General features: G+C 36.9%; 41 protein-coding genes (1 of these 41 cut by a window edge). 13 read left to right on the top strand and 28 right to left on the bottom strand.

The genetic code is table 11. From position 1 onward, the window contains the following. Nucleotides 1–289 precede the first annotated feature (289 nt). Nucleotides 290–2,080, bottom strand: coding sequence for a 30S ribosomal protein S1 (rpsA, locus tag J2786_RS01230; protein ID WP_047095475.1), 1,791 nt, complete (start codon nucleotides 2,078–2,080; stop codon nucleotides 290–292). Nucleotides 2,081–2,604: 524 nt separating this feature from the next. Between rpsA and J2786_RS01225 the strand changes: the two genes are divergently transcribed. After that, complete coding sequence (locus J2786_RS01225) at nucleotides 2,605–3,912, top strand: DEAD/DEAH box helicase (RefSeq protein WP_142014371.1); 1,308 nt, start codon at nucleotides 2,605–2,607, stop codon at nucleotides 3,910–3,912. 78 nt (nucleotides 3,913–3,990) lie between these two features. Here the strand turns inward: J2786_RS01225 and J2786_RS01220 are convergent, their stop codons facing one another. After that, a complete protein-coding gene (locus J2786_RS01220) occupies nucleotides 3,991–4,884 on the bottom strand; it encodes an SMP-30/gluconolactonase/LRE family protein (RefSeq protein ID WP_047432379.1) in 894 nt (297 codons plus the stop codon). Between the two features lie 253 nt (nucleotides 4,885–5,137). Between J2786_RS01220 and ccoG the strand changes: the two genes are divergently transcribed. Beyond that, nucleotides 5,138–6,580, top strand: coding sequence for a cytochrome c oxidase accessory protein CcoG (gene ccoG, locus J2786_RS01215; RefSeq protein WP_052187007.1), 1,443 nt, complete (start codon nucleotides 5,138–5,140; stop codon nucleotides 6,578–6,580). 177 nt (nucleotides 6,581–6,757) lie between these two features. Here ccoG and J2786_RS01210 read toward each other — a convergent pair whose 3' ends face one another. Then, on the bottom strand, nucleotides 6,758–7,639 hold the full coding sequence (locus tag J2786_RS01210; RefSeq protein ID WP_047432382.1) for an AraC family transcriptional regulator: 882 nt from the start codon (nucleotides 7,637–7,639) through the stop codon (nucleotides 6,758–6,760). Between the two features lie 209 nt (nucleotides 7,640–7,848). Between J2786_RS01210 and J2786_RS01205 the strand changes: the two genes are divergently transcribed. Continuing rightward, complete coding sequence (locus tag J2786_RS01205) at nucleotides 7,849–8,193, top strand: MerR family transcriptional regulator (RefSeq protein ID WP_034695336.1); 345 nt, start codon at nucleotides 7,849–7,851, stop codon at nucleotides 8,191–8,193. 106 nt (nucleotides 8,194–8,299) lie between these two features. On the opposite strand, the gene J2786_RS01200 is transcribed toward J2786_RS01205, so the two are convergent. Further along, nucleotides 8,300–8,524, bottom strand: a complete 225-nt coding sequence (locus tag J2786_RS01200) for a hypothetical protein (protein WP_047432385.1) — start codon at nucleotides 8,522–8,524, stop codon at nucleotides 8,300–8,302. A gap of 416 nt (nucleotides 8,525–8,940) precedes the next feature. On the opposite strand from J2786_RS01200, the gene J2786_RS01195 reads away from it, so the two are divergent. Continuing rightward, complete coding sequence (locus tag J2786_RS01195; RefSeq protein WP_047432387.1) at nucleotides 8,941–10,206, top strand: ComEA family DNA-binding protein; 1,266 nt, start codon at nucleotides 8,941–8,943, stop codon at nucleotides 10,204–10,206. A 78-nt stretch (nucleotides 10,207–10,284) separates the two neighbouring features. Here the strand turns inward: J2786_RS01195 and J2786_RS01190 are convergent, their stop codons facing one another. From J2786_RS01190 to J2786_RS01165, 6 genes are all read right to left on the bottom strand, one after another. Beyond that, a complete protein-coding gene (locus J2786_RS01190; RefSeq protein ID WP_310023662.1) occupies nucleotides 10,285–11,508 on the bottom strand; it encodes a YncE family protein in 1,224 nt (407 codons plus the stop codon). A gap of 167 nt (nucleotides 11,509–11,675) precedes the next feature. After that, nucleotides 11,676–12,398 carry a 23S rRNA pseudouridine(2604) synthase RluF gene (rluF, locus tag J2786_RS01185; RefSeq protein ID WP_047432392.1) on the bottom strand — a complete coding sequence of 241 codons (723 nt, stop codon included), beginning with the start codon at nucleotides 12,396–12,398 and terminating at the stop codon, nucleotides 11,676–11,678. Between the two features lie 33 nt (nucleotides 12,399–12,431). Further along, on the bottom strand, nucleotides 12,432–13,130 hold the full coding sequence (gene truB / locus J2786_RS01180) for a tRNA pseudouridine(55) synthase TruB (RefSeq protein WP_047432395.1): 699 nt from the start codon (nucleotides 13,128–13,130) through the stop codon (nucleotides 12,432–12,434). Nucleotides 13,131–13,150: 20 nt separating this feature from the next. Further along, on the bottom strand, nucleotides 13,151–13,969 hold the full coding sequence (locus tag J2786_RS01175; RefSeq protein WP_047432398.1) for an undecaprenyl-diphosphate phosphatase: 819 nt from the start codon (nucleotides 13,967–13,969) through the stop codon (nucleotides 13,151–13,153). Nucleotides 13,970–14,065: 96 nt separating this feature from the next. Beyond that, entirely contained in the window at nucleotides 14,066–14,362 is a 297-nt protein-coding gene (locus J2786_RS01170) for a DUF3098 domain-containing protein (RefSeq protein ID WP_047432399.1), read from the bottom strand. A 2-nt stretch (nucleotides 14,363–14,364) separates the two neighbouring features. Further along, complete coding sequence (locus J2786_RS01165) at nucleotides 14,365–15,264, bottom strand: cell division protein FtsX (protein WP_034695324.1); 900 nt, start codon at nucleotides 15,262–15,264, stop codon at nucleotides 14,365–14,367. 91 nt (nucleotides 15,265–15,355) lie between these two features. Between J2786_RS01165 and rsmA the strand changes: the two genes are divergently transcribed. Further along, nucleotides 15,356–16,126 carry a 16S rRNA (adenine(1518)-N(6)/adenine(1519)-N(6))-dimethyltransferase RsmA gene (gene rsmA, locus J2786_RS01160; RefSeq protein ID WP_047432400.1) on the top strand — a complete coding sequence of 257 codons (771 nt, stop codon included), beginning with the start codon at nucleotides 15,356–15,358 and terminating at the stop codon, nucleotides 16,124–16,126. A gap of 131 nt (nucleotides 16,127–16,257) precedes the next feature. Here the strand turns inward: rsmA and J2786_RS01155 are convergent, their stop codons facing one another. The 8 genes from J2786_RS01155 to J2786_RS01120 form a co-directional block, all read right to left on the bottom strand. Then, nucleotides 16,258–18,615, bottom strand: coding sequence for a T9SS C-terminal target domain-containing protein (locus tag J2786_RS01155; protein ID WP_047432402.1), 2,358 nt, complete (start codon nucleotides 18,613–18,615; stop codon nucleotides 16,258–16,260). A gap of 288 nt (nucleotides 18,616–18,903) precedes the next feature. Further along, a complete protein-coding gene (locus J2786_RS01150) occupies nucleotides 18,904–22,488 on the bottom strand; it encodes a choice-of-anchor L domain-containing protein (protein WP_047432403.1) in 3,585 nt (1,194 codons plus the stop codon). Nucleotides 22,489–22,656: 168 nt separating this feature from the next. After that, nucleotides 22,657–25,017 carry a T9SS C-terminal target domain-containing protein gene (locus J2786_RS01145; protein ID WP_047432407.1) on the bottom strand — a complete coding sequence of 787 codons (2,361 nt, stop codon included), beginning with the start codon at nucleotides 25,015–25,017 and terminating at the stop codon, nucleotides 22,657–22,659. Nucleotides 25,018–25,210: 193 nt separating this feature from the next. Further along, the gene (locus tag J2786_RS01140; RefSeq protein WP_047432411.1) at nucleotides 25,211–25,756 is read right to left on the bottom strand and encodes a DUF1003 domain-containing protein; all 546 of its coding nucleotides are present in this window, start codon (nucleotides 25,754–25,756) and stop codon (nucleotides 25,211–25,213) included. An 11-nt stretch (nucleotides 25,757–25,767) separates the two neighbouring features. Beyond that, the gene (locus tag J2786_RS01135; RefSeq protein WP_047433357.1) at nucleotides 25,768–26,538 is read right to left on the bottom strand and encodes a TIGR02757 family protein; all 771 of its coding nucleotides are present in this window, start codon (nucleotides 26,536–26,538) and stop codon (nucleotides 25,768–25,770) included. 7 nt (nucleotides 26,539–26,545) lie between these two features. Continuing rightward, nucleotides 26,546–27,460, bottom strand: a complete 915-nt coding sequence (locus J2786_RS01130; protein WP_047432413.1) for a ribonuclease Z — start codon at nucleotides 27,458–27,460, stop codon at nucleotides 26,546–26,548. A 68-nt stretch (nucleotides 27,461–27,528) separates the two neighbouring features. Continuing rightward, the gene (gene rdgB, locus J2786_RS01125) at nucleotides 27,529–28,104 is read right to left on the bottom strand and encodes an RdgB/HAM1 family non-canonical purine NTP pyrophosphatase (RefSeq protein ID WP_374710462.1); all 576 of its coding nucleotides are present in this window, start codon (nucleotides 28,102–28,104) and stop codon (nucleotides 27,529–27,531) included. A gap of 41 nt (nucleotides 28,105–28,145) precedes the next feature. Next, entirely contained in the window at nucleotides 28,146–28,976 is an 831-nt protein-coding gene (locus J2786_RS01120) for a CPBP family intramembrane glutamic endopeptidase (protein WP_310023654.1), read from the bottom strand. A 108-nt stretch (nucleotides 28,977–29,084) separates the two neighbouring features. On the opposite strand from J2786_RS01120, the gene J2786_RS01115 reads away from it, so the two are divergent. The 4 genes from J2786_RS01115 (at nucleotide 29,085) to J2786_RS01100 (ending at nucleotide 33,613) form a co-directional block, all read left to right on the top strand. Further along, nucleotides 29,085–29,789 (top strand): hypothetical protein, encoded by a 705-nt coding sequence (locus J2786_RS01115; RefSeq protein WP_047432417.1) that lies wholly within the window; start codon nucleotides 29,085–29,087, stop codon nucleotides 29,787–29,789. A 1-nt stretch (nucleotide 29,790) separates the two neighbouring features. Continuing rightward, nucleotides 29,791–30,501, top strand: a complete 711-nt coding sequence (locus J2786_RS01110) for a hypothetical protein (protein ID WP_047432420.1) — start codon at nucleotides 29,791–29,793, stop codon at nucleotides 30,499–30,501. Nucleotides 30,502–30,715: 214 nt separating this feature from the next. Then, nucleotides 30,716–32,311, top strand: coding sequence for a peptide chain release factor 3 (locus J2786_RS01105; protein WP_047432424.1), 1,596 nt, complete (start codon nucleotides 30,716–30,718; stop codon nucleotides 32,309–32,311). Nucleotides 32,312–32,671: 360 nt separating this feature from the next. Next, nucleotides 32,672–33,613 (top strand): DUF4349 domain-containing protein, encoded by a 942-nt coding sequence (locus J2786_RS01100; RefSeq protein ID WP_047432427.1) that lies wholly within the window; start codon nucleotides 32,672–32,674, stop codon nucleotides 33,611–33,613. Nucleotides 33,614–33,854: 241 nt separating this feature from the next. Here J2786_RS01100 and J2786_RS01095 read toward each other — a convergent pair whose 3' ends face one another. Further along, nucleotides 33,855–34,220 carry a hypothetical protein gene (locus tag J2786_RS01095; RefSeq protein WP_034695305.1) on the bottom strand — a complete coding sequence of 122 codons (366 nt, stop codon included), beginning with the start codon at nucleotides 34,218–34,220 and terminating at the stop codon, nucleotides 33,855–33,857. 21 nt (nucleotides 34,221–34,241) lie between these two features. Then, nucleotides 34,242–35,381 (bottom strand): acyl-CoA dehydrogenase family protein, encoded by a 1,140-nt coding sequence (locus tag J2786_RS01090; protein WP_034695304.1) that lies wholly within the window; start codon nucleotides 35,379–35,381, stop codon nucleotides 34,242–34,244. Nucleotides 35,382–35,726: 345 nt separating this feature from the next. Between J2786_RS01090 and J2786_RS01085 the strand changes: the two genes are divergently transcribed. Continuing rightward, nucleotides 35,727–37,505 carry an AMP-dependent synthetase/ligase gene (locus J2786_RS01085; RefSeq protein WP_047432429.1) on the top strand — a complete coding sequence of 593 codons (1,779 nt, stop codon included), beginning with the start codon at nucleotides 35,727–35,729 and terminating at the stop codon, nucleotides 37,503–37,505. Nucleotides 37,506–37,568: 63 nt separating this feature from the next. Here the strand turns inward: J2786_RS01085 and J2786_RS01080 are convergent, their stop codons facing one another. From J2786_RS01080 to J2786_RS01060, 5 genes are all read right to left on the bottom strand, one after another. Then, nucleotides 37,569–38,528 carry a hypothetical protein gene (locus J2786_RS01080; protein ID WP_310023649.1) on the bottom strand — a complete coding sequence of 320 codons (960 nt, stop codon included), beginning with the start codon at nucleotides 38,526–38,528 and terminating at the stop codon, nucleotides 37,569–37,571. A 507-nt stretch (nucleotides 38,529–39,035) separates the two neighbouring features. Beyond that, entirely contained in the window at nucleotides 39,036–39,995 is a 960-nt protein-coding gene (locus J2786_RS01075; protein WP_142014324.1) for a hypothetical protein, read from the bottom strand. Nucleotides 39,996–40,386: 391 nt separating this feature from the next. Beyond that, a complete protein-coding gene (locus tag J2786_RS01070) occupies nucleotides 40,387–41,163 on the bottom strand; it encodes a zinc ribbon domain-containing protein (RefSeq protein ID WP_047432438.1) in 777 nt (258 codons plus the stop codon). Between the two features lie 2 nt (nucleotides 41,164–41,165). Next, the gene (locus J2786_RS01065; RefSeq protein WP_047433359.1) at nucleotides 41,166–42,263 is read right to left on the bottom strand and encodes a Nif3-like dinuclear metal center hexameric protein; all 1,098 of its coding nucleotides are present in this window, start codon (nucleotides 42,261–42,263) and stop codon (nucleotides 41,166–41,168) included. A gap of 130 nt (nucleotides 42,264–42,393) precedes the next feature. Beyond that, a complete protein-coding gene (locus tag J2786_RS01060; protein ID WP_310023646.1) occupies nucleotides 42,394–43,242 on the bottom strand; it encodes a phage tail-like protein in 849 nt (282 codons plus the stop codon). Nucleotides 43,243–43,492: 250 nt separating this feature from the next. On the opposite strand from J2786_RS01060, the gene J2786_RS01055 reads away from it, so the two are divergent. Both J2786_RS01055 and J2786_RS01050 read left to right on the top strand, forming a co-directional pair. Beyond that, entirely contained in the window at nucleotides 43,493–44,320 is an 828-nt protein-coding gene (locus J2786_RS01055) for an ion transporter (protein WP_047432443.1), read from the top strand. A 43-nt stretch (nucleotides 44,321–44,363) separates the two neighbouring features. Continuing rightward, nucleotides 44,364–44,522 (top strand): hypothetical protein, encoded by a 159-nt coding sequence (locus J2786_RS01050; protein ID WP_156121462.1) that lies wholly within the window; start codon nucleotides 44,364–44,366, stop codon nucleotides 44,520–44,522. Nucleotides 44,523–44,719: 197 nt separating this feature from the next. Here J2786_RS01050 and J2786_RS01045 read toward each other — a convergent pair whose 3' ends face one another. The 3 genes from J2786_RS01045 to dnaE form a co-directional block, all read right to left on the bottom strand. Then, nucleotides 44,720–47,044: a GEVED domain-containing protein gene (locus tag J2786_RS01045; protein WP_082001977.1), complete on the bottom strand. Its 2,325-nt coding sequence runs from the start codon at nucleotides 47,042–47,044 to the stop codon at nucleotides 44,720–44,722. Between the two features lie 171 nt (nucleotides 47,045–47,215). Then, nucleotides 47,216–50,497, bottom strand: coding sequence for a fibronectin type III domain-containing protein (locus tag J2786_RS01040; RefSeq protein ID WP_082001978.1), 3,282 nt, complete (start codon nucleotides 50,495–50,497; stop codon nucleotides 47,216–47,218). Between the two features lie 345 nt (nucleotides 50,498–50,842). Then, nucleotides 50,843–55,510, bottom strand: a complete 4,668-nt coding sequence (gene dnaE, locus J2786_RS01035) for a DNA polymerase III subunit alpha (RefSeq protein ID WP_047432451.1) — start codon at nucleotides 55,508–55,510, stop codon at nucleotides 50,843–50,845. Nucleotides 55,511–55,775: 265 nt separating this feature from the next. Here dnaE and J2786_RS01030 point away from each other — a divergent pair, with 265 nt between their 5' ends. After that, nucleotides 55,776–57,671, top strand: the 5' portion of a protein-coding gene (locus tag J2786_RS01030; protein WP_047432454.1) for a S8 family peptidase. It continues 228 nt past the right edge of the window; only the first 1,896 of its 2,124 coding nucleotides appear in the window; it begins with the start codon at nucleotides 55,776–55,778; its stop codon lies beyond the right edge, outside the window.

Raw genomic sequence — 57,671 nt, 5'->3', positions numbered from 1 at the left:
TTAAAATTATTTTACATATTTCTCAATTAATAGTACAGCATAACATACTTAGATATTCAAGATTATTCTTATTCTGTCTTTTGATTTTTTTAGTTTAAATATTTCGCAACATAAATGAGTTTTAGATATAAATTTCTCATACAAACAAGATTCAATTATTTTTATAATATTATGTCTGATTCTAAGAAACTTTCTTTTCAAGATCTTACATACAATTCTGCTATCCTATGTATATGCATAAAAAAAGCCGCTCAAATGAGCGGCTTCCTATTTATATATGGTTCAAAGATTATTTACCTTCTTCCATTTTTCTTTTCAACTCTGCTAATGCATCGATGTCTCCAAGAGTAGATCTTTCTTCGTTGTTAGAAGAAGAAGTTACGTTTCTAGAAGAAGATTCTTTAACGTTTTTCTTTTCTTCGTCTCTGAAGATACCTGTGTGAGATACTACTACTCTCTTGAATTCTTTGTTGAATTCGATTACTTTGAACTGAGCATCTTCACCTTTTTTGATTTTAGATCCATCTTCTTTCTCTAATAATCTTGAAGGGCAGAATGCTTCTACTTCAGCATCTTCGAATTGAACAGAAGCTCCTTTATCGTGAACTTCTACAGCTTTACCAGCGTGGATAGTTCCTTCAGCATATTTAGTTTCGAATTTATCCCATGGGTTTTCAGTCAATTGCTTGTGACCTAGAGATAATCTTCTAGCTTGGATATCTAATTCAAGAACTACAACGTCTAATTTATCACCTACTGCGCAGAACTCAGATGGGTGCTTGATTTTCTTAGTCCAAGAAAGATCAGAGATGTAGATTAATCCGTCGATACCTTCTTCTAACTCTACGAATACACCAAAGTTAGTGAAGTTTCTTACAGTTCCTACATGCTGAGATCCTACCGGATACTTAGCTTCGATGTTTTCCCATGGATCTTTAGACAATTGCTTGATACCAAGAGAAATTTTTCTTTCTTCTCTATCTAAAGTTAATACTTCAGCTTCTACTTCATCACCTACTTTTACGAAATCTCCAGCAGATCTTAAGTGAGTAGACCAAGACATTTCAGAAACGTGGATTAATCCTTCAACACCTGGAGCGATTTCTACGAATGCACCATAGTCAGCAAGAACTACTACTTTTCCTTTTACTTTGTCACCTACTTTCAAGTCAGCAGAAAGAGCATCCCAAGGATGAGCTTCTAATTGCTTCATACCTAATTGGATTCTTGTTTTCTCATCATCGAAATCAAGGATTACAACTTTTACAGTTTGTCCGTCCTCCAGGATTTCAGATGGGTGGTTCACTCTAGACCAAGAAAGGTCTGTAATGTGGATCAATCCATCAACACCTCCTAAGTCAATGAATACACCGTAAGAAGTAATATTCTTAACAGTACCTTCAAGAACCTGACCTTTTTCAAGCTGAGCGATGATTTCTTTTTTCTGACCTTCGATATCTGCTTCGATCAATGCTTTGTGAGATACTACTACGTTTTTGAACTCAGGGTTGATTTTCACAACTTTGAACTCCATAGTTTTTCCTACGAACTGATCGTAATCTTTAATTGGCTTAACGTCAATTTGAGAACCAGGTAAGAATGCTTCGATTCCGTGAACGTCAACGATCATACCACCTTTAGTTCTAGATTTAACAAAACCGTTAACGATTTCTCCAGTTTCGTGAAGTTCGTTTACTTTATCCCAAGCTTTAAGTGTTCTGGCTTTTCTGTGAGATAACTGTAATTGTCCAGTTTTGTCTTCTCTCTTGTCAACCATTACTTCTACCTCATCACCTACTTTAAGGCCTTGGTTGTAACGGAATTCGTTTAGAGAGATAACACCTTCAGATTTGAAGTTGATGTCTACGATTGCTTCTTTATCAGTTAATCTTACAACTTTACCAACTAAAACGTCGTTATCGTCAAGGTTGTTTAAAGATCCGTTGTAAATTTCTTCTAAATCGCTTTTTTCTTTTCTCGCATCTGCATCAAGACCTGATTCGAATGAATCCCAATCAAATTGTTCTGGTGCTACGTTTTGGTTTAATAAAACCTCTGCTGAATTTGTCTCTTTTGACATTTTCTAATAAAAATTTGTATTCCTTCTTTTTTAACGGTTTGAATAAATGCGGATTAAAAAATACGGAAGTAATTAATTTTAAGTAATTTACTCGTCAAACCTTTTCGCCACAAAAGTGGGTGCAAAGATATGAATTTTATTTAAGATAAACAATAGATTCTAATATGCTATTATTTAAGTTATATATTTAAAAATCAATATTTTATCAAAAGAATGTTTCGACTCCGCCCAGCATGACATTCCGATATGAACTGTTTTAATCTTAGAATAAAGCAATATCCACTGTCATGCTGAGCATACAATGAAAGTTTACGAAAGGCAGTCCACGAAGTATCTATCATATAATAAATAGAAGACAAAATGAGATTCTTCATTTCGCTGCGCTTCATTCAGAATGACAGTAATTCAGAATTAAAAAAAACAGTTCTTTCTATCCCTCTCCCTCTCAAACGCTCCTACTCTAAAACCCTAACACTCTCAAACTCTCCCACCCATCACCCGCTTAAATTCATTACCTTTGCAGCATGGAATTACAGCCGATTTATCAAAAACTGCAGATTCAGGATATGAATCAAATGCAGAAATCTACTTATAATGCATCTGAAAACAATACGGACATTGTTTTACTCTCTCCCACAGGATCCGGGAAGACTCTTGCTTTTTTATTTCCTGTTCTCAGAAATCTGAAAAAAAATGTTCAGGGAGTTCAGGCATTGATACTCGTTCCAGCAAGGGAGCTTGCTTTACAGATTGAGCAGGTTTTTAAATCCATGGGGACAGATTTTAAAGTTTCTGTCTGCTATGGTGGGCATGACAAAAAAATTGAGGTTAATAATTTAATTGAAGCTCCGGCTGTATTGATCGGAACTCCGGGAAGAGTTGTTTACCACTTAAGAAATAACAATTTTGATCCGAAAACGATCAAGACTCTGGTTCTTGATGAATTCGACAAAGCTCTGGAATTGGGTTTCCAGGATGATATGGAATTCATTTCCAATTCTTTAAAAGGGCTTTCTCAAAGAATTTTAACCTCTGCCACAGCCATGGATGAAATTCCGGCTTTTACAGGCTTAAAAGATGAAAAAGTAATCAGTTTCCTTAAAGAAAATGATGTAAAACCAGATCTCCAACTGAGAAAAGTAATGACTATTCCTGAGGAAAAACTGGATACGCTTTTTAATCTGGTTTGTAAAATAGGAAATAAAAGAACGTTAATTTTCTGTAATCACCGTGATGCTGTAGACCGTATCTCTGAACTGCTTCATCAGATGGGAATCGACAGAGAAACCTTCCACGGCGGAATGGAACAGGATGAGAGGGAACGTGCTTTATTAAAATTCAGAAATGATTCCGCAAGAATTCTTATTACTACAGATCTTGCAGCCCGCGGACTTGATATTCCTGAAGTAGAATCTATTGTTCATTACCAGCTTCCTCCAAAAGAAGATGCCTTCATTCACAGAAACGGACGTACCGCAAGAATGAATGCCAAAGGTTTTGTATACCTGATCATGACTGAAGAAGAAAATTTCCCATTCATTAAAAATAATACTCCTGAAGAAAGTGTGGCCGGATTTACCAAAGTTCCGCAGAAAACTCCTTTCCAGACTGTTTATATCAGTGCAGGAAAAAAAGACAAAGTGAACAAGGTGGATATTGTAGGATATCTGCTAAAGAAGGGAGAGCTTCAAAAAGAAGATGTAGGAATCATCGAAGTAAAAGACACGACATCATATGTTGCTGTCTCCAGAAATAAAGTAAACGCCCTTTTAAGAAAACTTCAGAACGAAAAACTGAAAGGTAAGAAAGTGAAAATGGAGGTAGCTTATTAAACCCTCCACTTTATCCTTTATTGTCATTGCGAGGAGCATAGTGCCGAAGCAATCTGCACTCCCCGCAATGACATAATATTATTTAATTCCTCTTACTCTCAGAGGGAAAGTATACACTGACTTAGAGGCAGTAATGAACAGAATATCATTATTTTTACCACCAAAAGTAACATTGGATGTCCAGTCTTCAGGAATCGGAATATGATAAATCTTCTTCCCGGAACTGTTGAAAACATGCACTCCATCTCCTGTCAGGTACAGATTTCCGTGTTTATCCATCGTCATTCCGTCTGAACCCATTTCACAGAAAAGTTTTTTCTCAGACAGTTTTCCTTCACCCAAAATATCATACACATAGGTTTTTCCGGCATCAATATCAGATAAATACAATTTCTTTAATTTCTCACTTCCTACAATTCCATTGGGCTGTGTGAAGGTTTCCAGTTTTGTAACTTTTCCTGACTTATCTCTGTAATAAAGACTTTTATGTTGAATCTCCTGTTTAAAACCAACCCAGTAATCTCTTTCATACAAAGGATCTGTAAAATACATTCCGCCAAATTCATCATTCCAGACATCATTGGGGCCGTTCAGCCTTTTCCCTTCAAAACCTTTTAGCAGAACTTCTACTTTTTTATCTTTGGATATCTTCCATATCTCACCCTGATCGTCTGAACAGGTAATCAAATATCCATCTTTGTCAAAGTGAGTTCCGTTTGCCCTTCCTGTTTTATTTAAAAACTCTATCACCTGATTGTTTTTCCAGTCCCAATAATAAATCTTATCATTAGGCTGATCGGTGAAGTAAACGTTACCTTCTTTATCTGCTGATGGACCTTCTGTGAAACTGAACTTATCTGAAACCTTTTCCGGCTGCACTCCCTCATAAAACATTTTATTATAATTTACTGATTGACAGTTTACCAATGCGAAAACCAAACCAATCATACCTATTTTAAATATATTCTTCATGCTTCATTTTTAAGGCTGCAATTTACGATATGGTCCACAGGTTTCAAAATATTTTCCCGTTTTGATACAATAAAAACACCATACACAAAATGTCCCAATTGTCCTATTTTGGAAGTAGATCATATTAGTAATAAAAAGATATAATCCGGAGCTTTGCAGTACCAGAATCGATCACTTTTTCATGGCAACATCAATATGAAAACAAGACCGGTCAGGATGAAAATTGTACCAAAATACTTTATAGCATACAACAATGAGCGCAGAGTCCAACAATATCAAGTCTTTGGAAATTGAAAATGAAGATTTCAGAAATTCAGTGGGAACCATGGATGAAACCGGCAAAAGGAAGTGGATTTTTCCCAGAAAACCCAAAGGAAAATATACCAACTACAGGAATTACACCAGCTATTTTCTTCTTGCTTTATTTTTTGGATTGCCGTTTGTAAAGATCAATAATAATCCTTTTCTGCTGATCAATGTCATCGACAGGAAATTCTTTATTCTCGGACAACCGTTTTACCTGCAGGACTTTTTCATTCTTGCTTTAGGGGCAGTCACCTCAGTCATTTTTGTGATGTTGTTTACTGTAGTGTTCGGAAGGATATTCTGTGGCTGGCTGTGTCCGCAGACTCTTTTTATGGAAATGGTTTTCCGCAAAATCGAATACTGGATTGAAGGAGACCGAAATAAACAGATGAAGCTGGACAGACAGGAATGGGATGCAGAGAAAATTCGGAAAAGACTGACGAAATGGTCTGTTTTCCTTTTAATTTCATTGATTATCTCTCACTTTATGTTCATGTATATTGTGGGCTACGAAGAGGTTTTCCGTATTATGAGTGAAGGACCTGAAGCCAACTCACTGAAGTTTATCGTTATGATCTTCTTTACGATGACATTTTATTTTGTTTTTGCATGGCTTCGTGAGCAGGTTTGCACGTTAGTTTGTCCTTACGGGAGACTGCAGGGTGTATTGATTGACAAGCAAACCATTAATGTATACTATGATTTTAAAAGAGGTGAAGGCCGAGCAAAATGGAGAAATAACGAAGACAGAAAAGCAGCAGGAAAAGGAGATTGTATCGACTGTAACCAATGTGTCGTAGTATGTCCTACAGGAATTGATATCAGAAACGGACAGCAACTGGAATGTGTGAACTGTACAGCCTGTATCGATGCCTGTGATGAAGTCATGGAAAAGGTCGGCTTACCTAAAGGGTTGGTACGTTATGCTACAGAAGCTGAGATTGAAAACCGTGATACATTCAGATTCACCCCAAGAATGAAAGCTACAACCGTTATCCTCGCCTTGCTAATTGGATTCCTTGGATTTTTAATGTATGACCGTGGTTCTATGGAAGCCAAATTCATTAAACCCGCTGGTTCTACATTTTTCATTAAGAACGGTAAAATCACCAATACTTTTATTTATACTCTTCTGAATAAATCAAACGAGAAAAAGATCCTTACCATTAAAGTGATCACTCCAACGAATGCGGAAATCACTTATTTCGGTTCTGAAAAAATTATTTTGAAAGGAGATCAGATTCTGAAAGGAAACATCAACATTTCCTTCCCCGAAGACGAAATTAAATTCTCAAAACAAAACATGGTCATCGGCGTATTTGATGAAAAAGGAAAACTTGTAGATTCGTTTGAAACAACTTTTGAAGGACCGTTTAAGCTGGCGCTTTAGGTTGCAGATGGCAGGTGGCAGGTTGCAGACATAGGTGACAGGGATAAGAATAGTAGTTGATATTTCCCTAATTCCCCTCCTCCGGAGGGGTGGCGAAAATTCAAAGAATTTTTGACGGGGTGGTTTTCAACAGCCTCTCTCCAAACTTTGAACCTGACACTTTAAATTTTACACTCATTAAGCCTTATATTTCCTCATGAACTGCGTAGGAGTCATTCCGGAGCTTTTCCGGAATACTCTTACAAAGTAGGAATATTCTTCGTATCCTAAACGAAAAGCAATTTCTACGAGGCTTTCGTCCAGATACATAAGCATTCTTTTGGCTTCCAGCACTACCCTTTCTGTAATTACATCAGTGGCCGTTTTTTGAACAACCGTCTGCGCAATCCTGTTCAGATGTTTGGATGAAATACCTAATAAAGAAGCGTAATAGGTAATAGATTTATGTTTTGTGAAATTTTGCTCGATAAGGTTTTCAAAATCCTGATAATGTTTAAAATAAGAAAGTCCGGCAGCAGAATCCGCTGTATCAAAGTCCCTTGAAAACAATCTGCTAGCATTGATAAAAACCTGAGACATCAAGGATAAAATCAGCCCCTCTTTCATGATATTTTTAGTCTGATATTCTTCTCCGAGTTCCATAAATAAACTGATATTTTTCACAAGCTCCTCAGCATCCAACTGTAGTTTTCTGGGAAAAGATACAGATCCAAAAAAGGGAAAATTTCTCAGTTTCTGATTTACATAATGCATTTCATAGAATTCCTGTGAACAAAAGAAAATGTACCCATCAATATCTTCGGAAAGTTCCCAGCTGTGAATCTGTCCCGGCGACAGAAAGAAAAGACTTCCTTCCGAAACTTCATACCTCTGAAAATCGATCTCATGTACTCCTGTTCCCTGAGTAAAAAGAACAGCTGCATAGAAATCATGTCTATGAGGTTTTTCTATATGGCGATGTCCCACCACCAAATGATTCTTCATCGTGTTAAAATAAAAATCTGAAGTGTTTTTACCCGCCTGAAAAAGGTCGATATGAAGAACGGAGATTGGATTCATCTATATTTATATATCATAAGAATTTACAAATTTAGACAAAAAAGATCCAGTATATCATGATCCTTTATATCTGCGACAACAAACATTGCTTTTGAATCATGAATTAAACCACATCAATACCTTTGAAACAAAGTATGACCGCACATTTTACAATATATTTTGGATTAAACTTTAAAAAATTTTTATCTTTGAGGTTTAGGAGTTGTAAAATGAAAATAAATTTACCTGATAAGCTGTATTATTCTATAGGAGAAGTTGCGAAAGCATTCGATGTAAACACTTCATTAATACGTTACTGGGAACAGGAATTCCCGATTATCAAGCCTAAAAAAAACAGAAAAGGAAACCGATATTTCACTCCTGAAGACATCAAAAATCTTCAGATGATCTACCATCTCGTGAAAGAAAAAGGATATACCCTTGACGGAGCCCGTGTCGCTCTGACCACCAACAGTAAAATTTCCGAAACGATTACTCTGATTGACCGCCTGGAGTTTGTAAAAGCTGAGTTGATCAAGCTGAAAGAATCTTTAGGAGAAAGAGAAGAAGAATAATTTCTTTGAACATATAGAAACCTCCGCTGCAATTAATTTGCAGCGGAGGTTTTATTGATGGATATACCTTTGGAAGACAATAACTTATTATTATTTTTGTTCAAAACTACTCTTCTTTCTTAAAACTCACCACCAGATATTCTCCGTTTGAACAATATTTCTTACAGCTATCATCCTTAAAGTTTTCAGGTTTTTTGGTATACTCTTCTATATACCTTGCACTTTCAGTTGTATCAGCGGGAACTATAACGATATGGTAATTGTCAACCACTGTATTGTCGGCTTTTTTCAATGCTTCTTCCTTGTATTTCAATGCTTCAGTGTAATTCATATTTCTATTGATTAATAAGGTTAATAGGTATGATAAAAAAATTACAAAAACCAAGCCGTTTGAAGGAAAATACTAATAATTAGTTTATTAAAACGAAACGAATCTAACACTTTTTAAGGCACGAAAACCACAATACTTCAACCTACTATAAATCATACTATTAACAACCATATTTCCTCTATATTGTATTGCAATTAGTATTATTATGATGCAAAATATCTATCTACAGCGACAAAATCTGTAGTGTTAAAAATAAAAAATCCAATCAGAGTATTCAGTATCAATTACGAAATTATATCGCCCAAAAGACAATATTCTCATTGCCTTATACACAATAAAACACTTTCTCTATATCATATTTAACTATTTCATTATCAACTATTGCTACGGTTTATTTTTATCAATAAGTTTACTGCATGATGAGAAAAAGCTACTATCAAAAATTGGCATTGATGGTCACAATGCTGACTGTTTTATTGGCATTTCAGAAATATACCAGCCGTGAAAAAGAACCGTTTCCTGAAGTCAGGTTCATTACAAATGCTGCAATGCCAGCAAACTTATCAGATTTTGATCCGAATACGCTGGACAAAGACCAGTGGCAGAAACTTGGATTTTCAGAGAAACAAACTGCCACCATTCTGAAGTATAAAGATATTGTAGGAGGAAAATTTACTTCAAAAGAGCAGTTGAAAAAATGCTATGCTATTTCTGAAGAGAAATTCAGTGAACTGGCCTCTTTCATTTTGCTTCCTGAGATAGGTGAAAAAGGAAATTCAAAAGGATTCACTAATTCATATGGAAAGAAAGGAATTATGATTTCAGGAAAATTCGATCCTGATCAGTTTTCTGCCAATGACTGGCTTAAGATGGGTTTCAGTGAAAAGCAGGCCGAGGCTATTATAAAGTATAGAAGTTATCTCGGGGGAAGTTTTATCAGTAAAGAAAAGTTTAAAGAATGCTTTATCATCTCTCCGGAAAACTACAGCAAACTTGCTCCTTATCTTTTACTTCCGGAAAAAACCCCGGAAAACATCAGGAATTTCGGAAAGACCAATACTGTAAAATCCAAGATTCAATATCATCCGTTTGATCCTAATCAGCTGGACTTAGAGGGTTGGAAAGCATTTGGGTTTTCCGAAAAACAAGCCATCACTATCATCAGTTATCGGGACAGAAATTTACGGGGAAGTTTTAAAAGCTTAGATGATCTGCAAAAATGTTTTGTGATTTCTGCAGAGAAATTTCATGAAATGAAACCTTATATCAGGTTACAGGAAAAGCAACAGGAAAAAACAGACTTTTCAAAAACAGACCTTAATACCATTACCTTCAAACAGCTTATTGAGTTCGGACTGGATGAAAGAAGTGCCGGTTCAATCATTGGTTTCAGAAAAAAACTGGGAGGTTTTATGAATAAGCAGCAAATTCTAAGCACTTACAACATAGATCAGGATCTTGTTCAGAAACTGATTTCAATTGCACCATTGAACACTTCAGGTGTTCCTCGGTATTCATTAGTAGAAGCACCTGAGGAATGGCTTAAAAATCATCCTTATTTCAAATACTCGGCAGACAAAATCATATTCTACCGCATCAGTAATCCTGATGATAAAAAAATATGGAAACTTTTAAAGCTCAAACCTGAATATGAAGAAAGAATGAAGTTATACGTAAAATAATATAAAGCCTAAAATTAGATTACACTCTTCCAAATCATATTCTGGAAGAGTGATGTGCTGTAAATAATATCCTGCATTTTAGTGATGCATATAATTGCTTGGCCCGTTAGTTCCTTCGATGGACTCTGGTAGTATTCCATATTTATCCCGTAAATCTACTGTGCCTAGTTTTTTTCCCGTATTAATGTCAATTATACTAATGGTACCGGAATTTAGATTGGGTAGATCCAATAAATTATTCTGTACTGCCACAACGTCTTTTCCAGATTTGGTTTTAAAGAAAGCCATATGATGTGCACCCTTATCTGCATCAAGAGTCTTCAAAAGCTTTAGTTGGGGAAGATTATTAATATCAAAGACAAGTACTTTTCCAGGTTCAGCAAAACTGACATACAATTTGTTGGAATCATCAATATACATTTCAAGTGCCCAGCCTAAACCTTTTGTACTTCCGTCAAAGATCTTAGTAAAAGCATCATATTTTTTGGTTGTAGTATTATAGGGAGCAATCCAGATATCTCCGCCAAGCATTGTTGTAGCAAGTGCATATTGTGGAAACTTTCCGCGTAGTAACAATACTTCTACAGGAGCAGATAAATCCGTTGGAGAGTCTGCTACCTTATAAGTTTCTTTTATTTCGTAAGTGTTCAGGTCTAATAAGGTGCATGTATTCCCCATTCCGGTAGTGAGATCCGGGTGAATAGTGGATGACACCATCATTAATCCTTTTTCCTCATTAATGGAAATACCATGCGGATACATGATAAATTTGTTGGGATTGGATTGAATCGGAGCTTTAATCGTTTTGATAAGCTGATTATTAGCCGCGTTAAAAACACCTATGCTGCCATCTTTTGGACCTCCTGCTCCACCCATAAAGGTCATAAAATATCTGCCATCACTCGTAAAGAATAAATTTTCACCAACGGTATTTTCCCCGGTATCAATAGGCGTTGCATTGATTAATATGGGCTGTCCGTTTTTATCTTTTCCTGCTTTCACTTCATAAAGGTAGCTGCCTCCCAGAGCGGTTGTGAACATTTTATTGGCATTTTGATTGTAATAAATATGGTGAGGCAATACACCGACACCTAATTCAAGTTTGCTGCTGATATTTCCAAAATTGGGAGCTTCAGGATCAAGTTCAATAACGGCGATTCCGTCTGGCAATCCTTTTAAACTTCTGTAATCAATGTAAAACGAAGAATCATGCGGGTGATCCGGATAATAATTATCATTTTGACAACTCATCACTATTACCAAAGTAATAAATACTAGAACTGAATTAAATTTTAATTTCATGATTTTCAGGTTATTATTGTTGGTATTATAAATATAAAACATTTTCAATGAAAAATAAAATATATTACACCAATATGTGAAAAACAATATAGCAATAGCAGGTAATGCTTCCATGAGTTACTATCAGGAAGCATGAAATTAAAATCGTTAAAGTATTTTAGGTATTTCTAATCAATTGTTTTACTGGAATCTGCCAGCAAGGAGTTGAGTGTATTAAGTTCCTCATCCGTCATATCTCTCCATTTCCCAATTGGCAAATCAAGTTTGATATTCATGATACGGATTCGTTTCAGTTTTTTCACTTCATATCCGAGATATTCACACATTCTTCGGATCTGTCTGTTGAGTCCCTGAGTAAGGATAATTCTGAAATTCATTTCATCAATCTTCTCTACCTCACATTTTTTAGTCACCGTATCAAGGATTGGAACACCGTTTCTCATTTTTTCCAAAAATCTTGGAGTGATGGGCTTGTCTACACGAACAAGATATTCTTTTTCGTGATTATTGCGTGCTCTCAGAATTTTATTGACGATATCACCATCACTCGTTAAGAAAATAAGTCCCTCACTTGGTTTATCCAATCTTCCGATAGGAAAAATTCTCTTTGGATGATTGATATAATCTACGATATTATTTTTTTCACGTTTTGTATCTGTAGTACAAACGATTCCTACCGGCTTATTAAAAACGATATACACAGGTTTTTCCTGAACCTCTCTGATTGGTTTTCCGTCTACTTCTACCAGATCTTCATCAGAAACTTTGGTTCCTAACTCAGGAACTTTCCCGTTTATCTTGATTCTGCCTTCTTCCAAAAGTTTATCTGCTGCTCTTCTTGAACAGTATCCTACTTCTGATAAATATTTATTGATACGCGTTTTTTCCATTAGTCTTTTCCGTAACCGGGATAGTTTATATTTTTATAGGCCTTCAAATCTGTACTCGTTGTTCAAAAACTGATCTGTAGCATCTTCAATAGCATAGTCTCCGATTTTAGTACGTCTTAATTGGGTCAGATAAGCTCCTACTCCCAATTCCTGTCCGATATCATGGGCAAGACTTCTGATGTATGTTCCTTTTGAACATCCTACCATGAAACTCACCAAAGGAAAATCAATTTTAATATCTTTAATGTAATGGATGGTTGTTTTTCTTGCTTTCATTTCCACTTCTTCACCCGCTCTGGCAAGGTTGTAAGCTCTTTCGCCATTAATTTTAATAGCTGAGTAAACCGGAGGTTTCTGTTCAATTTCTCCAACAAATTTTTCCAATACTCCTATTACTTGTTCTTCAGTAATATGGGAAATCTCCTGGTGAAGAATTTCAGGTTTTTCGGTATCATAGGATTCCGTCTGCACCCCAATTTTGACTTCTGTCCAATATTCTTTGGGAGCATCCTGAATTTCAGGAATTTTCTTTGTGAATTTTCCACAACAAACAATAAGAAGTCCAGTTGCTCTGGGATCTAAAGTTCCGGCGTGTCCGATTTTAAATTTTTTAGGAAGGTCAAACTCCCTTTTAAGTTTATATTTCATTTTATTGACAGCCTGGAAGGAAGTCCAGTCCAAAGGCTTATCCAATAAAAAAATGTATCCTGATTTCAGTTCTTCAGCAGTCATGAATGGGTATAAAAGATTTCCTATTTAAAGAAATAAAAATAAATCAACAGGGCAACTCCAACAAAAATACGGTACCAGCCCCAAGGTTTGAATCCATACTTATTAAGCACTCCAATGAATGCTTTGATTGCAATAAGTGCTACAATGAATGCGACAACATTTCCTACGATGAAGATCATAATGTGATCCTGTGAAGCCATAATCATTTCATATCCTTTTTGCGGATTTGGAGTTTCTTTCCCCCACGTTTTTACGAAAACGGAATACACCGTTACCGCAAGCATGGTAGGAACTGCAAGGAAGAAAGAGAACTCTGCAGCTGCTTTTCTGGTAAGACCCTGTGCCATTCCCCCAATAATAGAGGCTGCACTACGGCTTGTACCCGGCATCATCGCAAGACACTGCCAGAAACCAATGGTAACAGCATTTCTTATGGTAATTCCTTTTTCATCATCAATTTTAGGATTTTTAAACCATTTATCAGCAAACAGTAAAACAACTCCCCCTAAAACCAATACTGACGAAATCGCAATCTGATTTCCAAGAACGGCTTCAATTTTATCATCGAATAAATATCCCAGCACCAAAGCCGGAACGACAGCAAATGCAAGTTTAAAATAAAACTGAATATTATTTAAGTCAAAAAACTTTTTCCAGTAGGCTACTACCACAGATAAAATGGCTCCAAACTGAATAGACACCTGAAACATTTTTAAAAATTCTGTTTCCTCCAGCCCCATAAGATTTGCAGTAAATCCCATGTGTGCGGTAGAAGAAATCGGAAGATATTCTGTTAGTCCTTCTACAATGGCAATAATAATTGCTTTAATTAAATCCATATTCCTTTAAAAAATTAAAAGATTAAGAGATCCGGAAACTCAGAATGCATAATTCTCAATTTCTTAATCTCTTAATCTCAAAATATAAAAATTTATTTATTTTCTTTTTAAGATCGCGTACACTTCTATCACAAATCCTATAACAACAAACAGAGGTGCTATTCTGATTCTTCTGATAGAAAAGATATCGTCATTCCATGAGTTAGGATCAAATTTCCCATCTACAGTATTGGCATCATGTCCCATCATCAGTAGAAATCCTACTACAATAAATGCTAACCCAATCAGCATCCATTTGAAATTCTGCTGTCCGAAATAGAAAGCGTTTTCCTGTGGTACTTCAGCTTCATGTCCAAAGTCTGAAGCGGAAAATTTATTTGTTTTTTTGCTCATTATTAAGAGTAATATAAATCGTCAACGTTTGATTTTAAGAATCTCCATGTAGCGAAAATCGTACTTAAGACAGAAATAAAAATTCCAACACCAAGTACCAGAATAACCAACCAGAAATACTGGTTATTGTCCTGTACGAAAGCAGAACCAATCTGGCTTGTGAAATAGTACCAAACTCCACCTAACGCAATAAGACCTATTACAGAACCGATAGCTCCCAGAATAATAGCTTCTACAATGAAAGGTTTAAGGATAAATCTTCTTTTCGCTCCTACAAGCTGCATTGTTTTAATAATAAATCTCTTCGAGAATATTTTCAGACGGATAGAGTTGTTGATCAATACAACAGCCAATATCAGGAACAACACTGAAAATCCTAAGATCCATTTCAGAATTCTGCTCAGGTTATTGTAGACGTCTACCATTAAAGTACTGTCATTTTTAACATCGATAATTCCGGGAACAGATTTGATCTCTTTAATTGCTTCATCAATTTTTGCAGGATCCACGAATTCCGGTTTTAAAGCTACTTCAATAGAGGAAGGGAAAATATTTTCTTCGAACAATGCATCACTGTCGATTCCCATAGTTTTTTTGGCTTCTTTAGCTGCCATATCCCTTGAAATATAAGTCGCTTTTTTTACAGGAGCTAATAACTGTACCTTTTTAAAAGTTTCTTCCTCAAGTTTTGCAATTTTTACAGAATCTTTAGCATCATAGTTTTCATCAAAGTAGGCGTTCACCACCAACTGTTCTTTGATATAGTCAGAATACTTCTGGGCATTAATCAGAATAAGCCCCATTAATCCTAACAAAAATAACACTAAGGCAATACTTATCACTACTGTAATATTGCTGGACCGAAGCCTTTTCTTATTAAATTCATCTACAGATTTAGCCATTAATATTAAAATTTTTGGCTAAAATAGAAAAAATCTTCCGAAATTTGGGACGAAATAAAGAAAATCACTGTTAATAAAATCATAAAAAACTTTGAGTGTAAAAGCAAAAAAACATCTTGGACAGCACTTCCTGACAGATGAAAATATCGCAAGAAAAATCGTAAAAGGTCTTAGTTTTGAGAACTATAATAACATTATGGAAGTAGGTCCCGGAATGGGCGTTCTTACCAAATATCTTCTTGAAAAGGATCAGAAGATTTATCTTGCTGAAATAGACACAGAGTCTATCGAATATCTGAAAAACAACTATACAAAGGTAACTGAAGAGACTTTTGTAGGCGATTTCCTGAAGCAGGATTTCAGTTTTATCAAAGACGATCAGATTGCTATCATTGGTAATTTCCCTTATAACATCTCGTCACAGATTTTGTTTCAGATTGTAGATCATTATCAAGTGATCCCGGAAATGGTGGGAATGTTCCAGAAAGAGGTTGCTGAAAGAACGGCTGCTGTTCCCAGAACTAAAGATTACGGTATTCTTTCTGTTCTGATACAGGCTTATTATGATGTATCTTACATGTTTACGGTACATGAGAATGTCTTCAACCCTCCGCCAAAAGTAAAATCAGGAGTGATCAGGCTTACAAGAAATCCAAAGGAAGGGCTTGCAGGCAATGAAGTTCTGTTTAAACAGATTGTAAAAACAGGTTTCAATCAAAGAAGAAAAAAGCTGTCTAATGCTTTAAAGTCACTTAATATTCCTGAAGCCTTAAAAGGACATGAATTTTTAGATAAGAGAGCGGAAGAACTCAGTGTAGCAGATTTTATACACTTCGCGAATCTTTGGAAAGAAAATCAATAAAAACAATCACTATAAAGCTCCTTTACCGGGAGCTTTTTTTCTTGAAAAAATTACGACAACCTTATTCGTTAAAAAGTAGAAAGCCTTTCAAATAAATCTGAAAGGCTTTCTTTTATATCACATTATCAATTTTAGTTTCTGTTCTTCAACATGATCCATCCAGACCAGTTCATCTGAGCTTTTGATTTTGGATACTCAAAGTTGAACTTATACCAGTATGTAGCTGTAGGAAGTCTCTTACCCCCTACTGTTCCGTCCCAGATAGGATTTTCTTTCGAGAATCTGAACATTTCCACTCCATATCTGTCATATATAGAACCGGTAAAGTTTTTAAAGTCTCCAAGAGCTTTAAGATCCAGTACATCATTGATTCCGTCTTCGTTCGGAGTAATGATATTGTTGATCTGTAATGTAAAGAATTCAAGAGATCCCACACAATGTGTTCCTACTCTTCTTACTAGAACAGTATAGTTGGTATTATCCAAAAGATTCGTAAATACATTGGAAGCCTGCCATGTAATACCACCGTCAAGAGAATATTCCAAAGTACTTGGGGTATTGTTCATTGGCGGGTTTTCGGCTGTAATCGTTACTGATTTTTTGATGCTTTCATAATTTAAAGCGGTAACAAAAGGAGTTGCAGCGCCCATTATTTTAGCTTCAAAAACTTTCTTACAGATACCGTTATCAATTTCCACTGAGTAGATGCCCCATTGGTTGACATTAATTTTCTGCGTTGTAGCACCTGTGCTCCAAAGATATTTATAACCATCACCAGCTCCTGCATCCAGCGTTACGATATCACCTACACACATTTCAACATCTTTTAATGGAGAAGTGATTTCTGGTGTTACTTCAATTCTAATCGTTGCCGGGTTAAGCGATTTACAACCTTTTGCTCCCAGTGCGTATACTGTAAAAGTTGTGGTCTGGTATAGCGTAACGGTCTGTATATTCCCTGTTCCCATGAAATTGCTCCAAAGATAAGTATCTCCTCCTTCAGCAGTAAGTGTTACAGATTCCCCCGGACATATTTTTATTCTGGAAGATTTCAATTTAGCAGTTGGTGTTGCTTCTTTCTGCAATGTCAATTCTACAATTTTACTACAGAATCCTCCATTGGAAACAAGCACATACAGAATCTGCCCATCATTACCATTATAATTTAAAGGAGTCTGAATATAGCTGTTATTCTGTGCAATAGCATCCGCCTGATTTTCATAGAATTTAAAGATAGCTCCAGGCGTTGGGCTGATGGTAGGCATAATTGTACTTAAATCAAAAGTAGTAATATCCGGTGTAGTACAAAGCAGCAATGTTGCATCCTGAGCCTGAGGTGTTGTGCCTCCGTGAATCTGGATGGAAGCTTTACCCGGACATGGGTTACCGGGAACACTTACTTCAATGGTATAGGTACCAGGCTGTATTGCAGTAATTGTATTTGTTGTTGCATTAGGTATTGGAGTACCATTAAAAAACCACTGATAAACAAGGTTAGGATCATTTACAGACGCTGTAATTACCTGAGGTACATTATCACATACATTGATATCTGAAGGTAATTTTGTTCCTGCAGGGTCTAAAAGGTCTACCCCGATATTGAAAGATCCTCCTTCAAGAAATACTGCAGAGTCATAACTGTGGTCACTATAATCGGCAATTACCATTTTGAAGTGGTATTGCTGTCCTGCTACTACAGTTGCTGTAGCAGTCAATGGAATCGTTCTCCCATTAAAATTTGTTTCAACATTCCCGGTGTTATATCCTGCAAAATATTGTTCGTTTACGGCACCGCAACTACCTGCAATTGCAGGGTGAATATTGGTAATACTTACAGGTCCTGCTCCTCCCGGAAGTACAGCCATATTTACATAAGGCCCACCTGAAGTAGGTCTCAATAAGATGGCAAATGCATCTGCAAAGGTACAAGGGAACGAGCCTGTATATTCTTCTGAGGCAATCAGATAATTAAATTTAATCTGAGAGGTTGTTGGAACGAAGTCAAACTCCAAAAGTACAGCATCATTCAATCTGCTTTCCACTACTCCAATCACCTGCGCAAGGTCAGCATCTGATCCTCCACCGTTAACGTCACTAAGGCCACCTTCAAAGGTATTACCAGCTCTTCTTGCATACCCTGTAGAAAGAATAAGCCCGTCTTTAAATGGAAAGTTGGTTGCAGCCTTATGAAAATATCCCCATGCTCTGTCTGCATCACTTGGAGCGTGGTTAGGCGTAATCTTCACATTGGACACATTGGGAGTAAGACAGGTATTAGTCCCGGATGAGATCAATACATCTTTAACCATCTTTTCAATTGTGTAAGCGGTTTCAGGATACTGCGGAGCATTCACATCAATAAAAGCACCAGCTCTTGCGGACAGATTTGAAGGTGTTTCTTTTGCATGTTTTCGTGGCGGCAGATTTTGTGAAAATAAAAAAGTCGAGATGACTAAAAAAAATAAACAAAGCGGTAGATATCTTCTCATAATATTTTTGTTTCAACAAATTTAATTTTTTTTTAAATATCTCACATACATATTTATATTTTTTACTACAAAAAAACAAAATAAGAACGTCTTAAAGCAAATTTTCATTAATCTATTGATATTCTAAGCAACCCTAAATAGTGTGGTAGCATTGTATTATAAATTATTTTACCATGGTGCATGCATATTTTAAATAATTCACAAAGCACCATAGTGTTTATTATTAAAAACAACAAAATCTTTCATTACTGAAAGATTTTGTTGTTAATTTTTTATTCTGATAAATATTTAGTTTCTGTTCTTTAAAAGAATCCAACCGGAGCGCTGTTCCATTTTTTTGCTTGCCGGATTTTCCCACTGTACCCTGTACCAATAAGTAGCAGTAGGAAGATTAATTCCTTTTAAAGATCCTGTCCATATAACATTACCCTTACTGGCTTTGAATACTTCAGCTCCGTATCTGTCGAAAATAGAGGCTGCGAAATCTTTGTATCCGCTTATTCCAGTGAAGTCAATTGTATCATTTACCCCATCCATATTTGGCGTAATGGCATTACTGATAATGAATGTAAAGTAATCCAGTGAAGTACCACATTTGGCACCTTTCACTCTTACCATTACAGAATACATCGTGTTATTCAAAACACCTGTAAACACATTGGATGCCTGCCATGTTAACCCTCCGTCTATAGAATATTCTAAAGTTCCACCTGTAGGATTACTTGCAGTAAGCGTAAGAATATGGTTGTCATAAACAATATTGGTAAACTGTGGCAGATCCGGATTGATCAGTTGTGCAGAGAAAGTTTTAGAACAGACTCCATTACTGATTATTACAGAATATGTTCCGGGAATATTAGTGGTTATGGTTTGAGTGGTTGCTCCTGTACTCCATACATAAGTATAGTTCGGTCCTGCCCCGGCATCCAGAGTTCCTTTATCTCCGGCACAGACAAATACATCTTTTAATGTAGAAACAATTGCCGGAACCACCTCAATGGTAACCTTAGCCGGATTCACAGAGCTACATCCGTTTCCTCCTAATGCATATACGGAATACTCTGTGGTTACTGTAGGAGTAACAACCTGTGTGTTTCCGTTTCCTGTAAGACCTACCCAGTTATAAGTAATTCCTCCGGTCGCAGTTAATGTCACAGATTCACCTTCACAAATTTTTAATTTAGATGCGGTAAGGCCTGCTATTGGCGGACCAACCTGAACTGTAACAGTTGCCGGTGTTGCAGAAATACATCCGTTTGCTCCGACAGCAAATACTGTATACACAGTAGTTGTAGTAGGTGAAACAACCTGAGTATTTCCATTTCCTGTAAGACCATTGCCCCAGTTATAGGTTACCCCCCCGGAAGCAGTTAATGTTACTGATTCTCCTATACAAATACGCGGTTGTGATGAAACTAATGCAGCAACCGGTTGTACTTTATCTTCCTGAACTGTTACTGTTGCAGTAAATGTACAACTTAGGTTTCCTGGTTGTGATACATTAGTAACTGTTAAAGTATATGTTCCGCCAGCACTTACAACAGGGGTAAGTGTATTACCTCCTGAGACAATAGTTCCTCCTGCCGTTGTCCATGCAATGGTAGACCCTGCAGGTACAACAGATGTTGAAGCATTGATCGTAATCTGTGGAGTTGTACATGTAATTGTCTGTGGTGCTGCTATGGTAAGAGTCGTTTGAGCCGTACTTAATAATTGAAGAGATACTACATAGCTGCAGCCTCCATTACTTACTAATACATAAATAGTCTGACTTCCTCCCGGAGGTGTATACGTTGTAGGCGTTACAATAAAGTTTCCGTTAGCCGCGTTGGCATCAGCCTGACTGATATAGTAAGTAAAAGTTACTCCTGCAGTAGTTGTGATCTGAGGCTGAGCTTCAGTAAGATTATAAGTTAATCCTGGCTGATAACACTTATGAAGTATTGCATTTTGTGCTGTAAAAGGTTCCGAAACTTCTATTGTTATCGTTGCAGGGTTTTGAGAGATACAACCATTGGCGCCCACTGCTGTTACCGTGTAAGTAGTGGTGACAGTAGGTGAAACAACTTGTGTACTTCCGTTTCCTGTAAGACCATTACCCCAGTTATAGGTAGCCCCGCCTGAAGCGGTAAGTGTTGTAGAATTTCCTTTACAGATTTTTATTTTGCTGGCTGTAAGCCCGGTAACAGGCGGAGCGCTGTTTCCTGTTACGGTGACAGTTCCTACCGCTGTACAGCTGATATTTCCAGGCTGATAAACTTTTGTTATGGTTAAAGTATAGGTTCCGGCAGCATTAATCACAGGATTTAAAGTAGTACCTCCTGAAACAATATTTCCTCCTGTAGTGGTCCAGTTGAAAGTAGCTCCTGCCGGATAAACGGAGGCTGATGCATCCAATGTAGTCTGAGAGTTGTTACAGGTAAGCACTGCCGGAGGGGCAATGGTAGGTACCATCTGTGGAGCTTTTACCAGTTGGAGTTGTGCTACTTTTGCACAGAAACCATTGGCTACTCTTACATACACCGTTCCACCTGCACTCTGATGAGCTGTTGGATTAGGAATTGTATTGGCATTTCCTGCATTGGCATCTGCCAAAGTAGTATAATATGAAAACACGGCTCCCGGAGTAGTACTTATGGAAGCTTGTGCAGATGTTAAATTAAACGTTGCATTTCCGGCAGCATAACAGGCTGTCAGTGTAGCATTCTGGACTGTAGGAGATGTTCCGCCTACCACAGTGATAGTGGCCTCTCCCGGACAGGTATTTCCCTGGATGAAAACCTTAACGGTGTATACCCCTGGTGCTGTTGCCGTGTAACTTACATTGGTAGCTCCTGCAATCGGAGTGGTCCCCTGATACCACTGATACGTTATATTAGGCCCCTGTACAGAAGCTGTAAAAGTCTGTGGTGTATTATCACACATATTAACAGAGTCAGGAAGCTGCACGCCAGCCGGATCCAGAATTTTCACTCCGATATCAAATGATCCTGCTTCAAGAAATACGGCTGAATCAAAGTTCGGATCCTGATAATCTGCAAGTACAATTTTAAAATGATAGGTTTCTCCAGGAATTACAGTTGCTTTTGCTGTAAGCGGAATGGTGCGTCCATTAAAATTGGTTTCGATCTGAGCGGTATTGGTACCTCCGTAATAAGCTTCATTTTTAGGTCCGCAGTTTTGATATTGAGGGTGGATATTGGTTACACTTACAGGCCCTGCTCCTCCCGGAAGCACTGCAAGATTGGTATACGTAGGATCAGATGCTTTTTTTAACAGTAAGGCAAAACCGTCTGTAATAGTACATGGAAAGTTTTGCTGATATTCTTTAGAAGCAAATAAATATCTGAAAGTAATTTCAGTAGAAGCGGCTACAAAGTCGAATTCTATAGAAGTAGCGTTGGTTAGGTTATTATTACCGATTGATAAGGCATTCGCCAGATCTACATCTCCTCCTGTTCCCAGATCATCACTTAAAGTTCCCTGAAAAGTATTCCCGGCTTTATTGGCATAACCGGTTGAAAGTATAATTCCCTTACTGAAAGGAAAATTAGTATTTGATTTATTAAAATATCCCCAGCTTCGGTTCTGATTGGTAGCAGACACGTTGGGAGAAACGGTTACATTGCTTACCGTTGAACTCGTACAAGTGCTACCTCCTGATATAAGAACATCATTGATCAGCTGAGTTATAGGATAGCCGGATTCCGGGTAGCTTGGTGCATTTACATCTATAAAAACACCTGCCCTTAAAGAAGCAGCTTTAGGTTTTGCAGCAATTTCTACCCTTCCTTTATTTTGAGCCAAAACAAAGTTTCCTATGAAAGCTAAAAATAACGCTAAAAATAAATTTCCTCTCCTCCTATTTAACATTTTATATTATTTTGAACAAAAATACTATTTTTTTTGATTGAAATTCAAGTTAACACAATTTACATTATTACTAACGCAAATTTATTTATATTAGAATATCAACTCTGTTTATTTTAAAATAATAAAAAAAGACTGACAAAATAGTCAGTCTTTCAGTTATAGTTTAAATTATTCTATATTTTTAAGTAATATCCATCCTGTTTTTACAGTAAGTTCTTTACTTGCAGGATCTTCGAAGGTTACCTGATACCAATAGGTAGAAGTAGGAAGCTTTTTGCCCTGGAAATATCCGTCCCAATATGGATTGATCTTCGCTGCTTTGAACACTTCTCTTCCGTAACGGTCGAAAACCTGTCCGCTGAAATCTTTATAGTTAACCACCCCGCTGAAATCAATGGTATCATTAATATTATCACCGTTTGGAGTAATTACATTTTTCATCACGAATGTAAAGAATTCAAGGAAACCTACACAGCTGGTAAATTTGACCCTAACTCTGATCGAAATGATTTTATTTTTAGGTACATTATTAAACACATTGGAAGACTGCCATGTAACTCCGTTATCTACTGAATATTCCAGGATACCATTACTTGGATTGCTTGCTGTAATGATCATTGTTCCACTCTCATTATAATCCACTTTTATCACTTCAGGGATTACGGCTTTAATAACTTCGGTTTTGAATTCTTTTGAACACACTCCGTTACTGATCGTTACCGAATAGACTCCCGGAGTAGCTACTGTAATGCTCTGACTGGTTTCACCAGAACTCCACTGATACGTATATCCGGGGCCTGAACCTGCATCCAGAATGATTTTATCACCCTGACAGATATGTCCTCCTTTTAAGTTGGAAACGATAGCCGGAACTACTTCAATGGTAATACGTGCCGGCTGAAGAGATTTACATCCCTGTGCTCCAATAGCATATACCGTGTATGTAGTTGTCTGAGTCGGGCTTACCGTTCTGATTCCTCCGGTAGTGGCCGCTGAATCACTCCATTCATACGTTACACCGCCGGTAGCTGTTAATACTACGGATTCACCGGCACAGATTTTCAATCTCGGTGCTGTAACCAGTGCTGTTGGTGTTTCTTCTTTTCTTAATGTTAAGGTCGCAATTTTACTACAGAAAGCGCCATTGGAAACCAATACATATAATATCTGACCATCTGTTCCGGGATAGTTGGTAAGATTGGTGATATAACTGTTATTTTGAGCCTGTGCATCGGCCTGATTCGCATAAAAACGGAATACTGCTCCTTGTGTTGTACTGATCAGAGGTTTTGCTGTTTCCAGATTAAAACTGGTAATGGCCGGTGTCGTACAGAGTTTAAGTTCAGCATTCTGCACGGTAGGACTCGTTCCTCCAATAATGGTAATAGAGGCTTCACTTGGACACTGATTCCCCGGAACCATCACTTTTACAGTATAAACTCCTGCCTGGGTAGCTACATAAACAGCGCTGGTTGCTCCTGGAATAGCCACTCCATCTTTATACCACTGATAAGTCATTCCCGGAATTGCTGCGACCTGTGCCTTTAACTGCTTTGGTGTATTATCACACATGTTGATAGTACCTGGTAACACAACTCCTGTTTCGTCTACAATTTTAATTCCTACGTCGAAAGATCCTCCTTCTAAGAAAACTGCAGAGTCATGAGACGGGTCTTTGGCATCTGCCAATACCATTTTGAAATGATACGTTTGTCCTGGGATTACATCTGCTACAGCTGTTAAAGGAGTTGTTCTTCCAAAATAATTGATTACTAAATGCGGATTTGCCAGTGCTCCAAAAAAAGCTGCATTGATTGGCCCACAGCTGAATCCATTTCCTGCAGGAACAATATTGGTTGCACTTACAGGTCCGGCACCTCCCGGCAATACTGCCAGGTTAGTATAGGTAGGATCTCCAACTTTCTTTAATAAAAGAGCAAAGGCATCAGAATACCCCAGACAAGGATAATCCGAAGTATATTCATCAGAAACGAATATGTAATTAAATTTCACCTGGTTTGAATTCGGAACGAAATCAAACTCAAGGGCTACCGCATCGGTTAAGCTTACATTGGCTCCGGTAGCGGCTACAAGATCAGCATCACTTCCTGTTCCTACTGATTGTCCTACAGCTGATACATAGTTATTACCAGCTTCTGAAGCGTATCCTGTAGTAAGGACAATCCCATCCGTAAAAGGAAAATTGGTTGTTCCTTTATGAAAATAACCCCAGAATCTGTTGCTGTTTGTTACATCATGATTAGGAGATACCGTAACGTTGGTAACATTGGCTGTTGTACAGTTGGTACCTCCATTGATCAAAATATTCTTTACCAATTGCTCGGGAGTATAATTTGAAGGGGTGTAAGGTGGTACATTCACATCTATAAATGCTCCAGCCCTAAGCGCCGCAGCAGAAGGTTTTATTCTTTCTGATTTTCTGACAGGCCTCGTTTGAGAAAATGCAGAAACGGAAATCAATAAAAAAGAAAAAAGGAAAAAATAGTTTTTTAGTCTATAGATTAACATTTTGTTTTCATTTGTTCAAATGTAGCAAAAATAATTATACCAAATCAGCCTTTAACATTACTATTTTATAATCTGACAGGTAGATTCACAACATTTTTTTCTTATTATTACATTTTCCGCAAATCATTTTGAACAGAAATTAACCCATAAAAAAACAGACCAACGTATTGATCTGTTTAAACTTTAACTGCCATTATTCCGGTTCTTTATCATCTTTTTTCAACTGGTCTATTTCATTCTGCAACTGAGAGATAATATCTTTTAAGGCTTTTATTTCGTTTTTGTTCGAGCTTACATTGCTTTTGAGTATTACATTTTTTGCTCTTTCATTATGATCTTCTTCATCTTCGTCTTCGTTGATTTCCTCAATATCTTCCTGGATATCTTCTATATCTTCGTTGATCTCTTCAATGTCTTCACTGATTTCTTCAAGATCTTCCTGAATATCTTCGATATCTTCACTGATCTCCTCAATATCCTCCTGAATATCTTCAATTTTCTCGTGGCTTTTATTCACAGACATCTGAATGAAGATCGCAAGATAAATAGCTTCCAGAGAAAGTACCGTAGTCAGAATAAGAAGCATTTTATCAAAATCAACGATATCCAGCATCGGAAGTAAAAACGAAGTAACGAACAGCAATGTATGGACAATCAGGGACTGAATAGATCCTATCCATGAGGTAATGCTGTCGGCTATCTTCTCAAGAACTTCTGTTTTTTCATTATATTTTTTCATCCTTTATATTTTTACAACAGTTCCTTTGTCACTCCTAATCCAAACAATGCAAAGTCATATTTTGCAGGGTCTTTTTCATCAAATTTTCTGATGGCGATATCCAGTTCCTCTACCGTTTTCCAGTCATTCTGTGTTCGCGAAACCAACCCTAATTTTCTGGAGATATTTCCGGTATGCACATCCAGAGGAATGGAAAGATATTTCTGATCTATATTTTCCCATATTCCAAAATCTACTCCCCGTTTATCTTTACGCACCATCCATCTTAAAAACATAATAATTCTTTTAGCAGAAGAATTTTTATAAGGTGAACTGATATGTTTATGACTTCTGTGTTTTTCCGTTTCCAGGAAACCACTTCTGAATCTTTCTATGGCGTGGAGAAAATTATTCTCAGATTGTTTCACTTCAAATAAACTTTCCAGACTTTCATTTTCTTTATAAATTCTGTTAAACTGTCTGATAAAATAAAAAAAATCCTGCCCATTAAACGTTCTGTGAATACTTTTATCCTGAAGCATTTCCAGATCTTTTTCACCATAATTCATTACAAAATCATAGGGAGAATTGCCCATAATATCAAGCATTTTATCTGCAGAATTAATGATCGACTTTCTATTTCCCCAGGAAATTGTGGCGGCCAGAAATCCAGCAATCTCAATATCCTGTTTTAAGGAAAAACGATGCGGAATCTGTATCGGGTCATTTTCAATAAAATCAGGAGCGTTATACTGATCTGCTTTTTCGTTGAGAAAATCTCTGAGTTCTTCAAATTTCAACATATTCATTCTAAATCTTTACACTCTCCAATGCTTTTGGTAAAAATGTGTTGGGAAATATTTCTCTCGCTTCATCCGTAAATACTGTCAGATCTCCATATCTATTGGAAAAATGGCCTAAAATCAACTTTCCAACCTGAGCTTTCTGAGCAATGGTAGCAGCTTCCAAAGCCGTAGTGTGACCGGTATAATCTGCCATTTCTTTCAGATCATGCAGGAATGTGGATTCATGATAAAGAACCGTTACATTTTTAATAATAGGAATCACACTTTCCAGATAACGGGTATCACTGCAAAACGCATATGATACCGACGGAGCCGGGTCAACAGTCAGTATTTCATTTTTAAGAACATAGCCATCGCTTAATACAAAGTCTTTCCCTGCTTTGATATTGTGATAATCACAGGTTTCAATTTCACTGTACTTCGCAATCTCTTTCATATTAAGATGCCTGTCTTTTGGTTTTTCTTTAAAAAGATACCCATTACAGTAAATCCTGTGATCCAACGGAATAGTATATACTTCTATTCTGTTGTCTTCATATATTTTTTCAGAATAATCTTTATCCAGTTCATGATAAACCACTTCAAAACCACGATGGGTTTCTGTAATCTGAAAAATGGTTTCCATCATCTTCTTAATTCCTTTAGGACCATACACATGCAAAGGCATATCTCTTCCTAAAAGCCTGAAAGAAGCTATAAGTCCCGGAAGCCCGAAACAATGGTCTCCATGAAGATGGGAGATAAAAATATGATTGATTTTTGAAAATCGTGCTTTTGCCTTTCTCAACTGTACCTGAGTGCCTTCTCCACAATCGATCAGGAAGAGTCTTTCTTCCATTTCCAGCAGCTGTGCTGTGGGTGATGTGTTGATGGTCGGAATCGCAGAGTTAAAGCCTAATATTGTTAAATAAGTACTCAAATCAATAATTTATGATAACAAATGTACAACAGAAAATATAAATAGGGATTTCACCCTGATATTAAAATTTAATCAGTTACTTTTAAAAAATCCATAAATAGGTCTAATGCCTGTTTACGGTGACTGATTTTATTTTTGTCTTCGGGATCCATTTCAGCAAAAGTTCTTTCATAACCTTCAGGAACAAAAATCGGATCATAACCGAAGCCTTTGAAACCTTTATTTTCTGTCAGTAAATTTCCGTGAACTCTGCCTTCAAAATATTGAGCGCCATTTTCATCATAGTAACACAGAACCGTCACAAAATAAGCTTTTCTGTTTTCAATGCCCTGCATTTCTTCCAATACCTTTTCGATATTTTTTGCAAAATCATGATCTCCGGCATAACGCGCTGAAAAAATCCCGGGTCTTCCGTCCAAAGCTTCCACTACCAAGCCGCTGTCATCTCCCAGACTTGGAATTCCGGTCTTTTCAAAGCAATATTTCGCTTTGATCAGGGCATTAGCATGAAAAGAATCGCCATCTTCCACAATTTCATCGTGAATATTATAATCGGTAAGGCTTTTCACCACGCAATCACTTCCAAGGATCTGTTGAATTTCTTCTTTTTTGTGTTCGTTGTGTGTAGCTACTAATAATTCCATTTCTATACTCATTTTCAATTTTACTTTTTTAATCAGATTACTTACATCTCAGCATAATGCACTTTATACTTTTTCATAAAGAGATAATAGAACAGAGAGAAAAGTACAATTCCAACAGCTAATACAAGCCATTCCGAAACATGAAGCACTTTTGCAAAACTCTCATCTTTACCATACAGAACCAATAACGACAGTGTTAAATTATTAAATGCATGCAGCAATATCGGCATCAGTAAAGATTTTGTTTTATGATAGACCAATCCCAGTACACAGCCCAACATTACAGCGCTGATAAACTGCCATGGATTTCTGTGAACTACTCCAAAAATAATGGAAGCATACAGAATCGCTTTCCAGGGTTCTACTCCCTTATTAATCAATCCTTTCTGAATAATTCCCCTGAATATAATTTCCTCAAAAATCGGAGCCATGATTACGGTCATGATAATCATGACAACAGGATTATCTGTCAATTGGCTCATCAGCTGGGTAAAATATTCATAAAAATCTCCGAAAAAAGGCCCTGTAGTTGGGATCTGAGCGGCTACAAATTCGGAAATAAACATCATTCCCGCCATCATTGGAAATATGAGGAGATAGGTTGAAAAATTAACTGATGATAAGTTAAAGTTAAGTCTCTTTTGCGTAGTACGTCTTACAATGAAAAAGTCAAAAAAGGCAATGGCAGTAAGGAATCCTACAGAATTCGCCACCATCAGAAACCAGTCTTTCAATTCAATATTTTCCCTGAAAACCAATTTCCAAAAAGTACTGAATAAAGAAACAGCCATTGTTCCCACGAATAATCCAACTACCAAGACAACACCGCCCAACCATGTAAACGTAAACTTCGGATATTTGCTATTTTCCATCCTTTCTCTGTAAAAGTTTATGAAAAACAAAGATAATTTTTTTGACTGCTACAGGCAACTAAAAAAGGATTTTCTTATTTTCGTTCCTTTATCCATGAACATCACAAAATGAATACAGAATCTCCGTTTCAAAGAATTGAGTCTACAACCAACAGATTAATGACTGTTGTTCTGAATGGGCTTTTCTTTGTAATCTTTATTCCTTTCGCTTTGATTTTCATTGCAGGTCCTGCTTACGGAATTTATAAAAGAGGATTTGAAGCTATGCTGTACCCTGCTCTGATCGGCTGGGGGCTTTCATTTCTGATTCTGATTCCTGTTATCCGCTATTTTATGATCAAACGGAAAAAGCCAGCCCAAAAAATTGTAGTTGACGAAACCGGACTTTTATTCTATAATTCAGCAAGTGAAATTGCAGATCAAATTCTTTATACAGATCTCCGGCCTTCAAGACAGAATTTTGATATTTATACAGTCAATCCGGTAGGATCAGGTATTGCTCCTTTACTGGAAATAACAATCTTATCAGAGAAAAAGGAAGAAACTACCAGACGTATTGATATGAATCTTCCTTTGAAAGTGGTAAGAAATAAATCGATTTTGTATGCCCATTTCCTGCAGGGCATTGTTACTTTCCGCCCTGATTTAACGATAGATCCTTTTGTTTTCCGGAGCTATTCTATTGATACGGAAACATGGAAAGTGAACAGCAAAGGGATTTCTCCGGGAGGCTGGCTTTTATTTCTCGCTACCCTTGTTATGACTGCGCTTATATGCGGTTTTGTTTTTTTATTATCTGAAACCAAAAATTAAAATGACAGAAAAATTCCAGGCCATAGAATCCAAAATCAATAAACCTGTTACCTATTTTTTTATGGGGATTATCTGGATCGCTATCATTCTGATTATTGTGATAATCGGGGTCATTTTCGGTCATATTTACAATCATTTCAGACAATATTTGGAAAATGATCCCGGGATTTTTTTCACATTAATTATTGCCTTGCTTCTTCTTATATTTTGTGCTATCGCTTTGATAATGGCTTTAACGTACAGAAAAAAACAAAGAATCCGAAAAGCAGTTGTGGATGAAAAAGGAGTTACTTTCTATAACAATCAGAATACAATCATTGACACCCTATTATATGAGGAACTTCAGTCTACTCAAAGTTCTTCTGACGATGTATTTGTCCTCAACACTCAGACCGTAAAGTACGGCAAAACGACATTGCAAATTTACCAGAAAGACAGAACAGGTAAAATTATACAAGCCCCTGTAGATCTTAATTTGCAACTGGTTATTGTAAGCAACCAATATGAGCTGTACCGTCATTTTCTTAAAGGCATTCAGCATTTTCGTCCCGATCTGAAAATAAGTCTGCAGACTATTGAGCAGTACAATCTTAGTTCAGAACCGCAAAAAACCGAATTTGGGATATTTGAATATGTCATGTCTGCTATTTTTATCCTTGCTGCAGCAGGTTTGATTTACGTTTTTACTTTAGTCATAAAGATTTTGTTTTAGAGTGAGAAATTCATCCTTAATCCATGTACTTTTCCATGTATAGTATACTTCAGATTCTGTAACTTTTAAGAAGAAAAAATGAGTCATTATAAATGGAAAACCACTGTTTCTAAAACTCTTTTATTCACCTACTCTACAACCTGATAAGCATTGTTGTCATTTAAATTTGAAAACCTCGTAAAAAATCACGATTTTTGCAACTTCAAAATACGATATGTCAGACTTAATCAAAGAAATACAAAAAAGAAAGACCTTCGGGATCATTTCCCACCCGGATGCCGGAAAAACAACTCTTACAGAAAAGTTACTTCTTTTCGGGGGAGCGATCCAGGAAGCGGGTGCGGTAAAATCCAACAAAATAAAAAAAGGAGCTACCTCCGACTTTATGGAAATTGAAAGACAGAGAGGAATATCTGTAGCAACTTCCGTATTGGCTTTTGAATACAGAGACCACAAAATCAATATTCTCGATACTCCTGGTCACAAGGACTTTGCGGAAGATACCTACAGAACATTAACTGCTGTAGACTCCGTAATTGTGGTGATTGACGTTGCAAAAGGGGTTGAGGAACAAACTGAAAAACTGGTTCAGGTTTGTAGAATGAGAAATATCCCGATGTTGGTATTCATCAATAAACTGGATCGTGAAGGTAAGGATGCCTTCGATCTTTTGGATGAAGTAGAACAAAAATTAGGATTAACGGTTTGTCCTCTTTCTTTACCAATTGGTATGGGAAGTGACTTCCAGGGAATTTATAATATCTGGGAAGACAATATTCAGTTATTCTTAGAAGAGAAAAAGCAGAAAGTTGGAGATTCTATTAAGTTTGATGATATCAATGACACTTCTATTGATGATGTTATTGGTGAAAAAGCGGCAAAAACTTTAAGAGAAGAGCTGGACCTGATCCAGTCTGTTTATCCTGAGTTTAACCGTGAAGATTATATGAAAGGAGATCTTCAGCCGGTATTTTTCGGATCAGCTTTAAATAACTTTGGGGTACGTGAATTATTGGATGCTTTTATTGATATTGCTCCAATGCCACAGCCCAAAGAAAGTGATACGCGTCTGGTAAAACCTGAAGAAAGCACTTTCACAGGATTTGTTTTCAAAATCCATGCGAATATGGATCCTAAGCACAGAGACAGGCTTGCTTTCGTAAAGATTGTTTCAGGAACCTTCAAGAGAAACGAAAATTACTTATTGGTAAGAGAAGGCAAAAAAATGAAATTCTCCTCTCCTAACGCGTTCTTTGCAGATAAAAAAGAAGTGGTGGAAGAAAGTTTCCCTGGTGACATCGTTGGTTTACATGATACCGGAAGTTTCAGAATCGGAGATACATTGACTGGTGGAGAAAAATTAAGTTTCAAAGGTATTCCTAGCTTCTCTCCTGAACATTTCCGTTATATCAATAACAATGATCCGTTAAAAGCTAAGCAATTGGCGAAAGGTATTGATCAGCTGATGGACGAGGGAGTTGCACAGCTGTTTACGCTTGAAATGAATGGAAGAAAGATTATCGGAACGGTAGGTGCCCTTCAGTATGAAGTTATCCAATATCGTTTAGAACATGAATATGGTGCAAAATGTACTTATGAACCGCTATCTATGCACAAAGCTTGCTGGGTAGAAGCTGATGAAAAGTCTGAAGAATTCAAAGAATTTGCAAGATTAAAGCAGAGATTCCTGGCGAGAGATAAATACAATCAACTGGTATTCCTTGCAGACTCTTCTTTCACGATTCATATGACGCAGGAGAAATTCCCGAATGTGAAATTACACTTCATCAGTGAGTTCAGAGAAAATTAAAAAGTAAACAGACAAAATCGCTAAAAGTCGAAATTGTTTATCCTATAGATCCGCAGAAGTTTTCTGCGGATTTTTTTATGATAGGGTATGAAACCACCCCGTCAAAAATTCTTTTGAATTTTCGCCACCCCTCAGAAGGAGGAGAATTTTCAGTTTTCCAAACTGCTATTGAGTAAAAAGACAAAGCTTTAGAATAATTTCAATACCTCAAATTCAGAAAAACGCTTTGTAAATCTTTTGTAAAACAAATACAAAACACTGAAAATATAATAGTTACTATTTTACCAGCACAATACATTCTATTTACAATCTTTACAAGAACTTCCCTTCTAATTTTACTTCATCAAAAAAATTAATGTTATGAAAAAGTTCATATTACTCGCTGCCGTATCGGGCACTTTCATTATGTGTAAAAAAGCAGAAGCTACACAGGATAAAATAAATGAAGCAATCCATTCCGCAGACAGCGCTGCCACAGTGGCTACAGAAACCATTGATCATGTCAGTAAAACAGCAGACAAAGTTCTGGATTCGGCCAGTATTAAAATAAAAGATTTTGAAAATACAAAAAATGACATCCGGCAAAAGATAGAACACACCTCCAAAATGGTGGACTCTTTATCTGATAAAATAGCTGCTACAAAACTGGAATCCAAAATAGAGAAAAAGGATTCTATGGAGAAAAGATCTGAAAAAATTGCAGTAAAAGCTCCAGCCCCAAAGGTTAAAGAAACCAAAATTATTTACAGAGAAAAGCCTAAAAATGACAGCTATGAACTGAATATGTCCAAAGATAAAATGGTAAAATCAGGATATTTGGTGATAAGAGCAGAAAATGCTGAAACGGTGAAGGAAATTATCCGAGAGGAAGCTAACAGAAATAACGGTTATATCAAAAGTGAAAATCTGTCCTATGTGGAATCAGCAAGCCCTGATGGAGAAGACCAAAAAGTATACAGTCTGGATATCAAAGTTCCTATGCAGCATTTTGATGGCTTAATGGAGGATATCAATAGCAATGTTGGAGATATTGATACAAAAGATATTCAGGTTTCAGGGCGTAACTATATGGACAATGCGATCTGTACGATCAATGTAAATATCAGTGAAAAAGCTAAAACAGAAACAGAGCCTAAAACTTTCGGTGGAAAATCACTTGCTGCCATTGAATCCGGCTGGGATGTTATTACTTCCATATTCCTGTTTATCCTACCCTTATGGCCTTTATTCCTGATTGCCGGTATTGGATATTATTTCTATAAAAAGAAGAATAAAAACATCGTTGATAATGATTCTCATTAGATTTTTAATATTTTTTTAATGAGGTTTGGAATTGATTTTCGATTCTTATATTTAATTTTATCAAATATTCAACGAAAGTGTTGTTTATTATAAAAATTACTCTTAACTTTAAGTATAAGCAAAATGTAAAGAATCTTCGATAACACGAGGTTCAAAGATCAATTTGGAAATTTTATTTCATATATTAATATTTTGTGATTTGGTGTAAAATAAGGCCCTCATATTGAGAGCCTTATTTGTTTTATTTCATATTCACTACTTTATCTACAATAAACTTTGTGTTTCCTCTCCACGGAAGGGCACCATTGTACTCTTTGTAATGCAGGTCAAAAGTTTTACCGCTGTTGGTTTCCAGTTGTTTGAAAACTTCGGGGTCATCTACAGAAAATTCAAACTCATAGCTTGTAATAGTTCCTGTTTTTCCTCTTCCAAAGCCTTCCTGAATCAGCTTACCTTCATACGTTTTGAAGACATAACCTTTTTTCATAGCATAGTTCAGGTATCCGGATTTTACTCCTTCTCCGAAAACGAAATAGTACTTATACCAGACAAATACGCCCAGTAACAACAGTACGACACCAAGGGTGATCCACAAAGATTTTTTCATAGGTAGTGTGTTTTATAAATGTTATTTTGCGATGCTTCTGGAGATCACGATTTTCTGGATTTCAGAAGTTCCTTCATAGATCTGAGTGATTTTTGCATCTCTCATTAATCTTTCTACGTGGTATTCTTTCACGTATCCATATCCACCGTGGATCTGTACTGCTTCAATAGTAGTATCCATTGCCACCTGAGAAGAGTATAATTTTGCCATAGCTCCACTTTCAGAAATATCTTTTCCTGCATCTTTTTCACAAGCTGCTTTGAAACATAGCATTCTTGCGGCAGTAATCTGAGTAGCCATATCAGCCAATTTGAATGCAATCGCCTGGTGATTGATGATTTCAGTTTTGAAAGCTTTTCTTGTTTTAGCATATTTCAATGCCAGTTCGTAAGCACCTGAAGCAATACCTAAAGCCTGGGAAGCAATACCGATTCTTCCTCCGTTCAATACTGCCATAGCAAAGTTGAATCCGAATCCGTCAGCACCAATTCTGTTTTCTTTTGGAACTTTTACATTATTAAAGATCAAAGAGTGAGTATCACTTCCTCTGATTCCTAATTTGTCTTCTTTTAATCCGATTTCAAATCCTTCCCATCCTCTTTCCACGATGAAAGCATTGATTCCTTTGTGCTTTTTCTCAGGATCTGTCTGTGCAATTACAATATAATAAGTAGCTGTTCCACCATTAGTGATCCAGTTTTTGATACCATTTAAAAGGTAGTAATCTCCTTTGTCTTCAGCAGTAGTCTTCTGAGAAGTTGCATCAGAACCTGCTTCCGGCTCAGATAATGCAAATGCTCCGATGACCTGTCCGCTAGCCAGTGGAGTAAGATATTTTACTTTTTGCTCTTCAGAAGCGAATTTTTCAAGACCGGCACAAACCAATGAGTTGTTTACAGACATTACAACAGCTGCAGAAGCATCCACTTTTGCAATTTCCTCCATGGCAAGCACGTAAGAAACGCTGTCCATCCCTGCACCTCCGTATTTTGGATCTACCATCATTCCTAAAAGTCCCATTTCTCCCATTTTCTTCACCTGTTCTGCAGGGAATTTCTGGTCACGGTCTCTTTCAATCACTCCAGGTAAAAGTTCATTTTGTGCAAAGTCTCTTGCTGCCTGCTGAATCATCAGCTGTTCTTCCGATAAATTAAAGTCCATAAAAAAAATAATTAGATAGCCGTAAATTTACACTTTTTAAGCAAATCTGAAAAAATAAATTAAAAGTGGAAAAAAGGCAGGTTTTGGGAGGTTTAATGATGATGAAGACGAGTTTCGGGATTCGGGATCAAGAGTTATAAAACTAATTTAAGATATGTCAGAAAAAGCGAATCTGTACTAAAGATTAACTTTAAATATAAAATCTCTATTTCAGTGCTTCCGGCGCCCTTTTTGAATCGAACTGTTATGGTAAGCATTTAACTAATTCCTAATTATTACCTTCTGAGGGTTTCAATTAAAAAAAATGCTTATATTTAAATTTCTTTATAAATTACGTAAAAAATCATGACGATCAAGAGATTATTCGATATTCCGCACTATGCTTTAGAAAAATATCCTAAAACGGATATGTTTGTCACAAAGTATCATGGTGAGTGGAAAAAAACTTCTACACAGGAGTTTATTAATGAGGGAAATAAGATATCCAGAGGATTATTGAAGCTTGGTATAAAGCCAGGTGATAAAATTGCTTTGATTACAACCAATTCCCGCACAGAATGGGCAATTATGGATTTCGGGCTTTCTCAGATCGGAGTTGTTTCAGTACCGGTATATCCAAGTATTTCCCCTGAAGATTATGAATTTATCTTCAATAATGCTGAAATTCAGTATTGTTTTGTTTCTGATAAAGAGCTGTTGAATAAAGTAATGAAAGTAAAACATAATATCCCGAGTTTACAGGGAATTTTTACTTTTGATAGCATCAGCGGAGCAGCCAACTGGAGAGAAATCCTGGATCTGGGTAAGGATGAATCTACCCAAATTGAAGTAGATGACCTTTCTAATGCGATCAACACAGAAGATCTTGCAACGATTATCTATACTTCCGGAACGACAGGAAGACCGAAAGGAGTAATGCTTACGCATAATAATATTGTTTCAAACGTCCTGGGAGCCATTCCAAGAATTCCAAAGAAAAGAAGTTTTGATTATAAGGAAGCCAGAGCATTAAGTTTCCTTCCTATCTGTCATATTTTTGAAAGAATGCTGTTCTATCTTTATCAGTACAACGGTTTTTCTCTATATTTTGCTGAGAGCATTGAAAAAATGGGTGAAAACGTAAAAGAAGTGAAGCCTCATTATATGACTGTAGTACCAAGACTGGTAGAAAAAGTATATGATAAAATCTATAATACAGGATCTTCAGCCGGAGGATTAAAATCAAAAATCTTCTTCTGGGCACTGAATCTGATCACCAAAAAGAAAACCATTTCAAAGCCATCCGGACTTCAGGAAATTATTGCTGACAAGCTTGTATTTTCTAAATGGAGAGAAGGTTTAGGCGGTGAAATCGTGACTTTGGTTTCAGGATCTGCAGCATTATCTACAAGGCTTAACCTGATGTTCCAGAATGCCGGTATTCCAATTCTGGAAGGTTATGGTTTAACAGAAACCTCTCCTGTAATCTCCGTAAACAGTTTTGATAAAATGAAAGTGGGAACGGTAGGGATTCCATTGGATAATTTAAAGGTTAAAATTCAGGAAGACGGGGAAATTACAGTAAAAGGGCCATCAGTTTTCAAAGGGTATTTCCAGAATGAAGAAATGACAAAAGAAGCCTTTACTGAAGATGGATTTTTCAAAACCGGAGATATCGGGCATATTGACAGTGACGGATTTTTACAGATCACTGACCGTAAGAAAGAAATGTTCAAAACTTCCGGCGGAAAATATATTGCCCCTCAGACTATTGAAAACCTGGCAAAAGCTTCAAAATTTATAGAGCAGATTATGGTTGTGGGTGATGGTGAAAAAATGCCATGTGCTTTGGTACAACCTGATTTTGAGTTTGCTAAAAACTGGGCTATGAGAAATAATCTGAATATCGGTGCTACACCTGAAGAGATTGCAAAAAGCCCCGAATTAAAACAAAGAATTGAAAAAGAAATCGAAGGGATCAATGAACACCTTGGAAACTGGGAGAAAATCAAAAAAATTGAGCTTACTCCTGAAGTATGGAGCATCGAAAGCGGACTGCTTACTCCAACGTTAAAACTGAAGAGAAAAGCCGTAAAAGAAAAATTTATTGCTTTATACAATAAGATGTATGATCATCATGAGTAAAAAAACAGAAACCGCTTCATTTGAAGCGGTTTTTTTCATTTACAGAAAATATTTTTTTCATCCTTATAATTTCTTCAGACTAAAATGACGGGCCTCAGAAACACCGGCAGGCGCCTGTGACTGCACTGTTCCTGTAGCAGAATCAAAAGCCCCTCTATACATCGTTAAATGAATAACATCCCCTGCTGTTAAATTTACCAGACAATGGAATGAAACTGGTGTATTTCCTGCACCAGCCACAGCCTGTCCTATATTTGCACGGGTACCAGCAATAACGTTCGCTGCACCTATTCCATTTTTTGTAATACCCAGGTTAACTCCAATGTAACTGCTGGTCCCTGTAGTACCTCCAGCTCCGAAATAGGACAAAGCATCCAGTTCATAGATACCTGTTTCATTAATAACAAAACGGTTGTTTGCAGCATCCCACGAAGCGGTTGAGCCTTGATTAACCTGTACTTCGCCGGCAGTAAAAGGCAGTACTTGTGGAATACCGGAATTAAAATTAGCGGTCGAAGGTAAATTATAAGTAGAGTTTGATGACATACTGATAATAGTATTAATAGAAGTGGTTGGATTTATAACTACTGCTTCCCAGGTGACCACACCTCCTGTAGCTCCGTTACTTATTAACATGACAAACCATCCCTGTCCTAAACCAATGGATGATACGGGCAGACCTGTCTGATTATCGATCAGCTCACTTCCATTGGCTGTTATGATAACATTGAAACTGCCTGTGTTTTTAATATAATATGTCCGTCCTTTAATATGACCTTGTGCGGGATAAGCCACCGTAGCTGTCGGTAGTGTTATGGTTCCGACAGAACTACCATTATAAGCTACATAATAATCTGTAATACTCATATTGTAATCCGCAGATATCAGACGGTATTGCGCTGCAAGGCTTCCGTTAATTTCCAATGTACTTCCGGGAGTGACTGTATTAATACCAACATTCCCTAACTGCCCTAGAAGGCAATAACTTAAAAGAGATAAAAACCCCATTAATAATTTTTTCATGATATATAATTTTTTGGTTGTGTATAATTTGAATATCAGAATGTACAAATGATATTATTTTATACAAAATCATTTTTGATTATATGAATGAAACTATAATTAATAGTATTTTTCTCTGGTGATAATCTATAAAACTGAGTTGCCTGTTTATCTCCTGCTGAAACTTGTCTATTCATTTAAAAATACACAAAGCTTCACATACCTCATTAAAACAAATATACAAATAAATACAATATGTTAATAATATTTTAAATATTACCTACAATACTATAAAAAAATACAGACGATACGATTAAAAACAAGTATGATTTCACCTTTTGTCCAAAAACTCCCGAAGCACAGAACACCAAAAGCGGACTGCTTACTCCAACGTTAAAACTGAAGAGAAAGCCACAAAAGAAAATTTATTGCTTTATACAATAAGATATATGCTCATCATGAATAAAAAAAAAACCGCTTCATTTGAAGCGGTTTTTCATCTGTGGAAAATATTTTTTCTTCATTCCTTTACAATTTTTTAAGAGTGAAATGACGGGATTCAGACACTCCCGAAGGTGCCTGTGACTGCACTGTTCCTGTAGCAGTGTCAAACGATCCTCTATAGATTGTTAGATAGATAACGTCACCAGCAACTAAATTTACCAGGCAATGAAATGAAATAGGTGTATTCCCTGCCCCGGCAATAAGCTGTCCGATATTTGAACGGGTACCGGCAATAATATTGGCTGCAGCCGTTCCATTTTTTGTAATACCCAGATTAACGCCAATATAATTACTTGATCCTGTAGTTCCTCCTGCCCCGAAATAAGACAAAGCATCCAGCTCATAAACCCCTGTTTCATTAATGACAAAGCGGTTATTTGCTGCATCCCAGGAAGCAGTTGATCCCTGATTAATCTGTACTTCAGACACAGTAAAAGGCAGCACCTGTGGAATACCGGAATTGAAGTTCGCCGTTGAAGGTAAGCTGTAAGTGGAGCTTGATGACATGCCGATAATGGTATTAATGGCATTATTTGGATTGATGACTACTGCTTCCCACGTTACCCCGGCACCCGCGTTACCATTGCTAATCAGGATTGCAGCCCATCCTTGCCCCAATCCTATGGATGATGCGGCAGCACCCGGCTGGTTATCTATCAGTTCACTTCCATTGGCTGCTATGGTGACATTGAAATTTCCTGTGTTTTTGATATAATACACGCGTCCTTTGATATGCCCCTGTACGGGATAGGCAGCAATAGCTCCAGGTAGTGTTATGGTTCCGGCAGAACTACCATTATAAGCTACATAATAATCTGTAATACTCATATTGTAATCCGCTGATACTAACCGGTACTGTGCAGCAAGGCTTCCGTTAATTTCCAATGTACTTCCGGGTGTTACTGTATTAATACCAACATTACCCAGTTGTCCCAGGAGACAGTAACTTAAAAGAGATAAAAATCCCATCAATAATTTTTTCATTATATATAATTTTTTTGGTTTCATATAAATTGAATATCCCAATGATATTATTTATAAAAATCATTTTTGATTATATTAATGAAGCTATAATTAATAGATATTTACTTTTGGTATAATCTACAGAATCTAGTTGCCTGTTTATCTACTGCTGAAATCTGTTTGTTTAAAAACGACACCTCAACAGTCCTTATTAAAACAAATATACAAATAAATACATTATATTAACAATAATTTAACACTTTAAGGTTTGATTGAAAAATATAAACAATAAACAGTTAAAATAAGTATAATTTTATCTTTTATTTAAAAACTAAAAAAATTATATACTACATATATCCAAAAAAAGCTGTTTCATTTCTGAAACAGCTTTCGTATAAGTTAAAATCAATAATTAGAATTTAATTACAGATTTCATTTTTTCGTTTTCTTCCATTACCAATTCATCATCAACAAGGATTTTTCCGGAGTGTTCATCAATAATGATTTTCTTTCTCTGAGCAATTTCCATCTGCTTTTGAGGAGGGATAGTGAAGAAAGATCCTTTTGGAGCTCCTCTTTCTAATCCTACTACAGCAAGTCCGTTGATAGAGTTGGTTCTGATTCTGTTGTAAGAAGCCAATAATCTCTCATCAATTTTAGCGGCGAATTCTTTAGACTGCTCTAAAAGATATTCTTCTTCTTTCTGTGTTTCAGAAATAAGACCATCCAATTCTTCTTTCTTGAATTTCAAATGGCTTTTCAAATCATCGATCTTAGCGTTCAGTTCGCTTAAAGTTTCGTTTTTGTGAGCAATTTTAGCTGCGAATTCTTTAATTCTTTTTTCAGCAAGCTGAATTTCCAGATCCTGGAATTCCATTTCCTTCCCTAATGCTTCAAACTCTTTATTGTTTCTTACATTATCCTGTTGAGATTTGTATTTCTCAATTAAAGTTTTAGCATGGTTAATCACTTCATGCTTCGTTTTGATCTGATCGTCCTGATCTTTGATATCAGCATGAAATTTTTCAGCTCTTTTTTCAAGACCTTCAATTTCAATTTCAAGATCTTCAACTTCAATTGGCAATTCTCCTCTAGTATTTCGGATTTCATCCAATCTTGAATCAATGATCTGTAAATCGTATAAAGCTCTTAATTTTTCTTCAACTGAAATATCGTTGGTTTTTGCCATATTTAAATGAAATAATTTACTGGGTTTGTTTTTTCAATAGATTTTGAAATTGCAAATGTACTAAATTTTTGTGATAAAATTTCAAATAATTGTTGGGTAACCAATTGTTCCGATTCATAATGTCCTATATCACAGATCAGCATTTTAGACTCAGCAAGAAAATAGTCGTGATATTTAAGATCTCCGGTAAGGTAAGCATCACACTTTCTGGCAGCTGCAGATCTTATTCCACTTGCCCCGGAGCCTCCCAAAACCCCTACTCTTTTGATTTTTTTATTGTTAAAAGAGGAATGTTTTATCACCTCCAGACCAAATTTTTCTTTTACAAACCCAAGGAAATCTTTTTCATCCATTTCCTCTTCCAGATCACCATACATTCCTAATCCGGCATGATGATTTTTATTATCCAGATTATAAACCTGATAGGCTACCTCTTCGTACGGATGTGCTGCTTTCATGGCTCCCACAATCTGTCCTTGTTTAAACCCTTCAAAAATCACAGAGATCATATCTTCATCTGCATTTTCGCGAATTCCCTGCTGTCCTGAAAACGGATTTGAGCCTTCTTTAGGCGTGAATGTTCCGTTACCATTCACTGTAAAACTGCACTCATCATAAAATCCGATATTTCCTGCTCCGGCTGAGAACATGGCTTCTTTCACTTTTTCTGAATACTCTCCGGGAACAAAAACCGTCAACTGTTTTAAATTATTTTCCTTCGGCTGAAGAATCTTCATATTCTTTAGTCCCAACTGACTGCATATACCGTAGTTCACCCCATAGAAATCATTATCAAACGCAGTGTGGATGGCATAGATGGCTACTTTGTTTTCAATAGCTTTTAAAACAGCTCTCTCTACATAGTTCTTCCCTGTTAAAGATTTTAGTCCGGAAAATATGATGGGATGAAAACATACAACCAGATTACAGTTTCTCTCAATGGCCTCATCTACTACATTTTCCAGCGCATCATGGCAAACCAGAATTCCTGATACATCACGGTCATAAACACCACACAACAATCCTACATTATCAAAATCTTCTGCCTGTCTGATGCTGATCTCCTCCTCAATCTTTGCAATTACAGTTTTTAGCTTCATTAATTTATATTTTACGGTTACAGCGAAGATATTAATTTTACCAAAATTTCTAAAAAAATTCTGCAGCAATAAAAAAACCGGCTTTCTTCAACCGGTTTCATTTTGATATTAAAAAGAACTAAATAGACTGTTAATCTTTGAAAAGTGATACTCTTGTAAAGGATTCTACTACTACGCCACAGTTGATGTCGGATTCCATAAAAAGCTGATAGCCTTTTCCCGGATCAAGACTCGCAGGGTCCGCAATGGTATAGAAATAAAAGGTAAGAATGTTACCTGTTCCACTGGAGCCGCTTGGAACCAACTGGATAGAATTGATTTCAAAACCGGAATCGGGATTTTTAAAAGTAGCTTTTATGGATCCTGAAGAGTTGGAACCTGGAGTGATTGTAGCGATTGCTCTCCAAAAATGAACCTGCCCGTTAATTTCATTTTCTCTCCATTTACCGGTGGCTGCGATATAGATATTGCTGGTAACACCTGGAAAGGGAACGGTTGTTTCCGGCCAGCTTGTGGTAGGGCTTGCAGCAAAGACTAACGGAGCGTTATAAAGCACCTGTTGTCTTGGTCCATAGCCGCTTCCTGCAGCACTTAAACTGAATGAGGGTTTTACATTTGCGTTTCCAGAATTTACTTTAACGACACCGTCGTTACCAGCCTGAGAAGATGTGGGAACAAAAAGCTGTCTCCAGAGGGTACCATCCCAGTACTGGAAGTTATTCGTTGTCGTATTAAAAATAAGGGTTCCTGCAGTAAGGTTAGCGTTTACTACACCTGCAGGAGGTACTGTGGAAACGTCATTATCAGCCAGGTTGTTATCCCGGTCCGTATCAGTAAGACGAGGAATAAGAATTCCTTTCTGGTTGGACACTATATCCAGTACTGAAGCTCCGTTCGGTGCTGAAGTATTAATCCCAACCTGAGCATACACAAAACTGCTTATGAAAAACAGAATAAACAAGGTTAAAATTTTTCTCATGATATAAAGCTTTTGTAGAATAAAATTACAAACTTGATGATTAAAAATGTTAAAAAAAACATTTTTATATGTCATATTTTATTCGTATTTTACTTAATATAATACATTGAAAATCATATAATTAATATAAAATAATTCACTTTTAAATGATAGATTTTTCATTAACATTTGCGAGATTCTTTTAACAATCATATATTTACCGTATACTTTATATAAATTATTAACTTCGCTGTGAAATAACCCCATATAAATGGAAAGAGAACATAATCTGATTCCTGAGGACACTCTTTGGAAAAGATTCCTTTACCGGATAATTTATCGCTCCGATACGAAGCTTGGAAAACTGTTCGATATCATATTATTGTCGTTAATTCTTGCAAGTACGGCTATCATTATGATGGAAAGTGTACCTAAGCTTGATAAAAGATTCCATTATACCTTTCTGATTCTTGAATGGGTGATCTCAATTTTCTTCACCGTTGAATATTCTATGCGTATTGCAGTGGTAAAGAATAAACGGAGTTATATATTCAGTTTTTTCGGAATTATTGATTTTCTGGCTCTTGTTCCTTTCTTCCTTAGTTTTTTCTTTCCCATTACTAAGTATTTCCTGATTTTCAGGATGCTGAGAATGTTGAGAATCTTCAGGATTTTCAATTTGCTGGATTTTATGAACGATGGATATTTAATTGTAAGAGCTTTAAAAAACAGTTCAAGAAAAATTTACATCTTCCTGTTGTTCCTGATCATTTTCTCGGTTATTGTAGGCTCACTTATGTTTATGGTAGAAGGCGGAAGGCAGGGTTTTGAAACAATACCACAATCTATTTACTGGGCGGTTGTTACAGTAACTACTGTGGGATATGGTGATGTATCGCCTATTACACCGCTAGGGAAGTTTTTCGCTGTTGTTCTGATGCTGGCAGGTTATTCCATCATTGCGGTTCCTACCGGTATTGTAACAGCAGAAATGAGAAACAAAAGACAAAATCTGGAATTGATATGTGAACGCTGTGGTAATGAAGACATTGATGATGACGCAAGGTATTGTAAGAAATGTGGCAAGAAATTAGCTTAATATCTGGTATAAACAAAATTTAATCACCAAATACCACAAAATCATGGAACCAAAAAAGAAAAACAGACCCAATAGCTTAGTGATTATTCTTTTTGCACTTATCGTACTGATGATCATTATCTACTTTATATTAGTAATGTTCTTCCCTACTGTTTTTGACCTTATGAATAAAGGAGAAATACAGCCTGTACCAAATAAGTAATGAGTAATGAGTAATGAGTAATGAGTGATGGAAAATCATTTCTAATCAAAAAAGAACTATACGACAAAATTAAAAAGATGAGTGAATATTTCGCTCATCTTTTTTCATACCTCCTTTTAAATCAAATTGTACTCAATCTCCATAAAAAAAGACGGATCATCGATGACCCGCCTTCCTTTTTTTATTTAAATGATGAATTATTTTTTAATGACTTTGATCGTCTGCTTAGATCCGTCTTTCATTTCAAGTGTTACCAAATAAACTCCCTGCATTAACTCTCTTAAATGGATCGTAGATTCCGGGTTGGTGACTGTTTTGACTAATCTTCCTGTAGCATCTGTCACAGATACATTTTTTACATTCTTCACATCCGAGATATTCAATACATCCGTAAATGGATTAGGATACACCTGAATATTATTTTTCGCTATTGCCACCTCAGATGTTGCCAGATTAGCATTGTTAATACTGATATCATCAATATACAGATTATACTGATCCGGATCCGAATAAGCATTAAATCCGAAGAAATACACGCCTGTTGCAGGAACGGTAAACGTTATAGATTCTGTATGGGCAGTTTCATCATTGATTGATGGGTAATCTGCGATAGAACCTGTCATAGCAGCTGCATCTGCTGAAGTTCCATAGGCAACTTTTAATTTTTCAACATAGGTTGATGAATTATTACCATATTTATAACTGATTGTATACTGTACTCCTGCTGTTAAGTTCAGTCCCTGTGTAAAGAACCATGCATTACCGGAATTGGAAGAGTTATACTGATATTTCAACACATTGGTAGTGAATCCCTGACTATCAGAAGGAGGATCCGTGGTTTCCCAATCATTTCCAGTTCCAGCATTAACATTCATTGTACAACCAGGCAGATCCGGAACAGTCACATTTTCAAAATCTATCGTATAAGGAAGATTCGCGCTTGAACACAATGTGGTAAAGGTAGCATGATCACTCCATATACTTTTACTTGTTGCACTACATGCAGATCTTACCCACACATAATAAGCAGTAGAAGCAGCTAAACCAGGAATATTATAAGTGGTTGCTGTAACTCCTGTAAAATTAGGTGTGCTTGTTGCTGTAGGTGCTGTATTGGTTGTGCTGTAATAAATATCATATCCGCTGGCTGGTACAGGACTGGCGGCTGCCCAGGAAACCATAGCTCCCGCAGCAGTAATATTTGAAATAGCTAATGCATTAGGTTCACTACAAGCCGGAGCTACATCTATATTAATATCATCAACATATAATTTATTCATATTGGCATCAGAATAGGCCTGGAATCCAAAATAATAAACCCCTGTAGTTGTTGGAGTAAAGTTTACAAAAGCACTTGTTGCAGTACTGATAACAATATTCGAGTGGTCTGCTAAAGTATTGGTCATTCCCGCTGAAGTAGCAGAAGTCCCATAGGCCACTTTAAGCTTTTCAGCATATACAGTTCCTTCTGCGTTGGCATATTTATATTTTATTCTGTAGGTCACTCCTGCAGTAAGATTAATACCGTTGGTGAAAAACCACGTATCAGCATTATCGGCATAGTCGTAAGAATATTGAAGAACATTTCCGGTGAATCCCTGTGCATCCAGATCCCCTGTCTCCCAAATATTTCCTGCACCATCATTAAGTACTGAGGTACAACTTGGCATATCAGGCGGCGTTATACTTTCAAAATCCAATGCGTATGGCACTCCCACAGCAACACATGACGTCATAAATGTTGCCATTTGAGACCATGCACTCTTATTGGAAGAACTGCATGCAGAACGCACCCACACATGGTAAATAGTAGCTGGAGCAAGTGAAGGCAGATTGGCAGTTAATCCACTGCTTGTCCCGGAAACCACTGTAGCAGCAGTAGGATACGTACTGGAAGTGGAATAATAATATTCATAGCCGCTTCCCGGTGCAGAAGCAGGAGCCGTCCACCCTACCTGGGCAGAATTGGCAGTAATAGCAGATACCGTTAAAGCAGAAGGTGCAAAACACGTTGGAACCGCACCGATTACCACCGTATAATCATGAGCTTCTCCATACCCATCTGTATTACACGGAATAGGATCTCCGGAGAATCTGTCTCCTACTCTCATCCTGTAAGTACCAGGAGTAACGGTAGAAGGAATTGTTATTAGTCCCGCAGTAATATTGTTTGCCCCCACAAGAGTACTACTTGCAGAAGCTACCAGCTCAGGAGCTGCATCATCAAAAGTTCCGTCATTATTAAAATCTATCCAGATACGGACATTCTGATCACTATAATCATGTTTAACGCTAAAATCATAACTTAAACCTGCACTAAGGTTGATCGTCATAGAAGTATAATCTCCATATGAGTTAGCAGAACATCCTGTATTAGAATGATCAAATCCGGCACCCGGAATTGCAAAAGTATCTATCATATCCCCACCACTACAGCCACTGGCAAACGCAGGGGTACAATACGTCTGCGCAGAGGATAAAAAGCCAGTCATTAACAAACCAACGAGTAAAAAATTTTTCATATAAATCAATATTAGTTACTCAAATCTAGTGAAAATCAGCAATAAAAAAAATATTTTTTTCATCATATGGCAATAAATATAAATTTTCTTTCAACAAAAGATAATTCTGTCTGTAAAAAAAAGAGACTGCTCAAATTGAACAGTCTCTCTCTTTATTAGTAAGAAATTATTTTATCTTTTAATTGCTTTAACGGTTTGTTTAGATCCGTCTTTCATATTCAGGATTACTAAATACAATCCTTCTTTAAGATCTCTCAACTGAAGTTCAGAAGAAGGTTTTTCTATTGTTTTAATCAATCTTCCGGAAACATCAACAATTGAAACAGATTGTACTTTGGATACATCAGAGATCGTTAATCTATCTGTAAACGGATTAGGATATACAGTAAGCTTATTCTCTTTTATTGCAGTTTCAGAAGTTGCCAAATTAGGGTTCTGCTTTACTTCCACATTATCTAAAAGAACATCATCATAGAAGTATCCGTTACCACTCACATTTTTATCTACAGTAAACCTCACCTGAATAGTTGCTCCGATATAAGAAGCTGCTAAAGGAACAGCAACTGTTCTCCATTGATTTAAGTTGGTATTATCACTAAAGATCACTACCCAACCGTTTCCATCATTTACCTCTACCGTAAGTTTATTATTATCATAAGTAGAAGGAGAAACTGTAGTACCACTTGACGTAGAATGGTTTTTAAACCAGTCAAAAGAAACAATTGGCGCAGTTAATCCCGTTAAATTTACAGAAGGAGTAACTAATTGTACAGTGTTTACACCAGCTCCTGCATATGGTGAACTCGCATCCACCCATGCATAGGTACCAGCTGCTTTTTGGTTATTAGCCGGGCTTGCACCATAATCTGCACTTCCTGCAAATTTCCAGAAAAGAGTCGCATCCGTACCTGTTGCTGTAGGGTTTACATTGTTCCAGCAGCTTGGTGCTGCTCCATTGTCAAAGTTTTGAACAAAAGGTGCCATAACTGTTCCACAAAGTGTATTGAAAACAGCAACGGTAGAACTCCATGCACTCTTATCAGAAGAACTGCAAACCGATCTCACCCATAAATAATAGGTAGTGGAAGGAGAAAGTCCGGATAGAGGAGCTGAAGTTGTAGTACTGGTTCCCAAAGCTGTTGTAGAAGCGGTAGGAGCTGTACTGCTTGTAGAATAGTAATACTCATATCCACTTCCAGGTACTGTGGCAGGAGCTGTCCATGAAACACTTGCTCCAGTAGTTGTAATCGCTGAAACTGTCACAGCAGATGGCTCTGAACAAGTAGGAGTAACATCTATATTGATATCATCAACATAGATTTGATTCATATCTGCAAGAGAATATGCCTGGAATCCGATATAATAAACTCCTGTTGCGCTTGGGGTAAAGTCTGTAAAAGTATTTGTAACAGTTCCACCGGTAATATTACCATGATCTGCTATGGTATTCGTCATTGCCGAACTTGAAGGAGAAGATCCGTACGCCACTTTTACTTTCTCAGGATATTGTGTTGTACCGGTTGCGTTTGCATATTTATATTTAATTCTATAGCTAACGCCCGCTGTAAGGTTTAAACCTTGTGTAAAAAACCATGTATTGGCTGCATTACTACTGTTGTATGAATAATTAAGCACTTTCCCCGTAAATCCGGTTGGAGCAGTTGCTGTTTTCCATAAATTCCCTGAACCGCTATTAATAACTGTTGTACAAGTCGGTAAAGCCGGAGTAGTAACACTTTCAAAATCTAAAGTATATGGTAAGCCAGTTGAGCTACACACTGTCTGGAATGACCTTACTGTACATGCTGTCGCAGGACCTGCAATATTGGCAGTATACGCAGTAACAGAGTAATAATATGTAGTAACATAGTTGAGAGGTGTAGTGATTGCATAAGAATTATTAGCTCCACCCGCGATATCCATATCTAGAACATCATTTCCTCCTGAAGTGGTTCCGACTTTTAGTTTGTATCCTGCAGCTCCATTTATGGCATTCCATGTAATGGTAGGAGTTACACTTACTCCTGTAGCGCTGGAAGCCGGAGCTGTTACTGTAGGACAAAGACCTAATGTTGTAAAGTTAGCCGAGCTTGACCATACCCCTTTATCTGTTCCGTTACAGTTTCCTCTCACCCAATAGTAATACTGAGTTGAAGGGGTCAAACCTGATAAGTTAGCTGTTGTTACCCCTGCACCTACAGAACCCGAAGGAGTAACTGTTGAAATCGGAGCAGTTGAATTGGTAGAATAATAATATTCATATCCATTACCCGGAGGTGTTGTTGAGGCCGTCCAGCTTATCGTTGCAGATTCAGGAGTCAGAGCAGCAGAAGAAAGGCCGGTTACTGTACTTGCGCAGTTCGGTGTAGTTGAAAAAGATCCTGCAGACGCATATCCGCTTCCGGATCCGGCAGCATTTGGAATATGAGAATACACGGATTGTACCGCACCATTTAAAGCCTGTACCTGAACCTGGTAGGCAGTATTCTGAGTAAGACCTGTAATTGTAGCAGAAGCAGCAGAAACGGGATTGCCCACAAGATCTGTCCAATCGCAGCTTCCAACTGCTCTATACTGAACATTATAGCCGGTTGCCCCGGTTGGAGCGGTCCAGTTTACAGTTGCAGCACTATTGGTGATTGCGGTTGCAGCAGCAAAAGTTCTTACAGGCGCCTGAGTACCGGGAGTCCATTTATATTGTAAACCAGCCGGAATTTTAACGTTTGCATTGGTTGTACTGGAGAAAAGCATAGTACTGTTATTAGCACTACCAGTAACTGCTTTAGACCAATCACAGGTAGTTCCGTTAGGTACATTTCCAATCATCAGAGAATTTACATTGGATGCGTAAGTAGTACTGTTTCCTCTTATTCCTACCTGAGGAGTACTATTTGAAGTACTGGTTCCCGGGTCTGTACAGTTTCCATAAATAATTTTGATTTCACCTGTAGCATACACCAGACGGATCTGAAAGTTCAATCTTTCGGTAGACCGGTTACTATAATTAGCATGATCCTGCCACTGCACAACAAATTCAGTTCCCAGATCCTCATATCTTACTTCATGATTTCCAGGCGGCTGTGTTGCATCCGATGATGAGAAACCTCCATCCTGTCCAAAAGCGGAAATTGCTCCTGTAGTTGTTCCTAAAGATGACATTGGAGTATAATTTGTCCCTGAAGGGGCAGCTCCAAAAGTTATAAATCCATTGGCACTTATATAACATGTAGTCATAGAAACGCCGCCGAAATTAAAAGGAGAAGACAGAGGAATTGCCGCGGATACTTCATTGTCATAAGTAGTATTGGTTCCGGTAGGAAATAATTTTGTACCTCCTGTAATCGAGGTGTAAGCTACCCCAGTACTTTTTGAAAAAGTATAGTTGGCAACATTGGTTTGTGCATAGACTCCCATACTCAGGGAGGCTAAACACGAAAGTAGTAATTTCTTCATAAAATAGTAATAATAATAGTTTGGGCGGTAAATGTATAAATATTAATTTAATTTTTAGACGAAATATTAAAAATTATCATAATTTTTTACATGAAAACAACCAAAATCACCATTAAAACATAACAAAACTAAACATTTATTTAATTTAAATAATTATTTCGCAATATGATGAAAAATATTAAAATTCTAATTATCAAATACTTAAATACCATACAATTAAAATAGACTTCAGTAAATTTTTCTATTTAACATAAAAAACTATTTAAAATTTTTCATCAATATTGAAAATATATAAACAAAAAAAAGAGCGGCATAAGCCACTCCTTATAGTATAACATAGTTTTTCTAATTTAAATAAAACTCATATTTATTAAGCAATTGAATTTCTTTAATCAGATCTCCATTGAGATCCACTGAATGTTTCATAGACTGCACTTCAATATGAGAGTCATCTTCCAGGTTTTTGATAAAGAATTTCAATTTCTGATTTCCTTTGTTTCTATCGAGGACCGTTCTGAAAAAGTCGAGATCTTCAGGTCTTACATCCATTACATCCATTACCAAAGATATACTTTTGGCAAATCGTTCAAATGCTTCCTGAAGTTCTATTACATCATTTACATTAACGAAGACCCTTCCATCTTTTACCTGAGCGAATTTTATTTTAAAAATGACAAATCTCTGAACTTCCAGTTTTTCTTTCAGCCTCATATAATCCCTGTCTCCCAACCTGAATGAGTATGAACCGGAATAATCTTCTAACGTAACAAAAGCTACTTTCTCACCACTTCTGAAACCATCCTGAACTCTATATTCAGTGATAAGGCCTGCTACAGTATATTCTTTTCCGCCGCCTCCATTTTCTCTTTCTTTCTGAAGGGTTTTCCACTCTTTCTTTTTCTCCTCAAAAAGTTCTTCCTGTTTATTGGAAAAAGCCTGCTCTTTGTAGGCATCTACCTCATCCAGATTCAGGAATAAGAAATTTCCTTTTGGCTCTGCTTTTTTAGTCACCTCTTCCACTACTTCCTCTTCACCTGCCACCACATCATCTGAGATAATTTCCGTAAGATCTACAGCATCATCCGGAGTATCCTGTTCCAAAACAGGTGCTTCATCTGTAACAACTTTACCCTCATCATTTTTTTCAAGAACAGATTTTTTAGAAAGCTGCCCCTGCATAAACTGGAACTGATATTTAAACTCATCCAGCGGATGCGCAGAAAGATAGAAACCTATGATCTCTTTTTCTTTATTAAGCTTATGCATATTAGGCCATTCCGGACAAGGTGCCAGTTTTGGCTGCTCAATCTGAACTTCTTCCGCAAAATCTGCAAATAAAGAATGTTCCATCTCATTTTTGCTTTCCTGGAAACTCTGTCCATATCTGATTAATCTTTCAAGATTTGTCTTTCCTGCCATGTCAATATCAAAATACTGACCCCTATGGAAACTATCAAGTTCATCAAAAGCACCGGCAAGCACTAAACTTTCCGCTACCCTCTTATTCATCTGAGAAGGCATTATTCTTTCAAAGAAATCATAAATATTTTTAAATCTTCCGTTTTCTCTTTCTCTTGTAATTGCCTCACTTGGTCCTTCCCCAATTCCTTTGATCGCTCCCAGTCCGAAACGGATCTGTCCTTTTTCGTTTACGGAGAATTTGTATTGAGATTCATTCACATCCGGTCCCAATACATCAACCCCTATACTTTTACAATCCTCCATAAACATGGTAATTGAATCCGTATTGTTAATGTTATTACTCATTACACTCGCCATATATTCTGCCGGGTAATTGGCTTTTAAAAAGGCTGTCTGATAAGCAATAAAGGCATAACACGTTGAGTGAGATTTGTTAAATGCATATTCCGCAAAGGCTTTCCAGTCATTCCAGATTTTCTCTAACCTCTCTTCATTCAGGTTGTTTTTTCTACCTCCTTCAATAAATTTCGGGTACATTTTATTAAGAACATCGATCTGTTTTTTACCCATTGCTTTTCTCAAAGTATCGGCTTCACCTTTGGTAAAATTGGCCAGTTTCTGAGATAAAAGCATTACCTGCTCCTGATAAACGGTAATCCCGTATGTTTCTTTTAAATATTCTTCTGTTTCCGGTAAGTCGTAGACAATTTCTTCAATTCCATGCTTTCTGTTGATGAAGTTTGGAATATATTTGATCGGGCCCGGACGGTACAGTGCGTTCATGGCAATAAGATCGGCAAAAACCGTTGGCTTAAGCTCCCTCATATATTTTTGCATCCCGGGACTTTCATACTGGAAAATCCCTACCGTTCTTCCTTCTTTAAACAGTTGATACGTTTTGGCGTCATCAAGTGGAATCAGATCCGGATCGATATCTATATTATATCTTGCCTTTACCAGCTTCAATGCATCTTTAATAATGGTCAGCGTTCTCAACCCCAGGAAATCCATCTTCAGAAGCCCTGCACTTTCCGCAACGGAGTTGTCAAACTGTGATACCAGGATATCAGCATCTTTTGCAGCAATTGTCACCGGAACCAGATTACTCACATCTTCCGGCGTAATGATTACTCCACAGGCATGAATTCCGGTATTTCTGATACAGCCCTCCATCTTTTTAGCACTTGCCAAAACTCCATGCCTTGCATCATCAGGACTATCAAGAACATATCTCATTTCATCAACAAGCATCTGTTCTTCCGGCTTTAATTTATCATATTTTGCTAAAGCTTTTGCGATATTCATTCCGGGGCTTGGAGGAATCAGCTTAGCAATATTATTTGTGTCAGGAATCGGAACATCCAAAACCCTTCCGGCATCTTTAATAGCAGATTTACCCCCCAATACTGAGTAAGTAATAATCTGCGCTACCTGAGTTTTACCATATTTTTCAACTACCCATTTGATGATTTTATCTCGTCCTTCGTCATCAAAGTCAATATCAATATCAGGCATGGAAACCCTTTCCGGGTTTAGGAATCTCTCAAAAAGGAGATCATATTTAATGGGGTCTACATTGGTAATTCCGATACAATAGGCCACAGCAGATCCTGCAGCAGAACCCCTTCCCGGGCCGACCCAAACTCCCATATTACGGGCTTCGTTACAGAAATCCTGTACAATAAGGAAGTATCCCGGATAACCGGTATTGGCAATTACCTCAAGCTCAAAGTCAAGACGTTCTTTAATTTCATCAGTAATCCCAGTTTCCACATACCTTTTCTTAGCTCCTTCATAGGTAAGATAAGTAAGATAAGCCATCTCCCCTCTTTTTCCACCGTCAACCTCATCTTCTGCATGAATAAACTCTTCCGGAATATCAAACTTAGGAAGAAGTACGTCTCTTTTTAAGGTATAAGGCTTGAACTTTGCCGTAAATTCTTCATAAGCATCAAAAGCATCCGGATACGCTAAAAAGGCTTCTTTTATTTCATCAGAATTCTTGATGTAATATTCGCCTGTAGCCAGCCCTCTTCTCTTGCCAAATCCTTTCCCAACAGGTGTTGTCAGTTTTTCACCATCTTTAATACAGCTTACAATATCCTGAATATTGGAATCGTCTTTATTGGTATAAAAAGTTTCGTTCTGGGCTAAGATTTTAACATTATATTTATCTGCAAAATGCAGTAAAACATCATTTAAATGCTCTTCTTCAGGCAGTTTATGATTTTGAATCTGAACATAAAAGTCATCTTCAAAAGTATCTTTCCACCATTTGAAAAGCTCTTCCCCTTTCTGCTCTCCGGTATTTAAGATTGCATCCGGAATATCTCCCATAATTCCGGAAGTCAAAGCAATAACTCCTTCTTTATATTGGGCTATCAATTCCCTGCTCACCCTTGGAACTCCAAAATAGAACCCTTTCAGGAATCCGATACTGGAAAGCTTTGCCAGATTTTTATATCCATTAAAGTCTTTCGCCAAAAGCACTACCTGCGTTCTCCTGTCCGGATCATCTTTCGTAAACTGCTTTTGCTCATAGCGCTCTGAAATATAAAATTCACAACCTACAACCGGGATAAGCGGTTCGGAAACAGGCTCAACTTCATTAAATTCTGTTCCGTTTTCGTCAGCTTCCTGTTTTTTTGCCAGGTATTCTTTATGCTTCTTTGCTCGGTCACTATTAGCACTCTCTACTGCTGAAACAAACTTAAAAGCACCCATCATATTTCCAAGATCCACCATGCCTACAGCCGGGAAATTTTCATCAGAAGCTTTTTTAATCAAATCATTAATGCTTGAAGTAGCGGTAAGTGTAGAGAAAACACTGTGATTATCAAAATTGAAATATTTACCTAAATCAATTTCATCAATACTTCCAAAATCCTGCTGTTTTTTCTTATTATGAAAATCAGCGACCTGCCTTCTGATAACAATATTGAAGGGTTTGATCGGATCCGGATAAAGACTTCTGAAATAAGCGAGCTGATCTTCTGAAATCTTTAAGGTTTCAGCGGGTACTACTCCAATTCTTACCATTTCAAAGAAAGCTCTGGCAGTAGCATTTACGTCAGCAGCAGCATTATGGGCTTCATCAAATTTGCTTCCATAAAGTTTTTCATACAATTCTTCAAGCTTCGGAGGTTTGAATCTTCCTCCACGTCCTCCGCCAAGCTGGCAGAAATCGGTTCCCAAAATCATGGTATCCGCTTTAGGCTTTTCCTGAAGATTATCTTTAAGGTTTTTCCTGTAAAATTCTGCTCCTACAATATTATAGTCGAATTCTACATTATGTCCGGATACCACCCTTACCCTTTCAAGGACTTTAGAAAACTCTTCAAGAATCTCCTGGAGATCCCGTCCTTCCTCATTGGCAATCTTGGTGGTAATTCCGTGAATACGTGCTGCGTTAAAGGGGATATCATACCCTTCAGGTTTTATTATATAATCCTGGTTTTCAATCAGGTTCCCATCATCATCGTGCACTTGCCATGCAATCTGAACCATTCTTGGCCAGTTATCCGAGTCTGAAAGCGGAGCGTTGAAATTTTTTGGTAAACCGGTTGTTTCTGTGTCAAAAATTAAATACATATAATGTTCTAACTTTTTTATAAAAAGAGAATGTAAAGTTACTTCATTTTTTCCAATTATTAGTTTACGATAAAACACAAAAACGTACAATATTCAGAATAGTCAAACCGTTTTATTTTACAAAAAAGACAACCAACTCAAACAATGTTGAAATAAAATATTAAAAAGTAATTAAAAAAATTAGAATTATTTACCTAAAACTATTAATTACTAAATATTTACCATATATTTGAAGAATTACAATTTTAATATTTCAACAACTAAAATGAAGAAACATCTACTTCTCATCAGCACATTAGCAATAGCTTTAGTAAGTGCACAAAACAACGATGGTTTAAAGAGAGAATTTGAAAGGCAAAACAAAGAGAATAACGAAAAGTTTGACTCTTATGTTTCTAGAAGATTTGGTAGTGATAGAAATCCTGAAACTCAAAAAATAATTCAGGAAATGAGAGAAAATCTGGCAGGGTTTAGTGGAAATGTTCCGAACTTTTATCAGTCAGAAGATCAAACTCAGATTTTAAATAACAATGTTGATGCCTTAACAACTGCGGGAGGCGTTAATGGACTATCCGGATCATTTAAAGGTGAAGGTATTGTATATGCAATTTTTGATGGAGGCAGAATTTATGAAGCTCATACCGCATTTAATAATGCTGCAGGCAGAATTTCCAATAAAGAAGCAGCAACGAATGCTTACAGCGCCCATTCTACAGGGGTAGCAAGTATTATTGGTGCGAAATCCTCGCCTTTGTCAGCTACCAGCAATGGAGTAACAATCACAGGAAATGCAATGGGAATCGCATTAAATTCTACAATGGATTCTTACAGATTTGCAACAACAACACTGCCGGGCAACTCAACTACAAGTACTGTATTTGATAAAATCTTGTTAGCTCAACCTAAAATATCCAATCACTCTTATGGTATCAACGCTGCCTGGGATTATAAAACCACAGCCAACGGATATCCTGCCAACGGATGGTATTGGGGAGGAAATTATATTTCCGGAACTAATTACGATTTAATGGGAACCTATTACACCAATGACCGTGCATATGATGCTATCGTGTATAATAACCCAACTTATACTATCGTGAAATCTGCCGGAAATTATTTCGGATTCGGACCAGGATATTCAGGGAGCACTACAACAGCTTATTATTATAACGGATCAGGATATTCAACCTATGCAACAGGTACAGAACCACCTGCTAACTGTGCACAAGGGTATGACTGTATAGGGTATAGCTCATTAGCTAAAAACATTATTGTAGTAGGTGCAACAGATCCTATTACAACAAATAACAGCAGATATACTGCAGCTACAGATGTTTTAAAGTCTGATTACAGCAGCGCAGGCCCCAGAGATGATGGTGGTATTAAACCAGATATTTCTGCCCCGGGTACCGATGTCTGGATGGCATCTACAGCAGAAAATACAACAGGAAGTATAACCTGGCAAATTAATAGCGGAACCTCAATGGCAGCTCCTCAGGTAGCGGGAATTATTGGGCTTTGGATGCAGATTTATAAATCTTTATTCAACAATGCTCAGCTTGTTGCTTCTGCGTCAAAAACTCTAATGGTACATTCAGCGCTTGAAGCTGGTCAGATAGGCCCAGATCCATGGTACGGCTGGGGATACATCAATGCAAAAAAAGGAGCTGAACTTCTTGTAGGAAAATCCAACAACACCATCATATTTAATGATGAAACATTAAACAATGGTGCAGTTAACACAAAAACAGTTAAAGCATCAGGAACTGAACCTTTAAAAGTAACAATATCCTGGATTGATCCGGAATATACCAATATTACGAATCAATGGGATAATTTATACAACAACAGAACTTCAAGATTAATTAATGATTTAGATGTAAAGATTATCAATACAGCAAACAATACAACTTACCTTCCCTGGAAACTGGATGCAAACAACCCTATGACTCCTGCAACAAAAGGAGATAACACCGTAGACAACGTAGAACAGGTAGTTATTGACAATCCTACACCAGGAGCTGTTTATAGAATTGAAATTTCTCATAAAGGAACATTAAAAAATAATGCTTCTCCAAGTGTAACTTCTCCTCAAAACTACTCCGTGATTGTAACAGGATTTACTGAAGTATTAGGAGCTAAAGAAACCGGATTTGCAATG

This window comes from Chryseobacterium vietnamense (genome assembly GCF_031454475.1).
GTDB classification, from domain to species: domain Bacteria; phylum Bacteroidota; class Bacteroidia; order Flavobacteriales; family Weeksellaceae; genus Chryseobacterium; species Chryseobacterium vietnamense.
Note: the sequence above shows the minus strand (reverse complement) of the source record. Positions and strands in the feature narration are given on the sequence as shown.

Coding starts and splice junctions, on each gene's coding strand:
- rpsA (WP_047095475.1), bottom strand. CDS start 2,080: ATGTCAAAAGAGACAAATTCAGCAGAGGTTTTATTAAACCAAAACGTA.
- J2786_RS01225 (WP_142014371.1), top strand. CDS start 2,605: ATGGAATTACAGCCGATTTATCAAAAACTGCAGATTCAGGATATGAAT.
- J2786_RS01220 (WP_047432379.1), bottom strand. CDS start 4,884: ATGAAGAATATATTTAAAATAGGTATGATTGGTTTGGTTTTCGCATTG.
- ccoG (WP_052187007.1), top strand. CDS start 5,138: ATGAGCGCAGAGTCCAACAATATCAAGTCTTTGGAAATTGAAAATGAA.
- J2786_RS01210 (WP_047432382.1), bottom strand. CDS start 7,639: ATGAATCCAATCTCCGTTCTTCATATCGACCTTTTTCAGGCGGGTAAA.
- J2786_RS01205 (WP_034695336.1), top strand. CDS start 7,849: ATGAAAATAAATTTACCTGATAAGCTGTATTATTCTATAGGAGAAGTT.
- J2786_RS01200 (WP_047432385.1), bottom strand. CDS start 8,524: ATGAATTACACTGAAGCATTGAAATACAAGGAAGAAGCATTGAAAAAA.
- J2786_RS01195 (WP_047432387.1), top strand. CDS start 8,941: ATGATGAGAAAAAGCTACTATCAAAAATTGGCATTGATGGTCACAATG.
- J2786_RS01190 (WP_310023662.1), bottom strand. CDS start 11,508: ATGAAATTAAAATTTAATTCAGTTCTAGTATTTATTACTTTGGTAATA.
- rluF (WP_047432392.1), bottom strand. CDS start 12,398: ATGGAAAAAACGCGTATCAATAAATATTTATCAGAAGTAGGATACTGT.
- truB (WP_047432395.1), bottom strand. CDS start 13,130: ATGACTGCTGAAGAACTGAAATCAGGATACATTTTTTTATTGGATAAG.
- J2786_RS01175 (WP_047432398.1), bottom strand. CDS start 13,969: ATGGATTTAATTAAAGCAATTATTATTGCCATTGTAGAAGGACTAACA.
- J2786_RS01170 (WP_047432399.1), bottom strand. CDS start 14,362: ATGAGCAAAAAAACAAATAAATTTTCCGCTTCAGACTTTGGACATGAA.
- J2786_RS01165 (WP_034695324.1), bottom strand. CDS start 15,264: ATGGCTAAATCTGTAGATGAATTTAATAAGAAAAGGCTTCGGTCCAGC.
- J2786_RS01155 (WP_047432402.1), bottom strand. CDS start 18,615: ATGAGAAGATATCTACCGCTTTGTTTATTTTTTTTAGTCATCTCGACT.
- J2786_RS01150 (WP_047432403.1), bottom strand. CDS start 22,488: ATGTTAAATAGGAGGAGAGGAAATTTATTTTTAGCGTTATTTTTAGCT.
- J2786_RS01145 (WP_047432407.1), bottom strand. CDS start 25,017: ATGTTAATCTATAGACTAAAAAACTATTTTTTCCTTTTTTCTTTTTTA.
- J2786_RS01140 (WP_047432411.1), bottom strand. CDS start 25,756: ATGAAAAAATATAATGAAAAAACAGAAGTTCTTGAGAAGATAGCCGAC.
- J2786_RS01135 (WP_047433357.1), bottom strand. CDS start 26,538: ATGTTGAAATTTGAAGAACTCAGAGATTTTCTCAACGAAAAAGCAGAT.
- rdgB (WP_374710462.1), bottom strand. CDS start 28,104: ATGGAATTATTAGTAGCTACACACAACGAACACAAAAAAGAAGAAATT.
- J2786_RS01120 (WP_310023654.1), bottom strand. CDS start 28,976: ATGGAAAATAGCAAATATCCGAAGTTTACGTTTACATGGTTGGGCGGT.
- J2786_RS01115 (WP_047432417.1), top strand. CDS start 29,085: ATGAATACAGAATCTCCGTTTCAAAGAATTGAGTCTACAACCAACAGA.
- J2786_RS01110 (WP_047432420.1), top strand. CDS start 29,791: ATGACAGAAAAATTCCAGGCCATAGAATCCAAAATCAATAAACCTGTT.
- J2786_RS01105 (WP_047432424.1), top strand. CDS start 30,716: ATGTCAGACTTAATCAAAGAAATACAAAAAAGAAAGACCTTCGGGATC.
- J2786_RS01100 (WP_047432427.1), top strand. CDS start 32,672: ATGAAAAAGTTCATATTACTCGCTGCCGTATCGGGCACTTTCATTATG.
- J2786_RS01095 (WP_034695305.1), bottom strand. CDS start 34,220: ATGAAAAAATCTTTGTGGATCACCCTTGGTGTCGTACTGTTGTTACTG.
- J2786_RS01090 (WP_034695304.1), bottom strand. CDS start 35,381: ATGGACTTTAATTTATCGGAAGAACAGCTGATGATTCAGCAGGCAGCA.
- J2786_RS01085 (WP_047432429.1), top strand. CDS start 35,727: ATGACGATCAAGAGATTATTCGATATTCCGCACTATGCTTTAGAAAAA.
- J2786_RS01080 (WP_310023649.1), bottom strand. CDS start 38,528: ATGAAAAAATTATTAATGGGGTTTTTATCTCTTTTAAGTTATTGCCTT.
- J2786_RS01075 (WP_142014324.1), bottom strand. CDS start 39,995: ATGAAAAAATTATTGATGGGATTTTTATCTCTTTTAAGTTACTGTCTC.
- J2786_RS01070 (WP_047432438.1), bottom strand. CDS start 41,163: ATGGCAAAAACCAACGATATTTCAGTTGAAGAAAAATTAAGAGCTTTA.
- J2786_RS01065 (WP_047433359.1), bottom strand. CDS start 42,263: ATGAAGCTAAAAACTGTAATTGCAAAGATTGAGGAGGAGATCAGCATC.
- J2786_RS01060 (WP_310023646.1), bottom strand. CDS start 43,242: ATGAGAAAAATTTTAACCTTGTTTATTCTGTTTTTCATAAGCAGTTTT.
- J2786_RS01055 (WP_047432443.1), top strand. CDS start 43,493: ATGGAAAGAGAACATAATCTGATTCCTGAGGACACTCTTTGGAAAAGA.
- J2786_RS01050 (WP_156121462.1), top strand. CDS start 44,364: ATGGAACCAAAAAAGAAAAACAGACCCAATAGCTTAGTGATTATTCTT.
- J2786_RS01045 (WP_082001977.1), bottom strand. CDS start 47,044: ATGAAAAATTTTTTACTCGTTGGTTTGTTAATGACTGGCTTTTTATCC.
- J2786_RS01040 (WP_082001978.1), bottom strand. CDS start 50,497: ATGAAGAAATTACTACTTTCGTGTTTAGCCTCCCTGAGTATGGGAGTC.
- dnaE (WP_047432451.1), bottom strand. CDS start 55,510: ATGTATTTAATTTTTGACACAGAAACAACCGGTTTACCAAAAAATTTC.